This window comes from Blautia sp. HCP3S3_H10_2 (assembly GCF_052122375.1).
GTDB lineage: Bacteria > Bacillota > Clostridia > Lachnospirales > Lachnospiraceae > Blautia_A.
Map to the genome: position 1 here is coordinate 57,672 of NZ_JBQKCL010000014.1, position 57,671 is coordinate 115,342.

Genomic DNA, 57,671 nt, shown 5'->3' on the forward strand with positions numbered 1-57,671 from the left:
CATGCACATCCCCGGTTCAGAGGTTCTTCTTAATTGTAGATCACATCTTTTCATCAGTAATACTGAAAATCACCATTTTCATCATAGTATCCGTCTTCGCTGCTGTAATCAGTCCCATCGCTTTCACTGTAATCTGATTCATCATAACCAGATTCATCATAACCAGACTCATCATAGCCGGATGTGTCCGATTCAGAATTACTATTTCCACCTTCCGATGTATCCCCGGTACCATCCCCACTATCTGTAGATCCGTCGCTTCTCATTCCAGACACACCGGTTTCGGAACAGATCGTATTGTAAATTCCCTTCACGTCATCTCCCAGCTGATCTTCATAGACCTTCTGGATCTCCAGCGCAGCGGCATCATACTCATTCTGCCTGTAAGAAACATAGGCGTTCAAAAGCGCCTGGTAGCTTGCACTCTTCTTCTGTTCCGTATCAAGCTCTTTGGTGATTTCTTCAGCCACATCCCCAGACTCCTTAGCTTCTCCCTGGGCCTTGGAAAGCTCTGCCCCCTGGCTCGCCAGTGATTCACTGTATTTCACGATCTGCTGGTTCGCTTCCCGGTAAATTCCCTGCTTTATGGCAGGAACTGCCAGAAGCCAGAATGCTATGGCTCCCGCTGCCACACCGGCAACAAGAGTCATAAACAGGGAAATCCTGGAATTTTCCCTGTAGACAGCCGGCTGAAGTACCTGGCTTCTTGGATTCTCTTCCGAAGAATCCACTGCCCCCTTGGCCCTGAAAAGCCCTTTTTTCTGCTTTTCAAGCCTTGTGGTAACACCGGTTCTCTCATCTACCTCCCTAAGGAAACGTAAAGTAGTCGTATTTGTCTTATCAATACGGGCTGCTTTTTTCAAGGTTCTTCTTGCTTTACCCCAGTCATGATTCTTCATATAGATCAGAGCCAGCAGATGATACCCCTTGATCAGCTTGGTATTCTGTGCAAGAATCTTACGCAGCTGTATCGCCGCCATATCCTCATGCCCTTCCCTGCAAAGGGCCAGCGCATTGTTATATTTTCGAATCGTCTCATTAATGGCATCCAGCTTATTTGAATTCGCCTGAAGACGGTTGATATATTCATTTGCAATATTACGGGTGGGTTGTAGATTCTTACTGATCACCCACTCACTGAGTGCAGCAACCACCTCTCCCATTTCAAAATACACCAGTCCCAGAAGATTTCTCGCCTGTATATTTCTCTTATTAAAAGTAAGACTTTGTTTCAGACAGGTAACCGCCCCCGAAAGGTCACGGATACTGGCCTTTTCCAGGCCCTGATTATAATAAAGTCTGGAAAGATACTCCACCTTCTTCTGGATCAGAACGTTACACCCGCAATGAGGACAGTAATCAAGGTCCTTATCTGCCAGGAACGCACCGCAATTCATACAATTCATTCAGTAACTCCTATTCTATTTCATCCTGCGTCCACTCTTGGACTCTCTCAGCATTTCCTGAAGAATATCCAGAATATCCGTTAGTTCCCTATCGTAAATAGCCTCTTCTGCATCTGTCACATCCAGACAAGGCTCAAATTTCTTCAGTTCCTCTTCGTAATCAATCATATATATCCTCCAAAAGCGTTTTGATCTCACCTACCAGGTAAAGGGAACCTACACAAAACAGCATTCCGTTTTCTCCCTTTGCCTCATATGCCATATGAAATGCCTCTTCAATATTATCAGAATTTTCCACAGCCTGACAGCCCTCTTTTTCAAAAATTCCAGCCAGTTCGGCTGATGGAACCTCACGATACCCTCCCACTTTAGTGGTTACCACCTTCCGGAAACGGATCCTGCTGCAGATCGTATGGATCATGTCCTGATAATCCTTGTCATTTACCGCTGAAAACAAAAGTGTCAACGGACACTCCTGCTGGAAACGCTCTGCTGTCTCCACAAACCTGCGCACACCATCCTCATTATGTGCCCCATCTACGATCACACCTGGCAGAATAGTCTCCATTCTTCCCTGCCATCTGGTATTCTTAATTCCTGCCTGTATCTGTTCTATGCTGACCGGGATCTGCCCCTTCAGTACTTCCATCGCAGTCAGTGCCAGAGACGCATTCATCACCTGATACCATGCGATAAAGGGAATATGGAATTTCGTATCTCCATAGTATTCATCTTCCAGGGAAAAATCAATGCCATCTCTATTGTTTCCCAGCACTTTCGCCTTGTCCTGAACCACTTTAAAGGCAGGGCTGTCAAGCTCTTTTGCCTTCGCCTCGATCACATCAGCTGCATCTTTATCATTTCCATCAAAGATCACCGGAACTCCAGGAACAATGATTCCTGCCTTCTCTCCTGCGATCTCCCGCACTGTATTTCCAAGAAACTGCATGTGATCCAGGCTGATGGAAGTGATCACACAAGCTACCGGATTCTCCACTGCAGTGGTCGCATCCAGTCTTCCCCCAAGTCCTGTCTCTAAAGTAACATAATCCACGCCTGCCTCGGCGAAGATCACCATTCCCATAAGAAACAGCATTTCAAAATAAGTGGGATGATAACTTCCCTCTGCCACAAGCTCATCTGACAGTGCCTTCACCTTTTCAAAAGCCTTCAGAAATGTCTCATCATCAATATTAACTTCATTGATCTGAAATCTCTCATTAATCTTCACCAGATGAGGAGATGTAAACAATCCGCAGGAATATCCTGCTTCTCTCAGAATCGAAGTGAGAAATGCACAGGTACTGCCTTTCCCATTGGTTCCTGCAACATGTATCACCCGGAACTTCTTCTGTGGATTTCCAAGCCTTCTCAGGCATTCCTTCGTGTGCTCCAGGCTATTTTTCTTCGTAAACTTAGGTGTCTCCTCAATATAAGCAACAGCTTCCTCGTAATTCATAATCTCAACCACCATTTATCTTATTGTATAAAAACTCAATAACACGGATTGTTCTGCAGCTACGCTGCTCCCACAATCCTTCAAATCAATTACTCTATCATTATATAATAGTCACACCAGAAGTCCACCCCTAATCGTAACTTTTTATCCGACAAACCTCGCACGATGCAGCCCGTGGACAGAAGCCCCGCAATTTCTCGCAGATTCCAAAGCTTTCTGCTGGTTCAAAAATATACATATAAACGTGAAAGAAAGGAGAGGACACTTTCTTCGCTCCCATGGAGCAGTTTCGTCCTCTCCCTTCTTCGTTTTTTATCAAGCTTCCGGTACTTTCCACTTACTGTCATACAATGCATAAACAGATCTGTCGAAACTCTTGCTAAGCGCCTTCCTTGTAGAACTGTTGCTTCGTTGTACAACCGCCAGCCTGTCAAAATCTGACAGCTCAGTTCCTGAGATTACCAGCATAGTAGGACTTACATACGCGGTATCGTACCACTCGCCATTCAATTTCACCTGACTGGACGGTGTAAAATTCGTTCCCTGAATATAATAAGTCCAGTCCGAATCTGACACTAACCGGATGGAATCCAGGGTCACATCATAAAGACCCATCCGCATTTTTACCCGTTCAAAAGGATTTTCCCCGCCATAAGCATAACGTTTTCCATAGAGAACATCATACTGCAGCGTCTCCAGATCCACCTGATAATTCTTGGTATTTCTTCTCGCCTGATGGTACTTCATGATCGTACCTTCATGGATTCCGACCCGGTCCAGAACTTCTGCCGCAACCTGGTAAGAAGCCAGATTCTCATCCTTCTTGGTAAGTCCCATATTATCCCAGATCACATATTCGGTCTGGAAAAGATACTTATTCTTAAGGTCCTCCACAGTAAGTCCCATGGTTGGCAAATGATCCCCATACATAACCAGGATCACATCCTCCGGATACTCTGCCAGTGCATCTGTAAGCTCTTTTACAAACTGATCCATCTCATGAATCTGGTTCACGTAATATTCCCATTTACAATCCTGTTCCTCTGTAGGAGACCCTGACACGGTAATTTCAGGATTGTCCAGAATCGGCTCACTTGGATAATCTCCATGTCCCTGCACGGAAATCGTATACACATAATCAGGTCCTTCTGTAGAATCCAGACACTTAAGGATCTCGTCTGTCAGAACACTGTCTTTCACCCAGCCAAGAGGATTCTGCAGGTTCTCTTTTTCCATATATTCTTCAGAAGTAAAGGTGTCAAATCCAAGATTTGGAAAAACAGACCGTCTGCCGTAGAAATTCGCCTCATTGTTATGTACTGCATGAGTAGAGTATCCCAGATTTTTCAAAACATACGGTACGCTTTCACAGGTTGTCTCCTTCAGAATACTCTTGTATGGATATTCACCAGGTCCGAAATAGTGGAGGCTCATTCCTGTAATGGTCTCAAACTCTGTATTTGCAGTACCTGCCCCAACTGAAGGTACTTTATAATAACCAGAAGAATACTCTTCCATCAGCTTCCGGAAATTTGGAATAGGATCCTCGGAAATATTCAGATAGTTTACCAGTGTGGGATCAAAGAAAGACTCCAGCTGTAAGAACAGAATATTGGGTCTTTTTCCATCTTCCTTTGTTTCCGGAAGATTGTCCTCGGTTTTCTCGATCCGCTGGATCTCTTCTTCTGAATAATCCCTCGGCTGGCTGATACCTGTATTAAAAATAGTAGTTGCCAGACAATACGGATATCCATAATCCTCATAGGCAAATGCAATATTCCCGAAATAGTTAGACAAAACCCTTTTTTCAAGGGCAAGCTGTGTTACTCCTCCAAAAGCCACAAAGCCGACGATAACAAGGGGAATCACATAGCGATACTTGATTTTCTGCTGATACTTTGGTCCCTTTATAAACACAATCAAAAGCCCCAGAAGCACCAGGCCGATCAGAATGCATCCAATCACAACCCCGTAAAAAGGAAGATATTTCTGCATGATCGCAATACCATCTGTCAGCATATGCAGATCCGGTCCTGTAAATGGGGTTACACGGTTCATCAGAAGAATGCAGTTAACGATTCCCAGAAACAGCCAGAAAACAGAAACCACCGTCCGCCAGAAGAACCTTCTGTGAAACAGATATACGATCAGCATTGTGGTAAAAATAAACGCAGTATTATAAGCAAATACCAACGGCTTTCCCGTCATGTAGTCCCATGCCTCCACCACAGAGTGGCGGCACAGTGCCTCTATGATAAAATAGAGGACTGCGCACCAAAGTGCCTGGAGAATCAGAGAAATCTTGTTGCAAAATTTGCTCAGCTTCATTCAATTTCTCCTTTTATTTCTTAAGCTGCTCAAGCTGTGTGCCAACTTTTTCTTTCATCTCTTTGTACTTCGCAAGCTTCTCCTTCTCTGCCTCAACCTTTGCGGCCGGAGCCTTGTTCACAAAGTTCGGATTGTTCAGCATACCCTCACAGCGGGCAATTTCCTTGGTCAGTCTTTCCTGCTCCTTAGTCAGTCTTTCAAGCTCTTTTTCCTTGTCAACAAGGTCTTCAAGAGGCATGTAAACCACTGCATTAGAAACAACAACGGAAACTGCATCCTCGCCGATTCCTGTCTTATCCTGCTGTACATGGATTTCTTTTGCAAATGCAAGATTTACAAAGGATTTCTTACTGTTCTCATACATCTGACAGATATCAGCATCTTTTCCGACAATGATCAGATGGGTTTTGCGGTTCTGTGGAACATTCATGCTGGTTCTGGTATTACGGATGCCGCGTACCACTTCCTGGAAGCTTCCGATTGCAAGCTCTGCTTCAGGGGAGTTCCACTCTTCTTTATAAACCGGCCAGTCAGAGATCATAATGGACTCTTCTTCCGGAAGAAGTGTGCAGTAAATTTCTTCTGTGATAAATGGCATAAACGGATGAAGAAGCTTCAGGCCCTGGGTCAGAGCTGTGCGAAGTGTCCAAAGAGCCTCATTGGCAGCCTTTGGATCTTCCTCTGCTTTCCACAGACGTACCTTGGCAATCTCAATGTACCAGTCACAAAGTTCATCCCAAAGGAAATCATAGATTTTCTGGACTGCAATACCCAGCTCATATTTTTCCATATTGTCTGTTACTTCTTTAATCACGTTATTCAGTCTGGAAAGGATCCATTTGTCCTCAGCACAAAGAGATGCGATCTCAGGCTCTGTCACAGTCTTGCCTTCCAGATTCATAAGAACGAAACGGGAAGCATTCCAGATCTTGTTCGCAAAGTTACGGCTGGATTCTACACGCTCCCAGTAGAAACGCATATCATTTCCAGGTGCATTTCCAGTCATCAGGGTCAGACGAAGCGCGTCTGCACCATATTTATCAATTACTTCAAGTGGATCAATACCATTTCCAAGAGATTTACTCATCTTGCGGCCCTGGGAATCTCTTACAAGACCATGGATCAGTACATGATGGAACGGTGTCTCGCCAGTCTGCTCAAGAGCAGAGAATACCATACGGATAACCCAGAAGAAAATTATATCATATCCGGTTACCAGCACATCTGTAGGATAGAAATATTCCAGCTCCGGTGTCTTATCCGGCCATCCAAGTGTGGAGAACGGCCAAAGTGCTGAACTGAACCAGGTATCCAGGGTATCCTCATCCTGGTGAAGATGGGTACATCCGCATTTCGGGCATTTTTCAGGCATTTCCCTTGCAACAACTGTCTCGCCGCACTCGTCACAGTAATAAGCCGGGATTCTATGTCCCCACCACAGCTGACGGGAGATACACCAGTCACGGATATTCTCCAGCCAGTGAAGATAGGTCTTGTCAAAACGCTCCGGAACGAATTTCAGATCTCCGTCCTCAAGAGTCTTGATGGCAGCCTTTGCCATCTCATCCATTTTTACAAACCACTGCGGCTTGATCATTGGCTCTACTGTAGCATGGCAGCGGTCATGTGTTCCAACACTGTGATTGTGAGGAACTACTTTTACCAGAAGTCCAAGCTTGTCGAGATCCTCTACCATGGCTTTTCTTGCCTCATAACGGTCCATACCTGCGTATTTCCCGCCAAGCTCATTGATGGTAGCATCATCATTCATAATGTTGATTTCCGGAAGGTTGTGTCTCTTTCCAACCTCGAAGTCGTTAGGGTCATGAGCCGGTGTAATCTTCACACAGCCAGTACCAAATTCCTTGTCAACATACTCATCTGCGATTACCGGAATCTCTCTGTCGGTAAGTGGAAGCTTCAGCATTTTGCCAACAATGTCTTTGTATCGCTCATCATCCGGGTTTACTGCAACAGCAGTATCGCCAAGAAGTGTCTCCGGACGTGTTGTGGCAATTTCCACGAATTTTCCTTCTTCTCCTACAACTGGATAGTTGATGTGCCAGAAGAAGCCATCCTGATCCTCATGCTCAACCTCTGCATCAGAAATGGAAGTCTGGCATACCGGACACCAGTTGATGATACGGGACCCCTTGTAGATGTAGCCTTTTTCATATAATTTGATGAAAACCTCCTGTACAGCCTTAGAGCAGCCCTCATCCATTGTGAAACGTTCTCTCTCCCAGTCAGCAGAAGCTCCAAGCTTCTTCAGCTGGTTAATGATCTTTCCGCCGTACTCTTCTTTCCACTCCCAGGCATATTCCAGGAATTTCTCACGGCCGATTTCAGCCTTATCAATGCCCTCTTTTTTCAGCTTCTCCGTAACCTTAACCTCTGTAGCGATAGCTGCATGGTCGGTTCCCGGCTGCCACAGTGCTTCGTATCCCTGCATTCTCTTGAAACGGATCAGAATATCCTGCATGGTCTCATCAAGTGCATGTCCCATATGCAGCTGACCGGTTACGTTTGGCGGCGGCATAACAATGGTAAATGGTTTCTTATCCGGGTTTACTTTTGCATGAAAATATCCGTTGTCCATCCATTTCTGGTAAAGACGTTCCTCGATTCCCTTAGGATCGTAGGTCTTTGCAAGTTCTTTGCTCATGATTTTCCTCCTAAAAAACAAGCCCCTCACACAAATATGTGTGAAGGGCGAAATTAACGCGGTACCACCTTCATTATGTGTACAAATGGTACACATATCTCTTTTCCTGTAACGCTGGAATTGCGTGAAAACCTACTGCAGGATATCCGTAAACTGCCAGAACCACAACTTATAAACGCTGTTAAAATCCGGCTGTTCTGCTGCTATCTGCCTGTTCAGTTCCCCGGCTCCGAAGCTACCTTCAGCGAATGCAAATCACGAAATGTCTTCCACCACAAGCCAGAACCCTCCGCTGCGTACTCAGCCCCGCTTCAGCTATGGTCTGAATCTCACTCAGGGATTCCACTACGGACATTTCTCTCTGGGAGAACATGCGCTTACTCCTCTTCTTCAATGCCTTTCTCTGCGGCTAAAGTATGTTTGAACAGGAATAATTTCTCAAACAGACTCTAAGCTGCTTCTTTTATGGGTATAACTATAATTGCAATTTTCCAGCTTGTCAAGCAGAATTAAAAATTTCACAACTACACTTATTCCACACTCTTCAAAGACTCCACCATATCAATGGTCTTCAGCTTAAAATGCATCACTAAGTTTACCACAACAGAGAACACACAGGTCAGTATTCCGCTGTAAAGAAAGCTTAACGGCTTGATATTCCTTCCAAACATAACCGCATCCACCTCCACAGTGGTGATCACATACCTGTGCAGAAGAATTCCAAACACCGCTCCAAATGCGATTCCAAGCACTGTCAGGATCACATTTTCCCGGAGCACATACTGGGAAACCTCACCATCGTAAAAGCCCAGGACTTTCAGGGTAGCAAGCTCCCTCTGACGCTCTGTGATATTAATATTATTCAAATTGTACAGGACCACAAAAGCAAGCATTCCTGCTGAAACGATCAGCACCAGGATTACCACATCCAGGGTACTTAACATACGGTCGATCTGCCCGGAAAGGCTGCTTGTATAACTGATACTAAGTGCTCCCGGATATGTAAGGATATCCGTTCCAACGCTTTCCAGATCTCCCTTATATTCCTCTTTCATGGTAAAGACAATGTCCTCATAATCCGGCTTTTCCCCAAATGTCTGCTCATACACAGCCGGCGTCATATAAAGATAATGGCTCATATAATTCTCGGTAATCACAGCTACTTTTACGGAATATTCCTTGTCTGCTTTTTCCAGGGTAATAAAATCCCCCACCTTAAGGCCAAGCAGACTGGCTGTTTTCTCCGAAATTGCAGACCCGTCATCACTAAGCTGATACTTCTCCTTTGTAACACGGTTCTGAAGAGTAACATCCTTGGCAAATTCCTCCAGGCTTTCCGGCACAAACAGATAAATACTGATATTGGAACCGCCCTTTGGGGCACTGATCTTCATCAGCTGTATCTGTTCGCTGTGCGCGATCTTGTCATTGTTTTTCACAAAATCCAGAAGCTCTTTTTTCGCTTCCTCTGTGGCATCTCCGTCTTCAATGATCATTCCTTCATAATGCTGAAGGTCCCGATACTGAATCGTCGCAATATCACTGACGGAGTCCTGGATTCCAAAGCCAACCAGCATAAGTCCCATACTTCCTGCAATTCCAAATACGGTCATTACAAGCCGTTTCTTATAGCGGAACAGATTCCGGATGGTTGATTTCCAGGAAAAGCTTAAATGCTTCCATATAATCGTGATCCGCTCAAGCAGCACACGCTTGCCTTCTTTTGGGGCAGGGGGCCGCATAAGTGATGCCGGAGTCTCCTGAAGCTCTTTTCCGCAGGCAAAAAGCGTGGCACCAACGGTACAGACAATGGATGCACCGGATGCGATCAGGGCAAAGCTTAGCTGGTAATCAATGGAAAGGCTGCCTGAAGCATTATGATACATAATCCCATAAGCGGTTATAATAATATATGGAATGATTTTCTCCCCGATAAGCATTCCAAGAATACTTCCAAGAACTGTTGCAAAAAATGCATAGCAGATGTATTTGCCTGCAATGGATTTCTTCTTATAACCAAGTGCTTTCAGGGTACCGATCTGAGTCCTCTGCTCCTCTACCATACGGGTCATTGTAGTAAGACTGATAAGGGCAGCTACCAGGAAAAAGATCACAGGAAAAATCTGCCCGATGTTCCGGAGACGGTCTGCATTGTCGCCGTAATCTGTATATTCCGGAAGATCCTCCCTGTCTGTGACCATCCATTCTGGAACTTCCAGATCATCCAGTTCCTTCTCTGCATCTTTCAGCTTCTGTTCATTTTCATGGATTTCATCTTCCGCTTCTTTCCTGGAATCTTCGTATTTCTTTTTGCCATCTGTCAGATCCTTCTCACCTTTTTTCAGATCTTCTGCAGCATCTGCAAGCTTTTTCTCATTATCCGCGATTTCCTGCTCTCCGTCTTTCAGCTTCTGTTCATTTTCATAGATTTCCTGCTCTCCGGAAACAAGTTTCGCCTCATTATCTGCAATCTGCCGGGCCCCGGACTGGTATTGGGCCAGACCGGAAGCATACTGCTGCTCACTTTCCCGTAGTTTTGACTCATTGGCGTCCAGCTGAGCCTGCCCCTTGGCAAGAGACTTGGCGTTGGAATTGATTTCTTTCTGTGCCTTGTTTAGTTTCTTCTTTGCAGCATCCAGTTTCTTCTGCCCGGCTGCAAGCTCCTGCTCTCCCTTTTCAATTTCTGCTTTGGCGGCTGCAAGAGAATTCTCCTGTTTCGCAATCTCATCCCATCCTGCATCTATCTGTGCCTGTCCCTCTGCAATCTGGCTTATGGCCGCATTTAACTCATCTTCCTTTCCCAAAAGCTGGGACAATCCACCTTCCACAGCTGCAAGGCTGGTCTCCAGCTCACTTCTGCTGTCGGCCAGCTGCTGTCTCTGTTCTTCGAGCTGGGCCTCATTTTCCTGGATCTGCTGGTCAAGAACGCTCTCCTGCCCCTCCAGCTCCTGGATCTGTCCGGAGAGACTTTCCAATTCTTCCTGGGAGGCTTCCGGGTTTTCAAGTGCTTCATTATACTGTCCACGAAGCCCTTCCAGCTGGATCTGAAGCTGGCTAAGCTGGCTTTTGGCACTTTCCAGGCTATTCATCCCCGCCTGCAGCTGTGCCTCTCCTGCTTCCACCTGGGAAAGTCCCTCTGTAATCTGCTGTTTCTGCTGGTTCAGCTGGTCTCTGGTACTGTTAAGTTGCTGCTGCCCGGCTGTAATTTCTGCTTTTGATTCATCAAGCTGGCTCTGCTTCTCCTCCAGTGTTTTTTTTGCGGCTGCAAGCTGCTCCTCACCTGCTGTTACCTGGGCTTTTGCAGATGTGAGCTTTTCTTTATTCTCATCTAATGTTTTCTGACTGGCATTGATTTCGGCAAGCCCACTGTCCACCTCGTCCTGTGCCTTTGCCAATTGCTGCTGCCCATTTTCCAGTTCTGACTTTGCAGCATTTACCTGGCTCCAGCCATCATCCAGCTGGCTTCTGGCGCTGTCAAGCTCCTCTTTGCTGGAAGACAGCTGATTCTTCGCATCAGCAAGCTGGGTTTTTCCATCGGCTAACTGGGTTTTTGCATCTTCCAGCTGGTTTTTTCCATCTGTAAGCTCTTTTTTGGCATCAGTGAGCTTGGTTCTGCCGTCTTCATACTCCTTTTGGCCATCCTTCAGGTCTTTTTCTCCCTGGTCAAGCTCCTCCTTCGCATCAGCAAGCTTATCCTCGGCTTCCTTTTTTCCATCCTCCAGCTTCTTCTTTGCATCATCGATTTCTTCCTGGGCATCTGCTTTTACAGCAGCAAGACGAATCTGACAGCGTTCATCTGCTATGCCCTCCACCCGGTCCTTAATCTTCGCGATCAGATTTTCATAACCATCTGTATAACTGGTAAGCTCTTTCGCACCGTGAACCGTCACATAAATCTGTGTGTAAATCTCCTGGTCAAAATCTTCCGGAAGTACATAGCCAAAGCCATTGACTTCACCAGTACCAAGGGTGGTATTTCCTCTGTTAAACGAAATATAAAGGGGACTTCTTCCAGTTCCTACCACTGTATATTCATAATTCATCAGAAGGGAGGAATCTTCTCCCTCACGCAATGTCACCTTATCCCCGATCTGATACTCATTCGCAGAAGCAAATGTCCCATCCAGAAAGATCTCCCCACTTTTTTGCGGAAGGCGCCCTTCCTGGACATCCAGCTTGTTCACAGTATCATTCAAGGACTCAATATGGAGAACCTTCTGCTTCTGCCCCTCTCCACACATGACATCGGTAGACCATGCTCCCTCAGCGGACTCTATTCCATCAATCCCTTCTATAGAAGAAACATCCTCTTCCGTCAGTCCCAGGGTTCCCACAATCTTGATATCCATCAGATTGCTTTCATCATAATAGGCATCTCCGGAGTAACGCATGTCAGGTGAGGAGGCCTGAATGCCGGAAAAGAAAGCCACTCCAAGAGCTACGATCAGAAGGATGGATATAAATCTGGATTTGCTTCTCCTGATCTCCATCCAGAATTCTTTTCTTAGTGCTTTCATCTCTCACCTACCATTCAATTTTTTCTACCGGAGTCGGATGGTCGTTTAAGGTCATCTGTGCCACCTTGCCATTTTTGATCCGGATCACCCGGTCTGCCATAGGCGTCAAAGCAGAGTTATGGGTGATCACCACCACTGTCATCCCCTTCTGGCGGCACATATCCTGCAAAAGCTTCAGTATCGCCTTACCAGTCTGATAATCAAGGGCTCCCGTAGGCTCATCACAAAGAAGCATCTTAGGATTCTTGGCAAGTGCTCTGGCAATCGAAACCCTTTGCTGTTCTCCGCCGGATAGCTGTGCAGGAAAGTTTCCCAGTCTGTCCTTTAGTCCCACTTCTTCCAGAACCGTCTTCGGGTTCATTGGATTCTTACAGATCTGTCCTGCAAGCTCTACATTCTCCAATGCGGTCAGGTTCGGAACCAGATTATAAAACTGGAAAACAAATCCAATATCATCCCTGCGGTAGCTGGTAAGCTGGCGGTTATTATATTTCGCTATATTTCTCCCGTCCACCCAGATCTGTCCGCTTGTTGCAGTATCCATTCCCCCAAGAATATTCAACACGGTAGTCTTTCCCGCACCACTTGGGCCTACGATCACTGCAAATTCGCCCTTGGATATATTAAAACTGATTTCATCTACTGCGACTATTTTCACCTCTTTTGTTCCATAAATCTTGGACACTTTTTCAAGATGGATATAATTCTCTGTAGTATCCTGCAAATTATCACTCTCCTGTCTCTCTTTTCAACGATTATATTTAGTATAGCATTGTGATATTTTTTGTTCAATCGGGGAAAATATGAAATTTTTATAAAGGAAATGTGCAAAAATAACTGAAATTCAAGCTACACCAAATATGTAGAAGAATGCGCCTTTCCACAAAAACAGCCCAGGTTTGGAAGCGCATTTCAAATAAGCTTCTAAGCCCAGGCTGCATTTTATTTCTTTTTAACTTTATCCATTATCTTTTAATACAGATACCTGTTATCCACATATCCATACTTCATAAGACCTGGTGAATATACATACCAGTATTTCGATCCACTTGCGTCGATCACCATTACCGTATCACCATTATATAACTCCCCGATCTCATTGGATTCGTCATAACTCATGGCAGAGCGGAGAGCCAGATAACCTGTGGATACATGTACGTTCATTGTCTCATAAGAAGTTGCTCCTACCAGATAATCTTTATTCACAAATCCATTCTGATCATATTTCGGTGAATATACATACCAGTACTGGGGATCACTTGTCTCAAGAAGCTGTACCACATCTCCGGTATAGAGCTCCCCGATCTCATTGGAAGAATCGTATGCCTTCATATTACGCAAAGCCAGATATCCCTTGGATACACGTACTGATCTGGTCTCACCATAATAACTGGTGTCTCCATCCATGCTCTCATTCTGGTAAAGGTATTCCTGGTTCACATATCCATAACAGTTCAGCTTCGGCGAATATACATACCAGTATTTCCCATTACTGCTGTCAGAAACCCACACGGTATCTCCTGAATAAAGCTCTCCGATCTCGTTACATTCCTCCTCAATCGCAACACTCCGAAGTGCCAGATACCCGGAAGGCACGCTTACCGTCCACATACTGTTATAGGAAGAAACTGTGGATGTAACAGAATCCAGGTAATCGTTATTCACATAACCGTAGGCATCATACTTCGGTGAATACACATACCAGTATCCGGTAGCGCCTGTATAGTCCATAACCTCAACCAGATCTCCGGTATAAAGCTCTCCCAGCTCATTACTGCTGTCAAAAGCCGTATCTGTCCGGAGAGCCAGATAACCGGTAGCCACATTCACACGATACGTATTACAGGAAGCCTCTGCCTCCTGTACATTTCCCTGAACCGAAAAAGCTAACGCTGCTGCCGCCAGAATGGATAAACAAATCTTCTTCATCCTTGTCATAGAAAATCCCCCTCGCAATACAATTGTCTGAAAAATCATTACATTCACGCAGTTATATATGAAAATTATAACGGATTCACCATGGCTTTTCAACTCCGTTTTTCTGTATTATACACCGTCAGGGTCAGTTTTTTGTAAAGCTTCATTTTTCTCCTTTCCCTCCACCGGAAAAGGTTCCCATTATACTCAGATCAATATCAGAACCATCAATCAGGCTGGAAGAGTCCTTCTGTTGACCCTCATCTGTAGATGGAATCGTTCCGTCCAACTGGCCGCTTACACTTTCTGCCCGAAGATTTACCACCTCACAAAGAAGCTTTGCAGCCTTATCATACTCTTCATAGCTGTAAAATGCAGTGGGATCATCTTCTACCAGCTCATTGATCTGACTCCGAATCCTTTCGTATGTTTTCTCAAATTCCCCTCCATTTACATATTTTTCCATAAGCTCATCAAGATATTCATGGTATCGGGACAGGTATTCTTCGTTCTCCAATAATGCATCAAAAAAATCTGTAATGGAAAAAGGAGTATCAATCGCATCATTAATCACGGATGTCGCCCCTTGGGACTGTTTTCCCATGCCACCGCCCATAGACATTTCTCCAAAGGAAAGATTATAATCCCATGGCAGAATATTCAGTTTTCCATTATATTCATACAGATAATAATTATGGGCCATCGTACCAGAGAGACTGTCGTCATTTACCACAAACGTATGGACAGCCATATATTTCAGAATATTATCCACATCCATATAGGTTTCCAGCTCATTGCCTTCACTGATATTTTTCAGGGCTTCCACCACACGCTTATGGTCTTTCTTGCCGGAATCATTTACCTCTCCATCCCAGATTGTGGAATAACTGTCAAGGCTGTCATCTGAATAATTCAGGTCCGCACCACCATTATCCCCCATCGCTCTCCTACCATTGCCCTGAAAATCCCCGGTATCCGGGGCTTCCCCGTTTTGCGGAAACTGGTTTGCGTCTGGCCTTTCTCCATTTGCCGGGAACTGCCCTCCATCTGGCATTTTCCCATTTGCTGGGAACTGCTCTCCATCTGGCATTCCTCCATCCGGCAGAGTTTGCCCTTCCTTATTATCTTTTTCCTGATTCTCCCCAGACTCCGGATTTATTGCATTCTTACCTACTGTATCCTCTGAATTCTCTGCAATCTCTGTATTCTCGAAATCCGGCATTTGTAGCTGTCCCTTTGCATTTTCATCTAATGAATGAGCAGCTTCCATTTTCTCTGCTTCCGCGCCATCCCCAACGCCCATGCTTTCCGGTTTATACAGGTTTCCATCCTCTGTACCATAATTGCGGAGCATAAAACTGTCCTCCACTGCCTCCAGTGCCAGATATACGCCCCAGTACTCCCCATTTACACAAATCTTCGCATAATTATATAAAGAAGCGTCCACCCCTAAGTACTGGTACATATCATAAACAACCGCTTCTTTCATATTCGTAGCATCTGCATAATTATTATTAAGGATCAGTTTATCCAATCCATAACAGGTCTGTCCTTCTATATAATGGTCAAATTCCAGTTTAAAACTGTAACGGTCTGTATCCGGATCATTGACAATGCTGGAAAGACTGGTATTTCCTTTTGGCCGGATTCCTACAGAATAAAAAGTCTTGCCATTTACTACTACATCACAGGAATAATATTCCTCGGAAATAGCATTTTCCAGCATCTCACTCCATTCTTTCTCATTCATGAGAACATCAATATCCATGATCTGTTCCGTATCAAACAGCTTTTCCTCATATTCCATTGTCACCGCACTGTTTCCATAAACTGCCTGCAGCTGTCTGGAAAATCCAGTTGCCACCAGGCATACAAGTACTGCCACAGCCATGATTACAGAAGCGATTCTTGTCATATATTTATTTGTGATCATGTAGTATTCCTCCTTATATCCTGTAAATAATCATTCCTGCAATCTACACGCCCCATTTTTTTGCTCCCGTAATTAGCGCATATTTTCGAAATATTACAACTGTTTATGACATATATTCTCCATTATAGCTTACCAAAGTAGCATTCTCTACACCCACGATCTCATTCAGGCGATTTACAAATGCAGTCTCTCCATCCTTCATACGGATCTCCGCTGTAAATTCAATTCCCTGAATGTTTACTGTTTTGGATTTCACCGCATATTTTTTTACAGCATCCTTTACAAGAGCAATAGCAGCCTGTTCTGCTGTTTCATCCTGACAATTCAAAATCAGCAGATAAGGATTTTCGTGAACTTTTTTATTTGCAAAAAGAATCAGGATTACTCCAATGATCGCGGAACCGATCACAGCCAGCGGCAGCATGCCGGCGCCGATCACGATTCCGGCTGCCACTGCCCAGAACAAATACACGATTTCCATAGGCTCTTTGATTGCTGCACGAAAGCGAACAATAGAAAGAGCACCAACCATACCAAGAGACAGTACCACATTGGATGTTACTGCCAGAATGACAAGCGTCGTCACCATTGTCATCCCCACAAGGGTCATTGCAAAACCTGTGGAATACATCACGCTGTTAAAAGTTTTCTTATATACTACAAAGATAAACATTCCTATGACCAAAGCTGCCGCCATTGCGATCAGCGTATCTGTCACTGAAAATTCTGTTATACTTTCCAGAAAACTGGATTTAAAAATATCATTAAATGTCATAATTGTTATTCTCCCTTATCATCTTATACATTATCTTATACATTATCTTTTCTATTCCTTATCTCTCTATCAGGCTGTGCCCGGACTTTTGCCTAGCCATATATCCTACAGGCAGCATATTTAGAAAACGACTCCTGTCTGATTCCCTCGGACTGTATGATATCCTGTATCACTCCTGGCAGAAAAGCATCGTATTTAACTTCCATGATCATTTCACTCAGACTATTTCCGGTTTCCACATCATATACTTTTTCTTCCAGAAATTTTCCATGATACATCGTTGTCCGTACATTCCAGTCAAAAGTGATCCGCACATTCCCCGCCTTATAAATATAGGGCTCTCTTATATAGGAAACCAGTACACGCGGTTTCAGCTGCTGGAACTTCATTTTTCCATAAAATTCCTTCACAAGAGGTTCCTCATGCCCTCTCATCCATTCCAGCTCCCCCAAAAGAAGTTTTCTGCACTCTTCTTCTGTTATACCGGCACTTACTTTCATGCAAAGATTGTTATTTTTTATTTTCTTTTCCAGCTTAATTTTCTTGAAATTATCATTATAATAACGGATTCTGAATTTTTCTCTTCTGGCAACTCCATAAACCTTCTCACGAAGTGCTTTGTCCTGGATATTGTCAAAATAAATACTCCGTATCTGGTAGGTTCCATCGTCTCCCGTATGTGAATCAGCTCTCATAACCTGCCCTATTCTGCTGCGTAGCTGCAGATACTGCCAGTAATGTATTCTATATTTCAATTCGTGGCGATAGTGTTCCTTGGCATTCATCTGATTGAGCCTCCCTTCCTGTAATATTTTTTCGTCAGTATGGAATTATAGACGCCGAACCTGAAATGAACCTGAAAAACACTGTGACCATTCTGCGAAATCTCACACGCAAAAAGTTTTCCGGAACTTTTTACATTAGAACGTGTTTGAAAAGGCTTTCTGCAAGATTTGCTTTATATAGAAAAAGGACGTATACAATAATGATTCATAAATCACTATTGTGATACGTCCTTAACTTTTTTATTAAAAATATTAAATCTTCGTTCATGCAAACATGACTCAGACTTTTGCGCATAAATCATGCCTGACTCTGAACAGTTGCAAAATATTTTTCTGAAAACTCCTCTGCCGGACACGGTCTGGAATAATAATACCCCTGCAGCAGCTCTGGCTTGTAACTCTTTACCACGGATAAGATTTCTGTGGTCTCCACTCCTTCCACACAGACTTTGATCTTGATCTGTTGGCTCAGGTTCATAATGTATTCCAGAATAGCCTGATCCATCTCATCATCCTGAATAGAACGGACAAAAGTGTGATCGATCTTGATCCACTGAGGCTTCAGCTTACGAAGCAAAGCAATGGAAGAATACTCGGTTCCAAAATCATCCAGTGCCATATTGATTCCCAGCTCTTTAAAATACTCAAAATCATTCCGCAGCCCGTTTGGATCTGAAACTTTGCAGCTTTCTGTAAGCTCCAGGATCAGGGCATCCGGTGGTGTACAAGACCTTTCCAGAATCCTGGTTACCATTTCCCGGAAACCTGCCTGAAGCATCTGGATATACGAAACATTCACTGAAATAACAAAATCCGGATTACGCTGTCTCCAGACAGCTGCCTGTGCAAGCGCTTTCTTCAAAAGCCACTCTCCCACCTGCCGGATGGTTCCATCCTCTTCCAGAATAGGAATAAAATCCATCGGGGAAACCATCGTGCCGTCTGGCAGCTGAAAACGCATCAATGTCTCTGCACCGTATACTTCCTGTGTTTCTCCATTGATCAGTGGCTGATACACCAGGAAAAATCCCCTGCACTCATTGGCAACGGCTTCACGAAGTGCCTCCTGAAGGCGGAATCTCTCCACCGTCTGCCTGTGCATTTTTCCGGAAAAACGTGCAATACTTCCCCGTCCCACCTTCTTCGCCTGTTCCAGTGCATATTCCACATTTGCATGAAGAGACTCGAAATCCTCTGCATCCTGCGGAAAAAAGGATACACCACAGGAAACGGTCAATTGAATCTCCAGATTCATTTCCTTAGGAATTTCCACTGAAAACTTCTGCACCTGCTGATAGATCCAGTTCACCATATCCATGGTTTTCTCAGTGGTGATACAATAAAACTTGCCGCCCTGCCCACGGTAAAAAGTAACACCTACCAGACTCTGGCATTTTTTCCCAAGACGCTGCAGCACTTCATCTCCCACCATATATCCAAGGATATCATTGATTCGCTGAAGCCGGTCCACATCAAACAGGAGAATAGCGCCCTCCATTCCCTGATTGATAAAAACAGGAAGCTGTTTCTTCAGTTCATGGAAGGTATATAATCCTGTAGGCTGGTCAAACTTGGCATTTACCCCGAGGTTCATCATAGTACCGACGAAAAGTCCCAAGCTCCCGTCTTCACCCCGCTGCACAATTCCCTGACATTTCACCCACACATAATTGCCATATTTGTTCATGGCACGGTATTCACAATTGTGACGGTTACTTTTCCCCTCAAAGATCTGCCCCATATCCTCCAGGAAGATATGCTGATCCTGTGGATGGATATGCTTCACCCATTCCTGGGCTGTATTCTCTATAAATTCCCCAGGCATATTAAAATAATCCACGCTGGACTTGGACCACCTGGAAAAATCTCTCTCAAGATCTGCAATGTACAGATACATATTATCTGAAGTCTGTGACAAAGCCTCAAATATCTGGCTATCCAGATTCAATATATCGATCAAAAAATCACTGCCTTCCCTTTTCTCTTTCCCTTTGACTTTATATTTTACCATACTTTTGGGATTTTCGTCTATAGCTTTTGACAAAATTATGCAGAAAATGTTAAGAAGTTTTAAACAAAAAATAAAAAATGTAACGATTCAGAGCCAAATACATTTGGAAGGCTGGCTCTAAACAGTTACAAAAAATATAGAAAAACAGACACCATATTACCCGTTTCAATAATATGGTGTCTGCATATTTCTGGATCAATATATTCAGAATTATTTCACTGCTTCGAATGCTGCATCCAGAGCTGCGATCAGATCTTCCACTTTCTCAATACCAATGGAAAGACGGATTGTATTTGGTTTGATTCCCTGGTCAAGAAGCTCTTCCTCTGTGCACTGGCTGTGTGTAGTAGTTGCAGGATGGATAACAAGTGATTTTACATCTGCAACATTTGCAAGCAGAGAGAAGATTGCAAGGTTATCAATAAATTTCTGTGCTGTCTTGGCATCACCCTTAATCTCAAATGTAAAGATGGAACCGCCGCCATTTGGAAGATATTTCTTATACAGATAGTGGCTTGGCTCGCTTTCCAGTGATGGATGATGAACAGCCTCAACCTGTGGATGTTTGGACAGGTAATCAACGATTTTCAGCGCATTGCTTACGTGACGCTCAACTCTTAAGGACAGAGTCTCCAGTCCCTGTAAGAACATAAATGCATGGAACGGAGAAAGGGTAGCTCCTGTATCACGAAGGATAATCGCACGGATATAAGTTACAAATGCTGCCGGAGCAGTTGCCTCTGCAAAGGAAATTCCATGGTAGCTTGGGTTTGGCTCAGAAATCCACGGGAATTTGCCAGAAGCTTTCCAGTCAAAGTTACCGCTGTCTACGATCACACCACCGATTGCAGTACCATGGCCACCGATGAATTTCGTTGCAGAATGTACGACGATGTCTGCACCATATTCGATCGGACGAACCAGGTAAGGAGTTGCAAATGTAGAATCTACTACAAGAGGAATATTATGTTTGTGCGCAATTTTTGCAACTTCCTCAATATCAATCAGATTGGAATTCGGGTTACCAAGTGTCTCAATAAAGATTGCTTTTGTATTTTCCTGAATTGCAGCTTCGAAAGAACCTTCTACATCTGGATCTACAAATGTTGCGGTGATGCCGCTTGTCTGTGGAAGGGTATGTGCCAGAAGGTTGTAGGTTCCGCCGTAGATGGTCTTGGATGCTACAATGTGCTCACCTGTTTTTGCAAGTGCCTGGAATGTATAATCGATAGCTGCTGCACCAGAAGCAACTGCCAGGGCTGCAACTCCGCCTTCAAGAGCAGCGATTCTCTGCTCGAAAACGTCTTCTGTAGGATTGGTAAGTCTTCCATAAATATTACCTGCATCGCGAAGTCCGAAACGGTCTGCTGCATGCTGTGAATTATGGAATACGTAGGATGTGGAAGCATAGATCGGAACGGCTCTCGCATCTGTTACCGGATCTGCTTTCTCCTGTCCAATGTGTAACTGTTTTGTTTCAAATCCCCAGTTTTTGGAATCTCTAATATCTGCCATTTTATTTTCCCTCCGTATGTTTTACTTTTCATCACATTAAAAAATGTTATTTTTGTTATTATTTTTATTGAATTTCTTTGATGTTGCTTTGCTTTTGTTGATGAATGTATAGTAACATACTGGGGATTCTCTGTCCAATATGTAAAAATAATGCCTGGTTATAGGTTTGTCCTATAGCCAGGTAACTCTGATTTCTTGATTATTTGCTATTTAATGTGCTGATTCATGTTTCCCGTACGCGGTTTCGCAATGTATATTCACCGCCGTGTGGAGCAACGTTCCGGTGAGCTAAGACCTAACTGCGACTAAGCCGCTCGGGAAAGCCCTCTCGGCTAAGTCTCCGTAAGGCCTGGATCTCACCTTCACTAAACCCGCTCCTGAAATGCACGGCTACGTGAATATACATTGTGAAACCGCTGGTTATTGACAACTGCAACTGACCAGGCAAGAGTTTATTGGCAGAAATTGACTGCTCAATATAAAAATTATTGTTATTTTATATAGTAATCAATCGGCGAATAGTGGATATTCAGCTGTTTTTAGAAGTAGTAAAATAACCACTACGATGAACAACAGGAGCACAGTCCTCACACCCCATTAATCGTGGTGGGTGTGAGCTCTCTCGTTACCAATCACCAGCGGGTTCGCAGGGTATGTTCCTAAGCAAGTCATTTCAGGCGCGTTTTTAATGGAGGCGAGATCCAGGTCTTACGGAGACTTGACGCGAAGGCTCTCCTGAGCGTCTTAGTCGCAGTTAGACCTTAGCTCACCGGAATGTTGCGCCGACTTGCGTGGAACATACCCTGTGAACCCGCGTCCGGGAAACGACGCCCAGCACATTAAACAGCAATTTTTTATAACTTTGAATATCTCTCCACAGTCTCAAGAAACATCTCATGTACCTTATCGTCTTCATCAAGCTCCGGGTGAAAAGCCAGCCCATACTGATTCTTATATCTGACTGCCACGATGTTGCCATCCACCTTGGCCAGCACTTCTGCTCCAGCGCCACATTTTTCTATATAGGGGGCCCGGATGAACGTCATGGGAATTTCCCCGATTCCTTTCATCTCCTCAACCGTATGAAAACTGCCAAGCTGTCTGCCATAAGCATTTCTCTTCACAGTCACAGGCATGGTTCCAAAATATACATGCTCATCATTGGAAAGACGATCTGCCAGGAGGATCAGCCCTGCACAGGTAGCAAGAACTGGCATTCCTGCTTCTATTTTCTCTTTTAAAGGCTGAAACATATCCAGTTCTTTCAGAAGCTTTCCCTGGACTGTGCTCTCGCCGCCCGGCAGAACCAGACCATCGAAGTCACAAATAAGATCTTCCTTTTTCCGTAATTCCACACATTGTACGCCAAGCTTTTCCAGCTTAGCTTTATGTTCTGCAAAAGCCCCCTGTACAGCAAGGATACCGATTTTCATCTTATTTTCCCCTCTCTGCCATCAGAAGCTGGATTTCCTGCTCATTAATTCCAACCATAGCTTCGCCAAGATCTTCTGAAAGCTCTGCAAGCATTTTAGAATCCTGGTAATTGGTAACCGCTTTTACGATGGCAGCTGCACGTTTTTTCGGATCTCCTGATTTGAAAATTCCGGAACCTACAAATACACCTTCTGCGCCAAGCTGCATCATAAGGGCAGCATCTGCCGGAGTTGCCACACCGCCTGCTGCGAAGTTTACCACTGGAAGTCTGCCGTTTTTGTGAACGTATTCAACCAGCTCGTAAGGTACACGCAGATTCTTTGCCTCCTCGAAAAGCTCATCCTCACGCATGGAAACTACTTTAGCGATCTCACTGTTCATCATACGCATGTGGCGTACTGCCTGTACCACATCACCTGTTCCCGGCTCTCCTTTGGTACGGATCATGGAAGCGCCCTCTGCAATTCTTCTAAGTGCCTCCCCAAGGTCTTTTGCACCGCATACAAATGGTACTTTAAACTGGCGCTTGTCAATATGGTAAACATCATCTGCCGGGGAAAGTACCTCACTCTCATCAATGTAATCAATCTCGATGGCTTCCAGGATCTGTGCTTCCACGAAATGTCCGATCCTGCATTTTGCCATAACCGGAATGGAAACGGCTTCCTGAATCCCTTTGATCATTTTCGGATCGCTCATTCTGGAAACACCACCTGCTGCGCGGATATCTGCCGGGATTCTTTCCAGTGCCATAACGGCACAGGCGCCTGCTTCCTCTGCGATCTTGGCCTGCTCTGGTGTGGTAACGTCCATAATCACACCACCTTTTAACATCTGTGCAAGCTGTTTATTTAATGCGTATCTTTCCTGGTTCATTTAGATTTCCTCCTGTAATTTTCATTCTGCAAAGCTTTGTACACACCGGTGATTTTTCTTTGCTTGAAATCATACAGGATTACTGTACTGTAATAAATATCCAATTTTTATGTATTTTAAAAGGACAGTTTGTTTTTATATTCAAACTGTCCTTTCGCTTGCAATTTTCAGATTGTCACCTGAAACAAAATAGATTTGCCATCTTTACTGCTTGCCTTAATTTTCCCTCCATAAGCTTCGGCTACTGCCTGGGCAATGGAAAGCCCGATTCCGCTGCCTCCTGTTTTTCTGGAGCGGGAATCGTCCGGACGGTAGAAACGCTCAAACAATCTGGAAAGATTCTTTGTGTCCTCCAGAATACAGGTATTAAAAACTTCTATTTTTATTTTTCCATGTGTCTTATAAACATCCAGCCGTATCACGCCTCCTTCTTCTGAATATTTCATGGCATTATCCAGAAGAACTGATATCATCTGCCTTGCAGCATCTGGATTTCCACGTAAAATCAGATTTTCCTCGATCCGCTGAGAGTACTTTTTCTCCTGGGCTTTTGCAAGAGATGCGAAAGGTTCTGCCACTTCCCAGGCAGCATCACTTAAAGAGAACTCTGTTTTATCTGGAAAAGGATTTTCTTCGTCAAGGCGGGATAACGTAACAAGATCCGCTACCATCCTGGACATTTTGGAAGTCTGATTGTGAATGTTTCTGGTCCATTCATCTTCACCATGCTCCATTTCAATCACATCCACACTGGTTGCAATGGAAGTTAACGGGGTTTTGATCTCATGACTGGCATCTGTGATAAAACGCTTCTGTCGCTCCAGATTCTGTATATATGGCTTCATAGCACGCCTGGAAAGTAAAATTACAAGAAGCAATACGACCAGAAGACAAAGGATTCCAGTCAGACAGGAAATAACCAGTACGGTTTTTACCGAATGCAGTTCCAGTCCAGAGTTTAAAAATATAACAATACTCTCATTATCATCTCTTATAATCCGGTATCTGTAATCATCATAATAACCTTGTTGTCTTTTTCCAAGCATTACATTTTTGGCATATTCTTCTGCTTCTTCCTGTGTCACAGCTGCTATAAAGTCAGTAGAAACACTTGTTGTATTGCCTTCACCATCCAGCCTGACAATAAAAAAGCGAGTGGTATAAGGAGCTTCCGGGTCATTTCTTTCCGGTTGAAAAAATATACCGGATGGAGTGCCCTCTTTTGTTTCATTATAAGGTTCCTTGTTATCCCCCCTGATCTTGGCGGTATCAGCACTCCCCCAATCACTTTTCTTCCCGATCTCAAAGTCATAAATCTCCTGGATTCTTAGATCTGCTCTTTCGGCAGTAGTGTAATAATTCCAGACATTGATTCCTGCCAGTACCGTCGCCAACATGATAAATACTGCCAGCATAGCTGCCAGAATAAAGTGCCATCTCATTTTTTTCAGCATATGGTTTCCTCCAGGGAATAGCCAGCTCCACGGACTGTTTTAATCTCCACAGACGAGTCCAGCTGCTTCAGTTTTTTCCGTAAAAATCCGATATAAGTCCACACCACATCCATTCCCGCAGTACCATCCTGCTCCCATATCTTTTCCATAATATGTTCCGTGGAAAATACAAATTTGGGATGTTTCATAAACAACTCCATTAACTGGAATTCCTTATTGTTCAGGCGTATGTTCATACCCTTTGCTGACAGTTCAAAGCGGTTGCAATCCAGGGTAGTATTCCCCACACTCAAAAGAGTTTCTGTATAATTCATGCTTCGTCTTCCAAGTGCTTTCACCCGGGCAATGAACTCGCTTGCGGCAAAGGGCTTGGGCAGGTAATCGTCTGCACCGGCATTTAAACCTGCCACTCTGTCCTCGATTTCGGCTTTAGCTGTAAGGAGCATTACCGGAGTCGCAATATGGTTTTCTCTTGTCTTTTTGAGCACCTCTAACCCGTCCATTTCCGGCATCATAATGTCCAGAACGATCACATCATATTTTCCCTGGCAAATATAATCCCAGGCATCTTTTCCATTATGTACAATATCCACTGCACTCTTATTTTTCTCCAGCAGAATTTTCAGTGCGCGTGCAATTTCCACTTCATCTTCAGCGATAAGGATACGCATATATTCCTCCATGCAAGATTATAGTAACTGTTTCTGGTCAGTTTTCAAAATGCTTTCTACCATCATAGCAGAATCGAAAAAGAAATCAATTCTTTCCCGGCATGTTACACACAATTTTCACACGTACTGTATCACCGCGCAAAAAAGGAGACGTCTGACCGTCTCCTTTATCCTTTATTATTCTGACTTTTCTTCCTTGCCATTAATCCGCCGATTCTGCCAGTTTCCTTTGCAGAGAGGCTTTTCCATCCACCCTCCAGAACTTTATCCAGAACGCCAAGCTCCTGGGCAATTTCGTATTTCGTCTGCTCTTCAGAAGTGAGTTTTCCTGATTTATAGTCTTCTACTTCTTTGTCTCTATTCATATGTCTATGCTCCTTTTTGCAGTAATTGGATGTATATAGGGAGTATAGACAAAATATAGAATTTTATGCAATGCTGACACAATTTCAATTTTTACCATTTTACAGCCATACGAGAGCATATTCGAAAAAGGCTCTCTGCAAAATATGCCACGAAGAAAGTATTGCATAAGTCAGACGTTTTTGGCTATAAACCGTTACATTATTTTCATAAAAATCATGCTTTCGGAATAATGATCGCTGCGATAATGTAGGCCCAGATTCCGGCACCACCGAAGCAGGTGAGAATTACCCACGCAAGCCGCACCAGAGTGGGATCAATGTCAAAATACTCGGCGATTCCACCGCACACACCGCAAAGCATACAGTTTACTGTTGATTTGTATAAACGCTTGTTACTCATGATCTGATTCCTCCTATTTTTCATACAGATTACTGTTTTTCTCCAGTCCACTCATTCTCCTGTAAATTCCACATCAATCTCGCCCATTCCACAGGAAAGCTCATAATTGTAATCCTGTTCTTTTCCAGTAACACTCATATCGATCTCGCCAGTACCGCAGTCTGCATTCAGCTCTTTTGCATCAATATAATCCAGATCAATGGTTCCTGCACCAACCTGCAGATCACATTTCTGTGCTGTAATGCCCTCTCCGCTGAATTCGCCAGCTCCTACCTCCACGGTAAATTCATCCGCATTCATCGTTCCTGTCATTTCGATGGAACCGGCATCCACTCCAAGTGTCACGCTGTCAAATTTCTTTCCGGAAGGAACGCTGACCCTGACCTTCTTTCTTTTCTTCACAGTGCCACTTCGGGTATCCTGGATCACGATTTTTCCAGAACCTTCTTCTGTGCGGATGTCGTCCTTAGAGTCACCCCAGGTCTCCACTTTGATCGTATCTCCATCATACTCCTGCAGGATCAGTTCATCGTATTTCAAACTGATTTCCAGATTTCCTGCAAATGCCAGATCCTGGGATTTCGCATCTGTATCCTCCCAGTCCTCTTCCTCCCGGGAAGACCAGTACACTTTTCTTAGATGGAACCAGCCTGGATAAGACTCGTTGCGAAAAGCCTGATTCACCTGATCTATCACTTCTTTTCCCGTATTCGCAGCACCCATAGATACTCCTGCCACGCATAACCCAATTCCTGCTGCTGCAAAAACGCCAACTGCGATCAGTAGTCCTTTCGTTCCTTTTTTCATGCCCGGTCCTCCTTTTTATTACGGTAAAGAATCCTCTGGAAAAAGTCTGTAACCTTGCGGAGCACCCATGGAAAGATCTTTGATGCCATCCAGAATACAAACATCCAGCACAGGATTCCAGCTGCCAGTAAAAGGCACCCTATTCCAAGCACCAGAAGTGCTACCGCCCCACTGGTTGCAAATAATCCCACTCCAACTGCCAGGCAGGCGATTGCCCCTGCCACCAGGCCAAAAGCGATCGCTCCAACTGCAAAAATGCTCAGGAACGGAAGGAAAAGAAGGATCACCAGCACACCCAGCAGACCGCTTGATGCACCTACGATCAATGGGGAAAGAAATACCAGTGCGATAAGGATCAGGATAAAACGGCTGTTAGACCCCTTTTCCTTCGGATGATAGCCCTTTCTGGAAGAACCAGACTGCCCGTGATCACAGGTGTCCCGATTCGTCTGCTCTTCTGATTTCTCTCTGCCAGATTTCCCCCTTAGCTCTGGCATAAAGGCTTCCCGCTCCTCCCGCATATCTTCATATCCATGTTCTGTGTACCGGGCATATCCATCATCCTGCTCCTCCAGATCTGCCTTGATGATGGCAGCCACTTTACCAGGACTTCCAAGCTCTCTGATCACAGATGCTTCATTCTCAGGACCGGCTTCATCAAAATAGCTGTTGTAATAAGCCAGTGCCTCCTGTCTTTCCGCTTCCGAAATATCAGACAGCAGCCTCTCCAGCTGTTTCATAAACTGTGCTCTGTCCATACGCTGTCAACTCTCCTCCTTCATAGGGTTACTGTCCATGTTCCGTCCAGCAGCCTCGAACATACTGCTTATCTTTGTGGAATAATTTTTCCACTCAATCTTGTACAAATTCAGCTGCGCCTGCCCTTGCTCCGTCAGCTTATAATATCTGCGGTTCCGCCCTGCATACGCCTGATCATACACTTCCAGGCAGTCATCCTTCTGCAGGCGGCGCAAAACCGGGTAAAGGGTAGATTCTGAAATATCCAGAACTCCACGCACATCCTGGGTGATCTTATATCCATAAGTACCTTCCGGCTCCTTGGACACAACCGCCAGGACAATGGCGTCCAGAAGTGCAGCTCCTGTGTTAAATACCATCTGATCACTCCAATCATATTATATGATTCATCAATATTGTTTGGTTGATAATACTATACAGCGTATAATATAGTTTTGTCAATACTATTTTTTTAAGAAAGAATCCTGCTTTGCAGGATTCTCCGCCTGCGGCGGGTCGCTTCATGCGACATCTGCCTCTCCGCCGCAGTGCGATCCTGCCCGGCAGGGCTTTTTATGCTATAGGGAATTCCAATGGAATTTCCTATAGCATAAAAAATGGCGCAGCCATAAGCTACGCCTGTATTTTTGTAATCTATTTCTTACACATATCCTTTCCCCACTCACATTTTTCTCATACCAGAACATATCTGCGGTCAATCTCTCCTTTGAAAAAATCAACCACATTCTTCGCTGCCAAAAGATTCATCTCCGAAAAATTCTCGCTGGTAAAGGGAGCTGTATGAGGTGTCAGCACCGCATTTTCACAGGAAACAAGAGGTGAGTCTGTGCAGGGCTCAAATTCGAATACATCTACCCCCGCCCCACGGATCCATTTATTATCAAGAGCCTTTTTCAATGCATTTTCATTGACAATAGGGCCACGTGCTATATTGATAAATACAGATTCCGGCTTCATAAGCTGGAATTGTTCTTCCTGGAACATGCCCCTGGTTTCCTCTGTCAGCGGTACATTTACCGATATGTAATCACTTTCTTTCAGAAGCTGTTCCAATGTGCGGTAACTGGTATGAAATTCCTGTTCCCATTCTTCTTTTGGATGTCTGCAGGTATAAATTACTTTCATGCCAAAAGCATTGGCTCTTTTTGCAATCTCTTTTCCGATTCCACCAAAGCCAACCAGGCCCATAGTCCGGTTCTTTGCACCATAAGTCATGGTGCGCACCCATTTTCCCTCATGCATAAAAGCACTCTGTTCATGCAGCTTCCTTGCAAAATAAAGAACATATGCCATTACATGTTCGGAAACCGCTGCCTCTACCGCACCAGCAGTTCTTACAACATGGATTCCATGCTTCCTGGCTGCCTTTATATCCACGGAGTCATACCCGATTCCCCTTCTGGAAATCAACTTCAAGCCCGGACAAGCAGCAAAAACCTTTTCTCCTATTGGTTCTAACCCGGTAATCACCGCATCAGCCCCTTTTATGTACTCTGCCACTTTCTCTTCTGGAGTTGCAGTTCCGCAGTTTTTATCTATATGGTCAATGATCTCAAATCCATTTTCCAGAAGAAGCTCCAGGGCACGATTGTCCGGGGTGGTAAAATTTCTGGCTGTGATCGCAATTTTCATGATCTTTCCGCTCCTGTTTGTGTATAAATTCTATATCGTTCTTTTTGCATCTGTAGCCTTATTCCTTAAATTTTTTTCTGTCATTGCCTTCCAGTTCCAGCAATTTTATCTTTTTATCAATACCACCTGCATATCCCGTCAGACTGCCATTTGCACCAATCACTCTGTGACAAGGCACAATAATTGAAATCGGGTTATGTCCCACAGCACCGCCTACTGCCTGGGAAGACATTGTTTTTACACCTCGTTGCACCGCGATCTGCCTGGCAATCTCTCCATAGGTTGTGGTGCTTCCATATGGGATCTGCAGCATGATTTTCCCCACTGCCTGTCGGAACGCTGTGCCTGTCAGCTTTATGTCTGGTGTAAAATCCGGACATTTTCCACTAAAGTATATATCCAGCCAACGATCCGTCATTTCAAAAACAGGAAGGTCTTTTTCCTCTTTTTCTCCCCTGACATCTGCCATAAAATACTTTTGTTCCTCGAACCATAATCCAGTTAGGGCACTGCCATCACTTGACATGGTAATTTCTCCAAGTAGGGAATTATAATGATGCAGGTATGTAATTTCACTCATTTTTTCACCAGTTTCTACTAGAGCCTGTTTAAAAATAACTTTTTTAAAGACATTGTATAAATACAAATCACATATTCTCCAATTTGTAAATACCAGTTAAAAGCCTCCTGCCAGTTTCTGTCTCAAAGACCTTCTCTCTTGCTGTCTCAATTGCGTTCTGGGACATCTGGCTTTCATCTGTATTTACCAGAAAATCTGCCTCCAGAAGAATCCGGTAATCCATTCCATCTACATTCGTATATGTGTGATGATGACTGACCAGATAATTGATTCTCTCTTTCATCTGCTCATCCAGATCTGTATCTTTCAGAAAATCCTCCACAAGCCTGGGGCTTTCTTTCTCCTGATTCGATCCATTTGTATTTCCATATTTTATACGGCATACCGGGCAGGCAATGTCGTGGATCACCGCAGCGACCTCCAATGTTTTCTGCTCATTCTCAGGCAGATTTTCCATCTCCCCAATCATTCTGGCATAAGTATATACCTTTAGAAAATGGGCAATATCATGCTTGTTTCCGTCAGAATATACGATCATTTTTTCAATTATTTCATTGACTGTCATGTTTTCTTTTCCTCCGAATATGATGTTAGGGGCAAATGTCTTTTAACCTTACCCCGATGTCACGGATTATTCCGCGGCTGTGCTGTTGTAGATGGCGCCTTGAATAAAATCAACAAAGTCAGCTGGAAATGGGGCTTCCAGTTCTATTTTTTCACCTGTAAAAGGATGGAAAAATGCAAGCTTCCAGGCGTGAAGCGCCGCCCTGGTAAAATATTGTTCCCTGTCTTTCTTTCCAGAAATATGGTCTGCATGATACAGTGTATCTCCAAGCAGGGGGTGCCCTATCCCAGCCATATGAACCCGTATCTGATGCGTACGGCCTGTTTCAAGCTGCAGCTTTACCAGAGCCGTATCCTCCAGATTCTCCAATACATGAAAATAAGTTATTGCATTTTTACTTCCTGGCAATTTTCCCTCTGGAGAGATTACCATTTTCATCCGGTTATCCGGATCCGGAGCAAGAGGCATTTCAAGTCTCTCCATCACCTTATTTTCCATTATCGGCAGATTTCCCTGTACAACTGCCACATAAGTTTTCTGCAATTTCCCTTCTTCCCGCTGTTTTTGCAATCTCGACGCCCCGATCTGGTTTCTTGCAAAAAGAAGGATTCCAGATGTCTCCTTATCCAGCCTTCCTATGGAACGGATACGGGTATCTTCTCCTTTCCTTTTGAAATATTCTGCCACCTGATTGGAAAGACTATCCGCATAATGTCTGCCTGAGGGATGGGTTACCACCCCGGCTGGTTTACTTACCGCAAGGAGATCCTGGTCTTCATACAGAATTAAGAGCTGTGATCCCATGTCATTTGCAGAAATCATTCCGCTATGGTTATGATTTCCAGAGTCGTTTTCGTTATCGCTTACGCTAAAGTTTTCGCCATGGATTTCGCTGCAATTTCCACTATAATTTTCAAGACCAGCTTTTATTTCCTTTGTTTCCACACAAACCCGGAGCACATCCCCACAGACGACATTTTCCGTCACCCTGCACTGTTTTCCGTTTTTACAGATGCCATCTGGCCGGAACTTGGCCTGGCTGATCTGTCTTTTGGTAAGCCCTGCCTGTGCGCGGAGAACATCCCCGACTTTCCCAGATTCTGTCACTTTCATCTCCAGGTAACGTTCCATATCCTTCTACACCTCATGATTTTTCGCCCACGCCAGAACCTGTAAAAAATATTCCTGCAATCTGCACGCCCCACTTTGCGGAAAATTTTGCAAAAGCCTTTTTCAAACATACTCTAGGATATTATCAATAAGCTTTACAAACATCCACCCACTCTTTATATCCGGAATACTGCTCCATTTCCGGGATTGTAAGCTCTATGGCACTGTTGCTGCTTCCACAGGCAGGAAATACAGTTTCATACTTTTTCAGGGATTCATCCAGATACACGGTTACACCGTCTTTTACTGCAAAGGGGCAGACTCCACCCACTGCATGTCCGATTAAGTCTGTCACCTGCTCCTTCGTGAGCATCTTCGCCTTTTTCCCGAAGGTTGCTTTATATTTTGCATTATCAATCTTCACATCTCCGGCTGATACGATCAGGATCGGCTGCTCTCCTACCAGAAAAGAAAGGGTCTTCGCAATACGCCCCGGCTCACAGTTTAGTGCTGCAGCTGCCAGCTCCACAGTCGCACTGGATACGTCAAACTCCAGAATCCGTGATTCCATTCCATATTTTCCAAAATACTGTCTTACTTTATCTACTGACATTTCTTTATGCCTCCGTAAACTGTCATTATTAAAATCTTATAACTGTTCAAAGCCAAGCGGATACGCGAATTGTCGAAACACGAAGCATTTTGGCGATTCGCTCTGAACAGCCTCTTAAATGCCTTCTAAAGTTTAGCACAAAATGACAGATTTAGGAATAAAAACCTTCATTTCCTGCCTGTACAATCCTACGCATATGTTGCCTACACAACCATCTGCATATGTTTGACTTTCCAACCCGCATCCGCTATACTGGTTTTCACATGATTCATGTGTTACTGCTTTCTTCACATAAGGTAACATTTGCATGTTTTTTTATATTTTGATGTCAGAGGCAAAAGATCAGAAATCTGTCCGTACTTACACGATAACATTTTGGTCTCTAACCTCATACTTTTCATGTACTTACAAATACCAGCTTTAACAATCTTACAACCAACAAGGAGATTTCCCTATGGATTCAGATAAATTATCCATTCTGCCCCAGGCTTTCCTGGACAGGATGCAAGAAATGCTTGGAAAGGATTATGAGCCTTTTCTTGCTGCTTACGACCAGCCGCGTACCTACGGTCTTCGAGTAAACACAGCCAAAATTTCCTGTGAAGAATTCGAGAAAATCGTTCCCTTTGAAGTAAAAAAAATCCCCTGGATTTCCAATGGGTATTTTTACAGGGAAGAGGTTCGTCCTTCACGCTGTCCCCTTTATCAGGCAGGACTTTATTATCTTCAGGAGCCAAGTGCCATGACTCCTGCTTCCCGTATTCCGGTAGAACCTGGCGAATATGTGCTGGACATGTGTGCTGCCCCTGGCGGGAAAGCAACTGCTGTGGGCTCCGCCCTGAAAGGTGAAGGCCTCCTGGTAGCCAATGACATCAGCACCACCAGAGCCCGTGCCCTTCTCCGCAACCTGGAGCTTTTCGGCATTCCCAACCTTTTTGTTGCAAATGAAAAGCCTGAGAAAATGGTAAAGAATTTCCCGGAATTTTTCCATAAGATCATTCTGGACGCCCCCTGCTCCGGTGAAGGAATGTTCCGCAAAGAAGAAGCCCTGGCAAAAGACTGGACTCCTGAGAAGTCTGCTGAGCTTTCCCAGATTCAGAAACAATTATGCCTAAATGCCGCTGATATGCTCCAGCCAGGAGGACAGATGCTCTACTCCACCTGTACCTTTGCCCCAGCGGAAGATGAGCAGGTAATCTCCTGGCTTCTTACCAAGCGCCCTGAGCTTTCCCTTGTTTCCATGGAAAACTACGAAGGCTTTTCCACCGGAAACCCAGCCTGGGGAGATGGAAATCCACAGCTTGAAAAATGTATCCGCATCTTTCCACACAAAATGCAGGGAGAAGGACACTTTCTCGCACTTCTGCAAAAAGAGGGACAGGCCGGACCATCTGCAGGTACTACCAAACCGGGCCGCCTGGCCGCAGATGTCCGCAAATATATAGAAGCCTTTTTCCAGGAAATCGGTCTGAAATCCCTTGGCGGCCAGCCTATAGACTATAACCGTATGGAAGTCCGTGCAGACAAGGTCTATTATCTCCCCTCGGTCTCCTGCAACTTCCGTGGTCTTACCTTCATCCGGAACGGACTCTACCTTGGCGACCTGAAGAAAAACCGTTTTGAACCCTCCCAGCCCCTTGCCCTCGCCCTTCGCAAAGGGGAAGCCGACGCCATTATCTCTCTTTCTGTAGATGATTCCCGTCTGGAACGCTACCTGAAAGGGGAAACCCTTACAATCGCCCCCGAAGAGGCTGCACATACCAAAGGTTGGCATTTACTGTGCGTAGAAGGCTATCCCCTTGGTTTTGGAAAACTTGTAAATGGAACCCTAAAGAACAAATATCCAGCTGGCTGGCGAGTATAAATTGTATTCCGGAAGACCATAAGTGGACTGGGGGGACTTCTCACTCCCTTAATCCATAATTTTCCAAAATATGCATTCAAATTTATTTACAAAATATTCCTTAAAGTAGATTCATTTACCCTGTTTTTTTTCGGGGATGCGACGTGAGAGCAGCGTTGTGCAGGAGCTGTGTGCATTGCACAGGTTCCGAGAAAATCTTAAGCAGCAGGTTTTGGCGTTGAAGAAAGGAGAGGACACTGTCTGAGCTCCACCGGAGCGAGTTTGTCCTCTCCTTTCTTCGCTTTTAGCCGAAATCTGCTGCTTTAGATTTTCCGGGTTCTGTGCACCGCACACTGCTTCTACACAACGCTGCTCTCACCCCCCCCCGCATAGCCAATTATAGTAAAATTGCTTTTCTCAATGCAAAAGAATAAATAAATTTCTCCTTCACCCTTCTCCCCGTCATCCGCTCCAGTGCCTGCGCATAATCCTCCAGCTGTGTATGATAAAGCTGAACCAGCTTCTTCTCTTCCCCTTTTCGCACCCGGTCCGTCTTATAATCTACCAGGACAATATCCTCCCCCTCCAGGAAATAAGCATCAATGATTCCCTGAACCAGCACACTCTCCTTCGGATCCCAGTTTTCATCAATATCTGCTGCACTTCTGGAAATCACAAACGGCTGCTCCCGGAAAAGTCTGCCAGACAGTGCTGCCGTCTTCATCCTCTGTCCCAGTTCACACTCCACAAAAGCATGGATGTCCGAAATCCTTACACATCCACCCTCTGCTTCAGACATTTTTTTACTCTCCACAAGACCTGCAATCTGCTCTTTTAGCTGCATTTCATTGTCCGTTTTATCGTACTCTATACATTCCATAACACGGTGATAAGCAGTACCTCTGGCAGAACCAGTAAATATCTCCGGCTCTTCCTCCTGCTTCTTTTCTTCCATAAATCTTGGAATCAACGGAACAATATCCGGCTCAAAATAAACCGCCTCTTCAATATCCGTATCTTCATGGTAACTTTTCTTTTTCAGATCCGACACACTGACCTTAACCGGAATGTCCCTGCGGTATTCATACGGATACACAAACCCAAAACGTTTCTCAAGCTCCGCCCGGATCTCACTATCCACAGTTTTTTCGCAATCCCAGTTGTCCAGAATATCATCCTCCATCTGACCGGCTGCCTGCTCCACCACTTCTGCGTCAGTCAGCATTCTGGCTGTAATTCTCTTTACCCGGAATTCTGACACATCACCATAAAGAGGATTTCCACAGGAAGGCAACAGCCCAAATTCCTGGTAAAGCGCGTCCATACAACGGTGTCTGGCAAGAGCCGGCAAAACATAATCCCAGTAAGTTTTTCCCTTTAACCTGGTTTCTGCCGGAAGAAGCTCCTGCTGATTTTCTCGGAATCTTGACAGTTCTATCAGTTTCTTTTCCAGATTTGCAATGGTTCCCGTCAGGATCAGCTTTTCTTTCGCACGGGTCAGAGCAACATAGAGCACACGGATTTCCTCCCCCAAGCTTTCCTCCAGAAGTGCCCTGCGGATCACCTGTTTGTTCAGGGTGGAAACGATCATACGCCGGTCTGGCAGAATCGCATCTGCGCCAAGTCCATACTCCGGATGAATAAGAAGTCTTGCATTTAAATCCTGGAAATTAAACTGCTTTCCCATTCCGGCAAGGATCACAACCGGAAATTCAAGTCCCTTGCTTTTATGAATGGTCATGATCTCCACAGCACCTTCTCCTGCGCCGGACAGATTGACCTCTCCATAATCCACCTCATACTTCTGTAAGTGTTCAATATACCGTACGAAGTTAAACAATCCACGATAGCTGGTCTTCTCATAATCCATAGCCTTTTCCACCAGCATGGCAAGATTCGCACTCCGCTGTGCACCATTTGGCAAAGCTTTTGCATAATTTCCATAGCCAGTTCTTCTAAGAATTTCAAGAATCAGCTCATGTACCGGCGTATAAACTGCAAGATCGCGCATTTCCTCCAGCTGGTTGATAAAGGTATGCAATTTCACATAAAGCCCTTTTCTCTCTTCCTTGGAAATCAGATTGCTGCGCTCTTTCTCGTATTCCCGGACAAATGCCTCTACACTCTCATATATCATTCCATCAGGAAATTCTTCCCGCAGTACCGCCAGCTCCTGGGTGCTGCAGCCTACCATGGGGGATCTGAGCACACCAGCCAGCGGAATATCCTGCAAAGGGTTGTCACATACCTGCAGATAATTCAGGACTGTGACCACCTCCAGAGCCGAAAAGTATCCCGTCTTAGAAGCTGCATATACTGGAATGCCATGTGCCCCCAGTACATCTGTAAAGGTTTCTGCCCATCCAGATGCGCTGCGGAGCAAAATCACGATATCCCCGTAACGGACCGGCCGGTATTCCTTCGTCTCTTTATCCAGAATCTGCTCTTTTCCCACAATTTCCTTTATCCTGTGAGAAATGGCAAGTGCCTCCAGTTCCCTGGCATCCTTTCCATCCATCAGCTCTTCCAGTTCTTCAGAATCCTTTTCCACCAGAAGGACCTCTGTGGGCAGGAATCCTTCCTCATTTCCATCCGGGAACTGGGCTCCCGGATAAAGAGCCGCCGCTTCATCATAAGCGATTCCTCCCAGGTCTTCCCCCATAATCTGCCGGAAAATAAAATTGGCTGCATCCAGCACCTGTGATCTGCTGCGGAAATTTTTGTGAAGGTCAATCCTCTGTTCTTCACTGTCCGTTAAACTGTACTTTTTATATTTTTCCATAAAAAGCTCCGGTCTTGCAAGGCGGAAACGATAAATGCTCTGTTTCACATCTCCCACCATGAAGATATTTTTCTGCCCCCTTGCCCAGCCGGATACACAGTTTGTGATCATTTCCTGCACCAGATTGCTGTCCTGGTACTCATCTACCATAACCTCATCATATTTTAGGGAAAGCTCCCTGGCGGCAGGACTCATATGATAAACATACTCCCCGGAATCATCCTTCTTACGCTCCATCAGAATTTCCAGGGCAAAATGCTCCATATCTGTAAAATCCAGAATGTTCTTCTCCCGCTTTTTTTCCCCGTACAGGCGGATAAATTCCCGTGTAAGCTCCACCAGCATTTCTACAGGCTCCCTGCAGGATGCCAGAAGTACCGGAAGCTCCTCTTCCTTCACTGTAAAATACCGGCTTCCTGTGTCTTTCAGGATTCCCTTTGCATTCTCCCGCAGCGCCTTCACCTGTTCCTTCATGGTGTCATCCACAGGCTCCTTCGGCTTTTTCGTGGAAAGCCTTGCAAAGGAAGGACTTCCAAGAAGTGCCCTGACACCGTCAAAATCTCCTGCTTCTGCCTTTTCCTGCGCTTCCCGGATAAGAAGCAGATCACTTCCAAGAGCATCATCGTAAAGATACGGTCCACATGGGCTGGCACAGATCTGTCTGGCTTCCTGGATCAGCGCCTGTGCCTGACGGATATCTTCCAGGACATTTTTCCATAACAGATTCATCCATTCTGATGCTTTTATCTCATTTATATCCGTCATTTTATAACTATCTGTACATTCTGCCAGCCATTGATCCGGATATGGGTTACTCATTGCTGCATTGTACAGGGAATAGATCAGTTCTTTGATTCCATCGTCTGTTTTCCCTGATGCATAGCATTCAATGAAATATTGGAATTTATCATTGCCAGATGCATAATAGGATTCCAGAAGATCTTTCATCACATCTTCTTTGAGAAGCTTTAATTCCCCTTCTTCCCCGGTACGGTACCCAGGATCAAGACCAATCAGATGAAAATAATTGCGGATCACATAAGCACAAAATCCATCAATGGTGGTGATCTGTGCAGTATGGATCAAAGTAGTCTGGCGCTGAAGATGTTCATTATCCGGATTCTGATAAAGCGCGTCTTCAAGTGCATTTGCGATTCTCTCCCGCATTTCCCCTGCTGCTGCCCTGGTAAAGGTCATGATCAGAAGGCGATCAATGTCCACAGGATTGGAAGGATCCAGCACCTTCTCCAGGATTCTCTGGACAAGCACTGCAGTCTTGCCTGAACCGGCAGCTGCACTGACCAGAATGTTCCGGTTTCTTAGCCAGATAACCTGTTCCTGTTCTTTCGTCCAGTTTACTGCCATCTCATTTCGCCTCCTTTGCAAACGCATTCCACAGCTCTTCATCTGCAAAATTTTTCAGTCTCCGGAACTCATAACCGGGGATTTCCATATCAAAGCCACACACACCACTATAAGGACAGTAAGTGCAGGCATTTTTCTTCCCAAGCAGATACGGGGAAACCTGGGCGTCTCCTGCCAGGATTGCCTGTCTGATATGGGAAATCTTTGTTTTCACATATCGGTTCAGAAGGTCAAACTGCTCTCTTGTAGCCACAGAAGAATTCCTGCGGAAGCTTCCGTCCTTGTTAAAGGACACTGGAAGAGATACCAGAGAGCTGTCCATTTTTTCTACCAATTCCCTGTCAGCCTGTACCAGACCATTCATTTTCAGTTCTTTCAGTACCTTTTGACGGACAGAATCTACATCTGCATCAATTTTTTCCTGGATCATAGGGTCTTTGATGTTATAATAAAACACACCGGCCGGAATCACTTCTTTATCCTGGTGCTTGTTTCTTTCCACAGTAAGGGCTCCATCCATGTAGATCATCAGCTGCAGCTGCAGACCATGATACAAAGATACCAGATCAAAGGAAGTGTTTCCAGTTTTATAATCAATAACCCTCACATACAACTTGCCATCCTCTGTTTCCATGGTATCCACACGATCGATTCTTCCTCCCTGGAACACCACTTCCACGCCCTCCGGCTCGAATTCACCTAAGCGTAGCTGCTCAGAGATTGCCCAGACCGTTCTTCGCACCATCCGTTTTGTGCGTTCGATCATGTACTCGTTACGGGCACTGCTTTTCAGAATGGTGTTGCCATAGTCTGCGCTTACCTCATCCACCAGTCTGTCGGCCATATCATCTCTTTGTTCATCCGAAAGCCCTGTCAGGGAAAGCTTCTCTTTATGCACTTCCCTTATCAGCTTCTCCAAAACCTTATGCATGATGTTTCCCATATCCATGGCTCGAAACTCATATTCTGCACGCTCCGTAAGCTTCAGCCCGTACTGAAGGAAATGGGCAAAAGCGCAGGCAGAATAACGCTCCAGTCTGGTGGCACTGTACGGAGATACTTCTCCATACAGAACCTTTGCCACACTTTCGCTGATCACATCTGACGGCTTTCTGGTCCTGGAAGCCTCCACCAGCATTTTTGCGGTTTTCCCATACTTTGAGCTTCTAAGATACCAGCTGTAAAGCTCACTGTACAAAGGATCTCCCTTTCCTAAGGCACCTTCTGAAAGCCCTTTCAGGAAGCATTCCAGGCTGGTGCCCGGAAGCTCCATACTGCTCAGGTTAAATTCCTCATCCCCTGCATTTTGCACTTCCAGTCCAGGATACATTGCCAGAATGCTGTGGATCAGATATGCAGGACTTAAAGGCTCGCCTTTTCCATTGGAAAAACAATAGGACAAACACAGATAAACACTTGGCTTGGTAAGGTTCAGATACAGATAAAAACGCTGGGTATTCATCAGTTCCTTAGGACCTGGTGCCAACTCCATCCCTTCTGCCGCAAAAAACTCCCTGTCCATCTGGGTAAGCATTCCACCGGAATCTGTGTTTTTCGGAATATTTCCTTCATTTACGCCCACAAAAAACAATACCTTGATTTCTTTCAGACGAGTTCTCTCCATATCCCCGATGAGAACCTGGTCCATACTTGGCGGGATCAACGCCACCTTGGATTTGGCAAAGCCGGTTTCCAGAAGCTGGATAAATTCCATTCTGGTAAGCTCTTCTTCTCCCAGGATCTCTACCATCCGGTCCAGAAGCTCCATAACAATTCCATATATTTGCGCATATTCCTTTTCCAGTGCTTTTTCCCCTCTTTCCTGGAAAGAAAGCTCCTGTTCTTTTAACTTTTTCTGTATTTCGCAGCCTGTGATAAACTGATATAAACTATAACAATATTCACTTACTTTCTTTTTTCCACTGGAAAAGCCCTGATAAAGAGGTTCTGCTTCTCTTACAAATTTCTCACGGTATTCATTCAAAACCTGAATGTCTTCTGCTTTCATAGTCCGGTAGGTCCGGATCCACTTCTGGGACCATTTTTTGTATCCGTTAATACCAAGTGCCAGCACATAATTTTCCAGCATGTCCGTCTCTTTCCTGGTAAGTCCTGACATACCGCAGCGCAGATACCGGAAAACACTTTCGTACGAAAATCCTTTGGCTGCCATATCAAGGGCTGCCCGGATATATTCCACAAAAGGATTCATCAGGATAGAATGCTTCTCATCCAGAAAATAAGGGATCTGAGCCTCTTCAAAAACCTGGGCGGCCACACTTTTATATGCTTCCAGATTTCCTGTGATCACTGCGATCTCGCCATATTTCAGGTTCTTCTCACGTACCATACGGCGGATTCTTCTCGCTGTTTCTTCCAGCTCCTTTATGGGAGATTCTGCCGCAAATATCCGGATCTCGTCCTGTTTCTTTCCATAAGAGGACCTTTGATACCGGAAGAGATGCTGCTCCAGAAATCCAAGGGCAGGAGCATTCTGGAAACGTCCCTTTCCCTCATCCAAAAGAAGAACAGGTGTATCCACATCCTTTGTAAGTCCGGATAAGGTGTGGATCATCTTCCTGCTCATATAAAAAAGCTGATGTGGTTTTCCCATCTGGAAAGGATCCTTTCTGGCGTCCATGGTAACCGTTACAAGTACCTTATCACAAACCGCCAGCAATTCCTGTATCACATTCATCTGAACAGGCGTAAAGCCGGTAAACCCATCCAGAAGGAGCACTGAATTTCTCAGCTTACCAGAAAAAGGAATGGCTTTTTTCAACCCATCCATCACGCCTTCACCAGTCATGTAATGCCCTTCCAGATACTGGCAGAAGGCCTGGTATAAAATGCCCACATCCTGCATTTTCATATGAAGCAGGGATTCCTCACCTGTTTTTTCCAGCATATCCTCCAGATCCTCTTCGTGGATATCGTACTGCATAAACTCTGAGATCAGAGATTTCACTTCATCCAGATAGCCCGGTTTGTTCATCTGGCTGCCGAGGTAGGGCAGATTTTTTTTATGCTGCTGCACTAATTTCTGGATCACCATGCTTTTCCCGGTATCATCAAGAAGCACCTCCTGTGCCCCTCCCACTTCCTCAAATATACGGTAAGCAAGACGGTCAAAGCTGAGCACGTCTATATTCAGAATGCCTTTTCCAGGATGCATTTCTACCACATCTTTCTGTGTCTGCATGGTAAACTGCTCTGGAACCACGATGTAATAAAGGCGATCCGGATTTTCCAGGGACTCCTGGATGATCCTGCTGCAGGCATAATGAGTTTTGCCTATGCCGGAGCTGCCGATAATAAACTGTAAGGACACGTTATTCTCCTCCAAATAATTTCCGAAATTGTTTCTTTTTATATTCTAACATAATTTCTCCTCTTTGATAATAGGATAGAATAAACAAGTTACATGGGAGGCGCTGTTCATGAGTTCAAAAACCAGGATCGTTGTGTTACATATGAAAGAAATCATCTATACCGTTGCCTTTCTGATCCTTGCCATCCTTCTTGGGATACTGATCTATTTTATGTTTGGTCCTGGAAAAAGCCAGACCACATCCGCAAAGGGCGAGGCTTTGTATACTCCTGGAGTTTACCGCAGTTCCCTTACATTAAATAATAATACCTTTGATGTGGAGGTTACCGTAGACCAGGACAGTATCCAGTCTATTGAACTGGTGAATTTAAGTGAGAGTACCACTGCCATGTTCCCCCTGGTGAAACCTTCCCTGGAATCCCTGGCAAGCCAGATCATCAAAGGACAGTCCCTGGACACCCTGAAATATTCAACTGACAGGAAATACACCTCCCAGCTGCTTATTTCGGCTATTTCCGATGCACTGAAAAAGGCGGAGAACCATGTAAGTTCTCCGTCTGATACTCCTTAATACATCATTCATGCATCAGCTGCTCCTTTTTGCAGCACAGCTAGAGCGTGTTTGAAAAAGGCTTTCTGCAAGATGTGCGTCACAATTTGTGGGAAATTTTGTCTGATTGAAGGAGGCGTAGCGGGCTACAACCACTGAAAGAGGGCAAAATATACCGCAAAGTGGGGCGTGCAGATTGCAGGAATGATTTTTCAAACAGGCTCTAAATCTCCTTGTAATTTCTATGCTTCCAGTTCCTCAAGGGCTTCCATCCAGACTGCTGCACTTGCGTCACTTGGCATGCGCAGATCTCCTCTTGGGGAAAGTGCTACACTTCCCACCTTCGGACCGTCTGGCAGACAGGAGCGCTTAAACTGCTGGGCAAAAAATCTCCGGTAGAAAGTTTTCAGCCATTTCAGGATTGTAGCCCTGTCATAGGTATTTTCAAAGGTACGGCATGCGATCCGGTAAATCTTGTCCGGCTCAAAGCCAGCACGAAGCATATAATACAGATAGAAGTCGTGAAGCTCATATGGGCCAACCAGGTCTTCTGTTTTCTGGGCGATCTTGCCATCCTTAGGCGGCAGAAGCTCCGGGCTTACCGGAGTATCCAGAATATCCAGAAGTACCTCCTCCAGTTCTTTTTCCCCACAGGTATCTGCATAATAGCGGACAAGGTGTCTCACCAGAGTCTTCGGAACAGATGCGTTTACCCCATACATGGACATATGGTCTCCATTATAGGTCGCCCAGCCAAGTGCAAGCTCAGAAAGATCACCTGTTCCTACTAATAATGCGCCCTCCTGGTTTGCCATATCCATAAGGATCTGGGTACGCTCTCTGGCCTGGCAGTTCTCATAAGTCACATCATGAACCATGTCATCATGACCGATATCACGGAAATGAACATTTACCGCTTCTTTGATATTGACCTCCGTAAGGGTGGCTCCAAGGCACCGGCTTAATTTGCAGGCATTCTGGTAAGTCCTGTCTGTAGTGCCAAAGCATGGCATGGTAATGCAGCGGATGTTATCCGATGGCAGTCCCATCAGCTGGAACGTCCGTGCTATTACAAGCAATGCAAGCGTGGAGTCAAGTCCGCCGGATAATCCCACCATTGCTTTCTGGCAGTGGATATGGCTCATTCTTTTCTTAAGTCCCATAGCCTGGATGTTGAGAATTTCTTCACAACGCATATCCCTTTCCTCTTTTACAGAGGGCACAAAAGGATAAGGGGCAAATTTCCTGGTAAGAGAGGTCTCCTCTACTTCCACTTCAAAAGGTACCAACTGGCAGTCTGAGCTGTCTGCTGCCGGATATGTGGAAATCCTTCTTCTCTCATCTGCCAGTCGCTGGACATCGATTTCCCCGTAAATTACCGTATTCTGGAATCTCTTCGCTTCTGCCAGCATGGTGCCGTTCTCCGCGATCAGATTCTGTCCTCCAAATACCAGATCCTGGGAGGATTCCCCTTCCCCTGCAGTGGCATAAATATAACCGCAGATCAATCTTGCAGACTGGCCTTTTACCAGATCCCGCCGATAAGAATCCTTGCCAACCATCTCGTCACTTGCGGAAAGATTTACAATAATATGTGCACCTGCCTGTGCAAGCTTCACACTTGGAGGAAGGGGAACCCACAGATCCTCGCAGATTTCCGCACCTACCGTCAGTTCCGGCAGACTTTCACAGGTGAAAATAAGGCTGCTTCCAAAAGGTACGCTTTCCTCGCCTACAGTTACATCTGTCCATACATCCTCCCCGGAAGCGAAATGGCGCTGTTCATAAAATTCATTGTAGTTCGGAATATGAGTCTTCGGCACAAATCCCAGAATATTTCCATGGTTCAGTGCAGCTGCCACATTGTAAAGCTTTCCATTCAAGCGCATAGGAAGTCCCACAAAGATCAGTGCATCTACATCCTGTGTCTCTTCTGCGATATCCAGAAGGCTCTCCCATGCACGGTCCAGCAGTCTTCTCTGAAGGAAAAGATCCTGACAGGTGTATCCTGTGATACAAAGCTCCGGAAGTACCATGATCTTGGCATGCTGTTCTTCCATTTCATGAATCAGCTCCAGAATTGCCTCCGTGTTGGCCTTGCAGTCTGCAACTGTAACCTGCGGCGTTCCTGCCGCTACTTTAATAAATCCCTGATTCATCTCCCGATCCTCTCTTTTCATCATTTCTCTTATATAACCATTACAGAAATTCCAGGGTTACTGTTTCTGACGTTCCCAGCAATCTTCCAGAAGCAATTTATTTGCACTTTCTCAGAATCTCTTTCAGTTCTTCTACTGTAAATGTATAATTTGTATTGCAGAAATGACAGTTCATCTCAATGGGCTTGCCTTCCTGGATCATCTCGTTTAACTCTTTTCTTCCGATACTGATCAGTGCTTTCTCTACCCGCTCTTTAGAACAATTGCAATGGAATCTGGTATCCATCTTCTCATTGATCTGTACATCGAAACCTTCCAGAACTTTTTCAAGCAGGCTCTCCGGAGTGTGTCCTTCTTCCAGAAGGTTGGTAACAGAATTGATCTTCTGTACATTCTGCTCCAGTCTGGAAATCACTTCTTCCTCTGCAAAAGGCATAAGCTGTACAATAAAGCCGCCAGCCTGACGTACGGTATTATTCTTATTCATCAGAACACCAAGACCAACTGCAGATGGTACCTGCTCACTTGTTGCAAAATAGTAGGTAAGGTCTTCTGCGATCTCGCAGGTCTGAAGCATAACCTGTCCACTGTATGGCTCTTTCAGTCCCATGTCCTTGATTACCGTCAGAAAGCCCGGTCCTACAGCACCTGCCACATCCAGTTTTCCTTTGGAATTCGCCGGAATACACACATCCGGATTTCCCACATAACCTTTTACATTTCCCTGGGAATCTGCTGTCACTGTAATTCCCTGAAGGGGACCGCCTGCTTTGATCTGAAGAGTGAGAACATCCTTCTCTCCCTTCATCATGGAGCCCATCATGGCTCCTGCGCTCAGAAGCCTGCCAAGTGCAGCTGTGGCTACCGGACTTGTATTATGATGTTCTCTTGCTTCCTCCACCATCTGGGTGGTTACTGCCGCAAATGCGCGGATCTGGTCATTCGCTGCAGTGGCACGGATTATATAATCATTCATGTATTGTTTCTTCTCCAATCTTAATTATGGTTAAAATAGCTTTTACTCTATAGACTCAATTTACCATGCTCACGTGCTACAAAAGTGAGTCTGCCGCTTTCTTTTTTCGGCGGCTCCATGGTATAAGCGTCATACACAGCCAGCAATTCCAGGCCAGCCTTCTTTAGAAGCTCTTTGATCTTCTCCAGGGAATAAGCCCTCTGGTAATGGATTTCCTCTGTTTTCTCATAAAGCCCGTCTTCTCTTGGGATAAAAAGAGCCAGCTCATAAGTATTGATCCCGGTTTCCTCATCATAGCTGTTCTCCCAGATAAAGCTTCCCTCATCCCTGTTTTCTGCTATGGTGGTGTCCCCGATCATAGTCTGGTATTTGTAAATGGTGTTCATATCAAACAGAAAGATTCCCTGTGGATCCAGATAGTTATTCACCAGGGCAAACACATGCTCCAGTTCCTCTTCTTCTGTTATGTAGTTCAGACTGTCACACACACTTACTATTGCACGTACGGTCCCGTATAATTCAAACTCCTGCATATCCTGGAGAAGATAGAGAATATCATGACCTGATTCTACCCGCTTCTCCATAGCCTCTGCAAGCATTTCCTCTGAATTGTCAACTCCGATCATATCGTAGCCGGCCTCTGCCAGAATCTCTGTCATAGTCCCTGTACCGCATCCCAGATCCAGAACCAGCCCATCTGTGATTCCCTGCCCATGAAGCTGCTGTTTCAGCCATTTTCCCCAGGCTTCGTAATCCACATTATCCTGGAACATATCATACACTCTGGCAAATTCGCCATATGCCTGAAAATTATCCATATTTCCTCCAAACGTTACAGACCTGGTTACCTTTTCCAAAAAAGCATGCCTTTGACAAACTCCGGAACAGTAACCGGACACAGCCATCCTGGCCGGGTAGCTGTGTCCGTGTAAGTCCATCAATCTTATTATTCTACAGGCATATAATATACATCTGCGCCTTCGCCATGCCAGTAATAATCTACATCGTTCTGGTCATAAACATCCTCATTGTTTACGAAACGATAGGTATTGCCATCAAAGTCTACCCAGTTTCCATTTCCATCCGGGGTAATTACAAGCGGATGTCCGTCAGAATTACGGTAAATGGTTCTTGTCTGATTGGTATCTCTTAACTGTTCCTGACTAAAGCCAGCGGAATTGCTGATGTATCCGTCCCCACTTCCGTCATCATAGGAAGAACCAGAATCCCCTGTCTGTGTACTGTCCGTAGTACCAGAAGCAGCTCCATCTGTAGTTCCCGCTGTGGTTCCATCTGTGGCACCATCCGTAGTTCCGTCTGTGGTTCCATTATTCTGGCTATCTGTTGCTGTGTCGGATGCAGCCTGTGCTGGTGCAGCTGCTTTCAGTGTGGAATCTCCAAGAATTCCAAAGGAATCAACGGCTGCCTTAATGCCGGAATAGGAAGCATCATCAACTACAGATCCACAGATATTATAGTACTCATCTGCGCTCTTATAAATTTTATGGATTGCATAGGTGTAACCACCACTCTTGGTGGTATCCGTGTATTTCACTGTATAAGAATAAACCCCGACGCCTTCTACGTCATTAGAAGTATAATCCTGAATCTCGAAGTCCGTTCCCTCTGTAAGATCAGAAGCCTGCTCAAGTGCAGCTGCCAGATCCTGTGTGTCCGGAAGCATAGCAGAAGCCATATCCTCCTCACCCTGTCCATGAAGGATCAGGATCTTACCCTGCTCCGGTGACTCAAAGCTGAGCATATCCGCTTCATCTGCCTTATTGGCCCAGGTGGCATCCGGAAGCTTGATGGATACAGCACCATTACTTGATGTGTAGGTGCTGTCCTGCACATTCGGTGCGATGGTCGGCTCAGGGGTCGGTGTGGATGTTGGTTCCGGGGTCGGTGTCACATCTACAACTACCTGCTCCTCTGGTTCGCCTCCCCCAAAACTACAGCCCGCCGCTGCAACAGAAACGCTTGCTGCTATGGTTAAGATTGCTAAAATCTTCTTATATTTCATGGTATCCTCCTTAATTTCTCTTTCAAATGAATCAAAAATCCATCTATTGTATTTCAATATTAACGGGAACTTTTCTCATTAGAAACATATTCCCCGGGCTACATTTTACAATTTTATTACAGCCCTGTCAATGGATTTACCTTCATGGAATTTAAAATTATTGTGAACAATAACTGGATTTTTTATACATTAATGACTATGTGTATTTTACATTCCTTCATATTTTAATCCAGGGATGTCATACTTTTGTAAAATTTATTATCCTTTAGTCCCCATATTCATACATATGCAGCTTGTGAAGTGCACGGGTAGCTGCAATATAACGTCCCTGCCTTGCAAGTGCACTCTGGTCTGCCTTTGGAAACAGGGAAAATACCTGGTCAAATTCCAGACCTTTTGCAAGATAAAAGGTGGTAACGGTAAGCCCTTTGCAGAAGCTGGTGCTGTCCCGGTGCAGATAAGAGAAGCGGTTCTCTGTATCAAATCCGGTATGTTCCAGTTTTTCCTTCAAAATGTGTGCTGCCTTTTTCGCCTCAGACTCTGTACGGAGCACGACAGCAGCTGTTTCAAACTGCTCTTCTCCAAGCTGAAGCTTCTTTACCACTTCCTCCAGTGCTGCTTCCATCCCGTCTTTCTTCTCGCCTGGCGTTTTTTCTACAGATTCAAATGCCAGTTCTTCCACAGGTTCTCCATGCCGTTCAAACAGTTCCATGTCTGTGATTCCAGCCAGCCGGTTTGCATAAGAAGCAATCTCTACGGTATTCCGGTAGCTTTTATTCATAATGATCCTGCGGATCTCTTTGCCAAAAATCTTCGGCAAAAAGCCAAGCACATCCTGGGTCTCATCCTCCATGGTCTGTGCTTTGTCCCCCAGAATGGTCATACGGCATGGGAACATCATTTTGATGATCAGATACTGAAGCCTGGAATAATCCTGCATCTCGTCCACTACCAGATGCTTGATTCCGTTATGGCTGGTCTGACGAAGCAGACGGTATTTCATATAAAGCACCGGGTAAACATCTTCATAGCGAAGTCTGCGCTCTCCGATCTGCACATGGGAAAGTTCCGGATAGCCGCAGCTTGAAAGAAAACGGCTGTAGATCACATAAAGATCCCGCGTCTCGTACATGTCCATAAATTTCTCCATCACAAGAGCACGTTCTTCTTCGTCCATATCATTATCGCGAAGTGTCTCCACCTCATCAATAAAATTCTCTGCCACTGCCTCCATACGGGAAAGCAGGGGAATATCCTGGAATTTAAAATAGAAAAGCTCAATAATGTCCTCTTCTTTTCTGGTAAAATTCTTATATTCCACATCATGGAAATTCATCAGCTCATCCTCCAGAGAGGTAAGATACCCCTCCATCTGGTTCAAGAATTCCTTTGACTGCTTTTCCTTATAAAGAGAAGGCATTTCAGGGAAATTCAGGCTTCTCTCAATCTGGTCATACCGGTCTTCACAGTCAGATACCACATCCTTCAGCTGTCTGTATGCAAAAAGATCAAAGCTCATTTCCTTAATGTTCTCTTCCCCCAGCTCCGGGAGAATATGGGAAATATAATCGGAAAAGATACTGTTCGGTGACAGGATCAGAATATTGGAGGATTTCAGATTCTGACGGTCGTGGTACAGAAGATATGCGATTCTGTGCAGGGCAATGGAGGTCTTGCCGCTGCCTGCCGCGCCCTGGATCACCATGATCTTGTCCTTCGTATTCCGGATAATGGCATTCTGCTCCTTCTGGATGGTGCGGACAATATTTTTCAATGCCGTACTTCCGCCGCTTCCCAGCTCTGCCATCAGGATCTCATCATCAATCTTGACATCGCTTTCAAACTGATAAACCATGCGGCCGTTTCTTATCTTGTACTGCCATTTGGATGCGATCTCACCGCTTATGGTTCCAAGTGGAGCTTCATAGGAGGCCGGCCCTTTGTCATAATCGTAGAAAAGACCGCTGACCGGGGCACGCCAGTCATAAATAAGCGGTGTATGTCCTGCTTCCTCAGCGAAGTTTCCGATTCCGATATAAAAAATTTCCGGTTCCTCTTCTCCTTCAAAAACGAAATCCACTCGTCCAAAGAATGGGGAATCCAGCATTTTCCGAAATCTTTTTCGTAAATGAATCTGCTGCTCGTTGGCATTGATCTGATGCAGAAGCGCCTGCTGGTTGTCAAAATTTTCGTAGCCATACTGGTCCATCTCGGTATAATTTTCCCAGTAGTATTCGTGCATTCCCTCAATGTCCTTCTGGCCTTCCAGGATAGACTCACTGATACGGGCGATCCTGGTTTTCAGCTTCTCTGTAACATATTCCAGAAATATGCTTCCGTCTTTATTATCAAATGTCATTTCATATGCTCCTTTTCCGGTCAAAAACAAGTCCTGTCTTTTTTGCCATAATCTGCACCGCGCATTTAAATTCTGGCAGAAACTTTGCTCCATTATACATTATCTTTTTGGAAAAGTATAGATAGAAAAACAGCAGTTTTCCATGTTACTGACCAGATATGGTTTCCTGCCAGCTACATAAAAACTGCTGTTTTATTTACTATGAAAGTTCTGTGCGGCAGCCATGAATTCACCATGCTTGCATGGTGGATTTATGGATATCGCACAGGCTAGACTGTATGCGTAAGTAGGGCGATAGCCCGGATTACGAATACAGTGGTTGATTGTGGGAGCGCCAAGGGGCGCGGAACAATCGACTTTCATTCATGGTGATGTCTGCGTAAGCAGACATATCCGTTTACTATGAAAGGCCTGTGCAACAGACATGTCCGTTTAGTTATGCACTCTGTGTCTTGTCAAACTGGCTGTTGTAAAGATCAGCATAGAAGCCTTTCTTTGCAAGCAGTTCCTCATGGTTGCCCTGCTCGATGATATCACCATCTTTCATTACCAGGATCAGATCTGCATCCTTGATCGTAGAAAGTCTGTGGGCGATCACAAAGCTTGTTCTTCCCTTCATCAGGTTGTCCATGGCTTTCTGGATCTGTACCTCTGTTCTGGTATCAACAGAGGAGGTTGCCTCATCCAGGATCAGGATCTTATTGTCTGCAAGAATAGCTCTTGCAATGGTGAGAAGCTGTTTCTGTCCCTGGGAAACATTGCTAGTCTCTTCATCCAGGACCATGTTATATCCGCCAGGCTGCTGCATGATAAAGTTGTGAATATGGGCTGCCTTCGCAGCTGCGATCACCTCTTCATCAGTAGCATCCAGTCTTCCGTAACGGATATTTTCCATAATGGTTCCGGAGAACAGCCAGGTATCCTGAAGAACCATTCCAAACATCTCGTGAAGCTCACTTCTGTTGAAATCCTTTACATCATGACCATCAACCCTGATGGAACCACTGTTTACATCATAGAACCGCATAAGCAGCTTGACCATGGTGGTTTTTCCGGCACCGGTAGGTCCTACAATGGCAATCTTCTGTCCATCTTTTACCTTGGCAGAGAAATCGTGGATAATGATCTTATCCGGATTATATCCAAAGTTTACATGATCAAATTCCACATTTCCGTTCAGACCATTGATGGAAACTGCATTTTCTTTTATGGTCTCCTCTTCTGCTTCATCCAGGAATTCAAATACTCGCTCGGAAGCAGCTGCTGAGGACTGAAGCAGGTTGGTTACCTGTGCAATCTGCTGGATCGGCTGGGTAAAGTTACGGATGTACTGGAAAAAGGACTGGATATCACCGACTTCGATAGAACCTTTAATGGTAAACCAGCCTCCAAGAAGGGCTACCATAACATAGCCAAGGTTTCCAACAAACTGCATGACCGGCATCATGATTCCGGAGAAGAACTGGGATTTCCATGCAGATTCGTAAAGCTTCTGGTTATCTTTCTCGAACTCTGCTACTACGTCCTCTTCTTTATTAAATACTTTTACTACATTGTGGCCGCCGTAGTTCTCTTCGATCTGGCCGTTTACCTCTCCCAGATATTTCTGCTGTGCCTGGAAATACTTCTGGGAGTGTTTCATAACAAAATTGATAATGATCATGGACAAAGGCAGGATCAGAAGGGCTGCCAGTGTCATCCATACATTGATGGAGAGCATCATGATAAATACACCCACCAGAGTGGTAACAGATGTGATCAGCTGGGTAATACTCTGGTTCAGACTCATCTGAAGGGTATCTACATCATTGGTTACACGGGAAAGGATTTCTCCATTTGTCCGGCTCTCATAATAATTCATAGGAAGACGGCTGAATTTCTTCGAAATATCTTTCCTGAGGTTATAGGTAACATCATTGGAAATTCCTGTCATCACATATCCCTGGATAAAGGAGAAGCAGGCGCTTGCCAGATACAGTCCAAGGGTCCATAAAAGGATATATCCGATCTTTCCAAAGTCAATGCTTCCCGTACCGTTTACCTTGGCTACCAGGCCATTAAAAAGCTCGGTGGTTGCTTTTCCAAGGATTTTAGGACCTACAATATTAAAAACAGTTCCTGCAATTGCAAAGATAAACATCAGGACAAAACGGAATTTATAACGCTCCATATACTGGAACAGACGTTTCATCGCTCCTTTAAAGTCCTTTGCTTTTTCCCCGGAGTTCATTGCACGGCTCCGGCGTCCGCCCATCATAGGGCCTCTGGCTTTGTTATCACTCATGCTAATTCCTCCTCTGAAAGCTGTGACATTGCGATCTGACGGTAAACCTCACAATTCTTCATCAGTTCCTTGTGGGTACCGATTCCTGCCATATTTCCATCATCCAGTACAATGATCTGGTCTGCATTCAGGATGGTGCTGATACGCTGTGCCACAATAATGGTTGTAATGTCTTTTGTCTTTTCTTTTAAGGCCTGACGAAGTTTACTGTCCGTCTTAAAGTCCAGTGCGGAAAAACTGTCATCAAAGATCAGGATTTCCGGTTTCTTGGCAATGGCTCTTGCAATGGAAAGACGCTGTTTCTGTCCACCGGATACATTGGTTCCGCCCTGGGAGATCGGTGCATTGTAGCCTTCCGGTTTCGCCTCGATGAAATCATCCGACTGGGCAATTTCTGCTGCCAGCTTCACCTCATCGCCTGAAATATCAGGCTTTCCATAACGGATATTGGAATCAATAGTTCCCGAGAACAATACTCCTTTCTGTGGAACATATCCCAGACGTTCACGAAGCTCATGCTGTGTCATGTCGCGGACATCCACTCCATCTACCTTCACACAGCCTTTTGTCACATCATAAAATCTTGGGATCAGGTTGATCAGGGTACTCTTTCCGCTTCCGGTACTTCCGATGATTGCAACGGTCTGGCCTTTTTGGGCTTTAAAGGTAATATCGTTGATTACGTTTTCTCCTGCTTCCGGATAAGCGAAGCTTACATGGTCGAATTCTACGGTTCCTTTTTCACTGGAGTCTGGTCTTACCGGTTCCTCCGGATCATTTACAGAGGTCTGCATTTCCAGAACCTCACAGATACGTCCTGCTGCAACATTTGCTCTTGGAAGCATAATGGAAATCGCTGTGATCATCAGGAAGGACATAATGATCTGCATTGCATACTGGATAAATGCCATCATATTTCCAACCTGCATGGTTCCATTATCAACCCCATGTGCACCGAAATAAATAATCGCAACAGATACCCCGTTCATGATCAGCATCATGATCGGCATCATAAAGGTCATACAGCGGTTTACAAACAGGTTGGTCTTTGTAAGGTCTGCATTTGCTTTTTCAAAACGCTCTTCTTCATGTTTCTCACGGCTGAAAGCACGGATAACCGGGATACCGGTAAGAATTTCCCTGGTTACCAGGTTCAGGCGGTCGATCAGGGTCTGCAGCCTGGTAAATTTCGGCATTGCGATCTGGAACAATACCAGGATCACAAGAAGAATCAGCACCACTGCCACTGCAAGAATCCAGGTCATAGAAGAATCGGTCTGGAGTACTTTGATCACGCCACCAATACCCAGGATCGGAGCATACAGAACGATTCGGAACATCATCGTCATCACCTGCTGTACCTGCTGCACATCATTGGTACTTCGGGTGATCAGGGATGCTGTGGAAAACTTGTGATATTCATTGCTGGAGAAATGGATGACCTTGCGGTATACATTGTCTCTCAGGTCATGTCCAAGGGCTGCTGCCACTCTTGCAGAAAGGAAAGTGACACAGACAGCTGCCAGCATGATCACCAATGCCATCAGGACCATACGGATTCCGGATGTTTTGATGTAATTCATCTGGATGGCATCCAGATCCTCACCCATGGCTTCATATTCTGCCTTTACGCCGCTTACGGCAGCCTGGGTAAGAATGGATTCCGGCATATCGGAAAGCTTCTCATCTACTGCTTCTAACATCTGCTGCTTCGCCTCAGCCGGCATGGCAGCCAGAACCTGCATAGGATCTGTACCTTCCGGTATCTGCATTTTGGAAAGCATCTGCTGGCTTTCTTCGCTGCCGGAAGTAAAAGAAGTATACATCATCAGTGGTTTGCACAACAGGTCATTTAACTGGTCACGTTTATCCCCTGTGATCTCCTCCTTCAGTTCATAAGTATCGCCATCCAGGACATAATCTTCCTGGACCTCTTTGGCTGTAGCTTCGTCCATAAACACCTTCAGGCTCTCCATGGTGCTCTCTCTTAATTTCTCCGGAACACCATCCGGAATACCGCCCTGCTGGATACCTACGTTGATGATCTTGGACGTATAGTCCGGCAAAGACAGATCGCAGTAAGCCTGTAAAAACAGCAGTCCAATGATCAGGACGATGTAGCCTGCTGATTTTTTCAGATACTTCATTAATTTAATCATGCTTTGTTGTCCTTTCGTTAAATTTTATTTTTGTTTTCTCTATGGCAAAAATGCTTCAATGGCAAATCATCTGGGGATATATCCGGCCCTGGCATTGCCTTGATGTTCTCCTTGATCTGGACGCAGAATCGCCGCATCAGACACAGCTCGCTTTCAGAAAATCCGGCAAGAAGCTGCTGTTCCCCTTCTTTTGCCATGCGCATTCCTTCTTTAATAATGGAACGGCCTTCCTCTGAAAGATAGATCCTGCTCACCCGCTGGTCCTTCTCATCCTGCTTACGGATGATGATACCTGCTTTCTCCAGTCGCTGTATGCTTACTGTAACGGTAGGCGGCTTCACTCCCAATTCCTTTGCAAGTTCCTTCTGGCTGCACCCGTCCCCTCTCCACAAAACTGCCAGGATCGGCATCTGACGTGGATGGATTCCCAGATTTTTCAGCTTACCAAAGCATTTCTCCATATACATCCGGCTGATTTCCATCATCATGCGCTGAATACTGCTTCCGTTGTCATTTTCCAAGTTCTCACCTCACTCGCTGTCTGTTTCTTATTTTCCGGCTTTTCTCTGTCTGGATAACAATTTTCCCTTCTGTTATCCAGTTCCTGCATTTTTTATATTGCCTGTATTTGACAATTCCGTTCATTTAGTTAGCCGACTAATTTTATAGTTTACACTTTATTACAAAAATTGCAAGTGTTTTTTGTGCAGTTTATAAAGTTTTAAGATTTATTTTTCTGTTTTAGTGGAAAGAAAGCTTTGTTAAGCTAAATATTTCCATTCAAAAAAATGCCGCCTGGAACTCTGTTTTTCACAGACTTCACAGGCGGCATCCAGCCTTTCAAAGCATTCTTTCACACAGCTTCTTCTTTAAATAAACTGATTGGTTCCCTCATCGTAATGATAATCAATAGAATCCATTTTATCCAGCAGAGATTCTTTATTAAGACCACGGCAGGTGCACAAGGCCTCCAGGGAATCATAGTAATCCCGTAACTGGGTGTTCACATAACTGAGCAGAATCATAGGATCTTTTGGTATCATAAGATTGGTTCTCCTTTGCTTTTTACTGGCTTCGCAGTAATTTTTATTTTACTTTTACTACATAGTCTCCATTTTCCAGATCCAGCACCAGAGTATCGCCGGTGTGAACCTCTCCGGAAAGGATCTTACGTGCAGTAAGTGTCTCCACATATTTCTGAAGGTAACGTTTCAGCGGTCTTGCACCATAAACAGGATCGTAACCATTGTCGATCACATCCTTCTTAGCTGCATCTGTCAGTTCCAGGGAAAGCTCCTGGTCAGCCAGACGGTCATTCAGCTCTTTTACCATCAGATCAACGATACTACCGATATTGTCTTTTGTCAACGGCTTGAACATAATGATCTCATCCAGACGGTTCAAAAACTCCGGACGGAAGTGTCCACGAAGATCGTCCATAACCTCTTTCTGAGCCTCTTCTTTGATCTCACCATTTTCATCAATTCCATCCAGCAGATATGGAGATCCAATGTTGGAAGTCATGATCAGTATGGTATTCTTAAAATCTACAGTCCTGCCCTGGGAATCAGTGATACGGCCATCATCCAGTACCTGAAGCAATACATTAAATACATCCGGATGTGCCTTCTCAATCTCATCAAACAAAACAACACTGTATGGTTTCCGGCGCACTGCCTCTGTCAGCTGTCCGCCTTCTTCATATCCTACATATCCCGGAGGCGCTCCGATCAGTCTGGATACAGAATATTTCTCCATGTACTCGCTCATATCGATACGGACCATATTCTGTTCATCATCGAAAAGAGTCTGGGCAAGGGTCTTGGCAAGCTCTGTTTTACCAACACCTGTAGGTCCAAGGAATAAGAAGGAACCAATTGGTTTGGTAGGGTCTTTAATTCCTGCTTTGGAACGAAGGATGGCATCTGTTACACGGCGCACACCCTCATCCTGGCCGATAACACGTTTGTGAAGCTCATCTTCCAGATGGAGCAGCTTTGCACGCTCTCCCTCTGTCAGTCTGGCTACCGGAATACCGGTCCAACGGGAAATGATTCGGGCAATCTCATCGTCAGTTACCACTTCATGCACAAGGCTTCTGTCACTTTCCTTGGTGTTGCGCTCCTCTATTTCCAGCTGCTGCTGTAACTTCGGGAGCTCGCCATACTGCAATTCGGAAGCTTTTTCCAGATCATAATTCTGTCTTGCAATCTGGATCTGCTTATTCATATCTTCAATCTGTTCACGAAGCTTCTGCAGCTTCTCCACAGAATGTTTCTCATTTTCCCATTGTGCTTTCTGGGTATTGAAAGAATCCTGCAGCTCTGCAAGCTCTTTCTGAAGCTCTTCCAGACGCTCCTTACTCAGGTTATCTGTCTCTTTTTTCAGAGATAACTCTTCCATTTTCATCTGGTCGATCTTACGGCGCTGTTCATCCAGCTCGGTAGGCATGGAATCCAGCTCTGTTTTGATCAACGCACAAGCCTCATCTACCAGGTCAATTGCTTTATCTGGAAGGAAACGGTCTGTGATATAACGGTGAGAAAGGGTTGCAGCTGCAACAAGGGCACTGTCTGTGATCTTAACACCATGGAATACCTCGTAGCGCTCTCGCAGTCCACGAAGGATAGCGATTGTATCTTCAACAGATGGCTCATCTACCATAACCGGCTGGAAACGACGTTCCAGGGCCGCATCCTTCTCAATATACTGGCGATACTCATCCAATGTGGTTGCACCAATGCAGTGAAGCTCGCCACGGGCAAGCATAGGCTTTAACATATTGCTGGCATCCATAGCACCGTCTGTCTTACCTGCACCCACGATCAGATGAAGTTCATCAATAAACAGAATGATCTGACCTTCGCTTTTCTTTACTTCTTCCAGAACGGCTTTCAGACGTTCCTCGAATTCACCACGGTATTTGGCGCCTGCTACCAGTGCACCCATATCCAGTGCAAAGATTTTTTTATCTTTCAGGGTTTCTGGAACATCTCCGGCTACGATTCGCTGTGCAAGACCTTCTACTGCTGCTGTTTTACCAACACCAGGCTCACCGATCAGAACCGGATTGTTCTTTGTCTTACGGGAAAGAATACGGATCACGTTCCGGATCTCGCTGTCTCGTCCGATTACCGGATCCAGCTTCTGGCTTCTGGCCTTCTCCACAAGATCCTCACCATATTTATTTAAGGTATCATAAGTAGCTTCCGGGTTATCGCTTACCACACGCTGGTTTCCACGTACAGTGGAAAGTGCCTGTA

General features: G+C 44.9%; 43 protein-coding genes (1 of these 43 only partly in view). 2 read left to right on the forward strand and 41 right to left on the reverse strand.

Annotated features, from left to right (window positions below):
• Window positions 1-53: 53 nt before the first annotated feature.
• The 28 genes from ACTQWB_RS14575 to ACTQWB_RS14710 all read right to left on the reverse strand — a co-directional run bounded on the left by ACTQWB_RS14575 (window position 54) and on the right by ACTQWB_RS14710 (window position 32,577).
• Window positions 54-1,406, reverse strand: coding sequence for a tetratricopeptide repeat protein (locus ACTQWB_RS14575; RefSeq protein WP_441502171.1), 1,353 nt, complete (start codon window positions 1,404-1,406; stop codon window positions 54-56).
• Window positions 1,407-1,421: 15 nt separating this feature from the next.
• Window positions 1,422-1,574, reverse strand: a complete 153-nt coding sequence (locus ACTQWB_RS14580; protein ID WP_021925740.1) for a hypothetical protein — start codon at window positions 1,572-1,574, stop codon at window positions 1,422-1,424.
• Window positions 1,567-2,865: a bifunctional folylpolyglutamate synthase/dihydrofolate synthase gene (locus ACTQWB_RS14585; RefSeq protein WP_441502172.1), complete on the reverse strand. Its 1,299-nt coding sequence runs from the start codon at window positions 2,863-2,865 to the stop codon at window positions 1,567-1,569. The genes ACTQWB_RS14580 and ACTQWB_RS14585 overlap by 8 nt, the downstream gene beginning before the upstream one ends.
• Window positions 2,866-3,180: 315 nt before the next feature.
• A complete protein-coding gene (locus tag ACTQWB_RS14590) occupies window positions 3,181-5,193 on the reverse strand; it encodes an LTA synthase family protein (protein ID WP_441502173.1) in 2,013 nt (670 codons plus the stop codon).
• 13 nt (window positions 5,194-5,206) lie between these two features.
• Window positions 5,207-7,858 carry a valine--tRNA ligase gene (locus ACTQWB_RS14595; RefSeq protein ID WP_441502174.1) on the reverse strand — a complete coding sequence of 884 codons (2,652 nt, stop codon included), beginning with the start codon at window positions 7,856-7,858 and terminating at the stop codon, window positions 5,207-5,209.
• Window positions 7,859-8,388: 530 nt separating this feature from the next.
• Entirely contained in the window at window positions 8,389-12,375 is a 3,987-nt protein-coding gene (locus tag ACTQWB_RS14600; protein ID WP_441502175.1) for an FtsX-like permease family protein, read from the reverse strand.
• Between the two features lie 7 nt (window positions 12,376-12,382).
• Window positions 12,383-13,099, reverse strand: coding sequence for an ABC transporter ATP-binding protein (locus tag ACTQWB_RS14605; RefSeq protein WP_441502176.1), 717 nt, complete (start codon window positions 13,097-13,099; stop codon window positions 12,383-12,385).
• Between the two features lie 248 nt (window positions 13,100-13,347).
• Window positions 13,348-14,313 carry a hypothetical protein gene (locus ACTQWB_RS14610; protein WP_441502177.1) on the reverse strand — a complete coding sequence of 322 codons (966 nt, stop codon included), beginning with the start codon at window positions 14,311-14,313 and terminating at the stop codon, window positions 13,348-13,350.
• A gap of 142 nt (window positions 14,314-14,455) precedes the next feature.
• On the reverse strand, window positions 14,456-16,225 hold the full coding sequence (locus tag ACTQWB_RS14615; protein WP_441502178.1) for a CotH kinase family protein: 1,770 nt from the start codon (window positions 16,223-16,225) through the stop codon (window positions 14,456-14,458).
• Window positions 16,226-16,328: 103 nt separating this feature from the next.
• The gene (locus ACTQWB_RS14620; protein ID WP_441502179.1) at window positions 16,329-17,000 is read right to left on the reverse strand and encodes a DUF4956 domain-containing protein; all 672 of its coding nucleotides are present in this window, start codon (window positions 16,998-17,000) and stop codon (window positions 16,329-16,331) included.
• A gap of 92 nt (window positions 17,001-17,092) precedes the next feature.
• Window positions 17,093-17,785, reverse strand: coding sequence for a polyphosphate polymerase domain-containing protein (locus ACTQWB_RS14625; protein ID WP_441502180.1), 693 nt, complete (start codon window positions 17,783-17,785; stop codon window positions 17,093-17,095).
• A gap of 298 nt (window positions 17,786-18,083) precedes the next feature.
• A complete protein-coding gene (locus tag ACTQWB_RS14630; protein WP_441502181.1) occupies window positions 18,084-19,745 on the reverse strand; it encodes a bifunctional diguanylate cyclase/phosphodiesterase in 1,662 nt (553 codons plus the stop codon).
• A gap of 261 nt (window positions 19,746-20,006) precedes the next feature.
• Window positions 20,007-21,311 (reverse strand): O-acetylhomoserine aminocarboxypropyltransferase/cysteine synthase family protein, encoded by a 1,305-nt coding sequence (locus ACTQWB_RS14635; protein ID WP_441502182.1) that lies wholly within the window; start codon window positions 21,309-21,311, stop codon window positions 20,007-20,009.
• Window positions 21,312-22,165: 854 nt separating this feature from the next.
• Window positions 22,166-22,744: a pyridoxal 5'-phosphate synthase glutaminase subunit PdxT gene (pdxT, locus tag ACTQWB_RS14640; protein WP_441502183.1), complete on the reverse strand. Its 579-nt coding sequence runs from the start codon at window positions 22,742-22,744 to the stop codon at window positions 22,166-22,168.
• A gap of 1 nt (window position 22,745) precedes the next feature.
• Window positions 22,746-23,621, reverse strand: a complete 876-nt coding sequence (gene pdxS / locus ACTQWB_RS14645) for a pyridoxal 5'-phosphate synthase lyase subunit PdxS (RefSeq protein WP_441502184.1) — start codon at window positions 23,619-23,621, stop codon at window positions 22,746-22,748.
• A gap of 167 nt (window positions 23,622-23,788) precedes the next feature.
• On the reverse strand, window positions 23,789-25,075 hold the full coding sequence (locus tag ACTQWB_RS14650) for a sensor histidine kinase (protein ID WP_441502185.1): 1,287 nt from the start codon (window positions 25,073-25,075) through the stop codon (window positions 23,789-23,791).
• Window positions 25,069-25,746, reverse strand: a complete 678-nt coding sequence (locus tag ACTQWB_RS14655) for a response regulator transcription factor (RefSeq protein ID WP_441502186.1) — start codon at window positions 25,744-25,746, stop codon at window positions 25,069-25,071. Before ACTQWB_RS14655 ends, ACTQWB_RS14650 begins: the two co-directional genes overlap by 7 nt.
• A 167-nt stretch (window positions 25,747-25,913) precedes the next feature.
• Window positions 25,914-26,111: a small, acid-soluble spore protein, alpha/beta type gene (locus tag ACTQWB_RS14660; protein WP_441502187.1), complete on the reverse strand. Its 198-nt coding sequence runs from the start codon at window positions 26,109-26,111 to the stop codon at window positions 25,914-25,916.
• Between the two features lie 214 nt (window positions 26,112-26,325).
• A complete protein-coding gene (locus ACTQWB_RS14665; protein ID WP_021924744.1) occupies window positions 26,326-26,511 on the reverse strand; it encodes a PspC domain-containing protein in 186 nt (61 codons plus the stop codon).
• Between the two features lie 51 nt (window positions 26,512-26,562).
• Window positions 26,563-27,318 carry a DUF4097 family beta strand repeat-containing protein gene (locus ACTQWB_RS14670; RefSeq protein ID WP_441502188.1) on the reverse strand — a complete coding sequence of 252 codons (756 nt, stop codon included), beginning with the start codon at window positions 27,316-27,318 and terminating at the stop codon, window positions 26,563-26,565.
• Window positions 27,315-28,076 (reverse strand): DUF1700 domain-containing protein, encoded by a 762-nt coding sequence (locus tag ACTQWB_RS14675; protein ID WP_441502189.1) that lies wholly within the window; start codon window positions 28,074-28,076, stop codon window positions 27,315-27,317. The genes ACTQWB_RS14670 and ACTQWB_RS14675 overlap by 4 nt, the downstream gene beginning before the upstream one ends.
• Before the next feature lie 6 nt (window positions 28,077-28,082).
• Entirely contained in the window at window positions 28,083-28,436 is a 354-nt protein-coding gene (locus ACTQWB_RS14680) for a PadR family transcriptional regulator (RefSeq protein WP_441502190.1), read from the reverse strand.
• Window positions 28,437-28,749: 313 nt separating this feature from the next.
• Window positions 28,750-29,709 carry a phosphoglycerate dehydrogenase gene (locus ACTQWB_RS14685; RefSeq protein WP_441502191.1) on the reverse strand — a complete coding sequence of 320 codons (960 nt, stop codon included), beginning with the start codon at window positions 29,707-29,709 and terminating at the stop codon, window positions 28,750-28,752.
• 58 nt (window positions 29,710-29,767) lie between these two features.
• Window positions 29,768-30,280, reverse strand: a complete 513-nt coding sequence (locus tag ACTQWB_RS14690; protein WP_441502214.1) for a methylated-DNA--[protein]-cysteine S-methyltransferase — start codon at window positions 30,278-30,280, stop codon at window positions 29,768-29,770.
• Between the two features lie 76 nt (window positions 30,281-30,356).
• Window positions 30,357-30,854, reverse strand: coding sequence for an HD domain-containing protein (locus ACTQWB_RS14695; RefSeq protein ID WP_441502192.1), 498 nt, complete (start codon window positions 30,852-30,854; stop codon window positions 30,357-30,359).
• Window positions 30,855-30,920: 66 nt separating this feature from the next.
• Window positions 30,921-31,985, reverse strand: a complete 1,065-nt coding sequence (locus ACTQWB_RS14700; RefSeq protein WP_441502193.1) for an RluA family pseudouridine synthase — start codon at window positions 31,983-31,985, stop codon at window positions 30,921-30,923.
• Between the two features lie 13 nt (window positions 31,986-31,998).
• Complete coding sequence (locus ACTQWB_RS14705) at window positions 31,999-32,091, reverse strand: DUF6783 domain-containing protein (RefSeq protein ID WP_441502194.1); 93 nt, start codon at window positions 32,089-32,091, stop codon at window positions 31,999-32,001.
• A gap of 18 nt (window positions 32,092-32,109) precedes the next feature.
• The gene (locus ACTQWB_RS14710) at window positions 32,110-32,577 is read right to left on the reverse strand and encodes a YbaK/EbsC family protein (protein ID WP_441502195.1); all 468 of its coding nucleotides are present in this window, start codon (window positions 32,575-32,577) and stop codon (window positions 32,110-32,112) included.
• 454 nt (window positions 32,578-33,031) lie between these two features.
• Between ACTQWB_RS14710 and ACTQWB_RS14715 the strand changes: the two genes are divergently transcribed.
• Window positions 33,032-34,441 carry an RsmF rRNA methyltransferase first C-terminal domain-containing protein gene (locus tag ACTQWB_RS14715; protein ID WP_441502196.1) on the forward strand — a complete coding sequence of 470 codons (1,410 nt, stop codon included), beginning with the start codon at window positions 33,032-33,034 and terminating at the stop codon, window positions 34,439-34,441.
• Between the two features lie 376 nt (window positions 34,442-34,817).
• On the opposite strand, the gene addA is transcribed toward ACTQWB_RS14715, so the two are convergent.
• On the reverse strand, window positions 34,818-38,567 hold the full coding sequence (gene addA / locus ACTQWB_RS14720) for a helicase-exonuclease AddAB subunit AddA (protein ID WP_441502197.1): 3,750 nt from the start codon (window positions 38,565-38,567) through the stop codon (window positions 34,818-34,820).
• 1 nt (window position 38,568) lies between these two features.
• Window positions 38,569-41,898 carry a helicase-exonuclease AddAB subunit AddB gene (addB, locus tag ACTQWB_RS14725; RefSeq protein WP_441502198.1) on the reverse strand — a complete coding sequence of 1,110 codons (3,330 nt, stop codon included), beginning with the start codon at window positions 41,896-41,898 and terminating at the stop codon, window positions 38,569-38,571.
• Between the two features lie 109 nt (window positions 41,899-42,007).
• Between addB and ACTQWB_RS14730 the strand changes: the two genes are divergently transcribed.
• Window positions 42,008-42,469, forward strand: a complete 462-nt coding sequence (locus ACTQWB_RS14730; protein WP_441502199.1) for an FMN-binding protein — start codon at window positions 42,008-42,010, stop codon at window positions 42,467-42,469.
• 15 nt (window positions 42,470-42,484) lie between these two features.
• On the opposite strand, the gene ACTQWB_RS14735 is transcribed toward ACTQWB_RS14730, so the two are convergent.
• The 11 genes from ACTQWB_RS14735 to clpB all read right to left on the reverse strand — a co-directional run.
• The gene (locus tag ACTQWB_RS14735; protein ID WP_441502215.1) at window positions 42,485-42,604 is read right to left on the reverse strand and encodes a DUF6783 domain-containing protein; all 120 of its coding nucleotides are present in this window, start codon (window positions 42,602-42,604) and stop codon (window positions 42,485-42,487) included.
• 86 nt (window positions 42,605-42,690) lie between these two features.
• Window positions 42,691-44,607, reverse strand: a complete 1,917-nt coding sequence (locus ACTQWB_RS14740) for an NAD(+) synthase (protein ID WP_441502216.1) — start codon at window positions 44,605-44,607, stop codon at window positions 42,691-42,693.
• Window positions 44,608-44,704: 97 nt separating this feature from the next.
• Window positions 44,705-45,583, reverse strand: a complete 879-nt coding sequence (gene hslO, locus ACTQWB_RS14745; RefSeq protein WP_441502200.1) for an Hsp33 family molecular chaperone HslO — start codon at window positions 45,581-45,583, stop codon at window positions 44,705-44,707.
• Window positions 45,584-45,630: 47 nt separating this feature from the next.
• The gene (locus tag ACTQWB_RS14750) at window positions 45,631-46,401 is read right to left on the reverse strand and encodes a class I SAM-dependent DNA methyltransferase (RefSeq protein WP_441502201.1); all 771 of its coding nucleotides are present in this window, start codon (window positions 46,399-46,401) and stop codon (window positions 45,631-45,633) included.
• A 128-nt stretch (window positions 46,402-46,529) separates the two neighbouring features.
• A complete protein-coding gene (locus ACTQWB_RS14755) occupies window positions 46,530-47,606 on the reverse strand; it encodes a hypothetical protein (RefSeq protein WP_441502202.1) in 1,077 nt (358 codons plus the stop codon).
• Between the two features lie 265 nt (window positions 47,607-47,871).
• Window positions 47,872-49,965 (reverse strand): HelD family protein, encoded by a 2,094-nt coding sequence (locus ACTQWB_RS14760; RefSeq protein WP_441502203.1) that lies wholly within the window; start codon window positions 49,963-49,965, stop codon window positions 47,872-47,874.
• A 436-nt stretch (window positions 49,966-50,401) separates the two neighbouring features.
• Entirely contained in the window at window positions 50,402-52,249 is a 1,848-nt protein-coding gene (locus ACTQWB_RS14765; RefSeq protein ID WP_441502204.1) for an ABC transporter ATP-binding protein, read from the reverse strand.
• Window positions 52,246-54,408, reverse strand: coding sequence for an ABC transporter ATP-binding protein (locus tag ACTQWB_RS14770; RefSeq protein WP_441502205.1), 2,163 nt, complete (start codon window positions 54,406-54,408; stop codon window positions 52,246-52,248). The genes ACTQWB_RS14765 and ACTQWB_RS14770 overlap by 4 nt, the downstream gene beginning before the upstream one ends.
• Window positions 54,409-54,425: 17 nt before the next feature.
• The gene (locus ACTQWB_RS14775; RefSeq protein ID WP_441502206.1) at window positions 54,426-54,929 is read right to left on the reverse strand and encodes a MarR family winged helix-turn-helix transcriptional regulator; all 504 of its coding nucleotides are present in this window, start codon (window positions 54,927-54,929) and stop codon (window positions 54,426-54,428) included.
• A 348-nt stretch (window positions 54,930-55,277) separates the two neighbouring features.
• Complete coding sequence (locus ACTQWB_RS14780) at window positions 55,278-55,451, reverse strand: DUF4250 domain-containing protein (RefSeq protein ID WP_441502207.1); 174 nt, start codon at window positions 55,449-55,451, stop codon at window positions 55,278-55,280.
• A 43-nt stretch (window positions 55,452-55,494) separates the two neighbouring features.
• Window positions 55,495-57,671, reverse strand: the 3' portion of a protein-coding gene (gene clpB / locus ACTQWB_RS14785) for an ATP-dependent chaperone ClpB (RefSeq protein ID WP_441502208.1). The gene runs 406 nt beyond the window's last position; the window shows 2,177 of its 2,583 coding nt (coding positions 407-2,583); its start codon lies off the right edge, out of view; its stop codon occupies window positions 55,495-55,497.

Bases quoted from the DNA above. Each gene is read 5' to 3' on its own strand.
- ACTQWB_RS14740 (WP_441502216.1), bottom strand. From the start codon at position 44,607: ATGAATCAGGGATTTATTAAAGTAGCGGCAGGAACGCCGCAGGTTACA.
- ACTQWB_RS14695 (WP_441502192.1), bottom strand. From the start codon at position 30,854: ATGACAGTCAATGAAATAATTGAAAAAATGATCGTATATTCTGACGGA.
- ACTQWB_RS14625 (WP_441502180.1), bottom strand. From the start codon at position 17,785: ATGAATGCCAAGGAACACTATCGCCACGAATTGAAATATAGAATACAT.
- addA (WP_441502197.1), bottom strand. From the start codon at position 38,567: ATGGCAGTAAACTGGACGAAAGAACAGGAACAGGTTATCTGGCTAAGA.
- ACTQWB_RS14620 (WP_441502179.1), bottom strand. From the start codon at position 17,000: ATGACATTTAATGATATTTTTAAATCCAGTTTTCTGGAAAGTATAACA.
- ACTQWB_RS14780 (WP_441502207.1), bottom strand. From the start codon at position 55,451: ATGATACCAAAAGATCCTATGATTCTGCTCAGTTATGTGAACACCCAG.
- ACTQWB_RS14670 (WP_441502188.1), bottom strand. From the start codon at position 27,318: ATGAAAAAAGGAACGAAAGGACTACTGATCGCAGTTGGCGTTTTTGCA.
- ACTQWB_RS14600 (WP_441502175.1), bottom strand. From the start codon at position 12,375: ATGAAAGCACTAAGAAAAGAATTCTGGATGGAGATCAGGAGAAGCAAA.
- ACTQWB_RS14700 (WP_441502193.1), bottom strand. From the start codon at position 31,985: ATGGAACGTTACCTGGAGATGAAAGTGACAGAATCTGGGAAAGTCGGG.
- ACTQWB_RS14765 (WP_441502204.1), bottom strand. From the start codon at position 52,249: ATGAGTGATAACAAAGCCAGAGGCCCTATGATGGGCGGACGCCGGAGC.
- ACTQWB_RS14610 (WP_441502177.1), bottom strand. From the start codon at position 14,313: ATGACAAGGATGAAGAAGATTTGTTTATCCATTCTGGCGGCAGCAGCG.
- hslO (WP_441502200.1), bottom strand. From the start codon at position 45,583: ATGAATGATTATATAATCCGTGCCACTGCAGCGAATGACCAGATCCGC.
- ACTQWB_RS14730 (WP_441502199.1), top strand. From the start codon at position 42,008: ATGAGTTCAAAAACCAGGATCGTTGTGTTACATATGAAAGAAATCATC.
- ACTQWB_RS14595 (WP_441502174.1), bottom strand. From the start codon at position 7,858: ATGAGCAAAGAACTTGCAAAGACCTACGATCCTAAGGGAATCGAGGAA.
- ACTQWB_RS14755 (WP_441502202.1), bottom strand. From the start codon at position 47,606: ATGAAATATAAGAAGATTTTAGCAATCTTAACCATAGCAGCAAGCGTT.
- ACTQWB_RS14680 (WP_441502190.1), bottom strand. From the start codon at position 28,436: ATGGTATTTAACACAGGAGCTGCACTTCTGGACGCCATTGTCCTGGCG.
- ACTQWB_RS14615 (WP_441502178.1), bottom strand. From the start codon at position 16,225: ATGATCACAAATAAATATATGACAAGAATCGCTTCTGTAATCATGGCT.
- pdxS (WP_441502184.1), bottom strand. From the start codon at position 23,621: ATGAACCAGGAAAGATACGCATTAAATAAACAGCTTGCACAGATGTTA.
- ACTQWB_RS14590 (WP_441502173.1), bottom strand. From the start codon at position 5,193: ATGAAGCTGAGCAAATTTTGCAACAAGATTTCTCTGATTCTCCAGGCA.
- ACTQWB_RS14575 (WP_441502171.1), bottom strand. From the start codon at position 1,406: ATGAATTGTATGAATTGCGGTGCGTTCCTGGCAGATAAGGACCTTGAT.
- ACTQWB_RS14675 (WP_441502189.1), bottom strand. From the start codon at position 28,076: ATGGACAGAGCACAGTTTATGAAACAGCTGGAGAGGCTGCTGTCTGAT.
- ACTQWB_RS14650 (WP_441502185.1), bottom strand. From the start codon at position 25,075: ATGCTGAAAAAAATGAGATGGCACTTTATTCTGGCAGCTATGCTGGCA.
- ACTQWB_RS14655 (WP_441502186.1), bottom strand. From the start codon at position 25,746: ATGCGTATCCTTATCGCTGAAGATGAAGTGGAAATTGCACGCGCACTG.
- ACTQWB_RS14685 (WP_441502191.1), bottom strand. From the start codon at position 29,709: ATGAAAATTGCGATCACAGCCAGAAATTTTACCACCCCGGACAATCGT.
- ACTQWB_RS14715 (WP_441502196.1), top strand. From the start codon at position 33,032: ATGGATTCAGATAAATTATCCATTCTGCCCCAGGCTTTCCTGGACAGG.
- ACTQWB_RS14585 (WP_441502172.1), bottom strand. From the start codon at position 2,865: ATGAATTACGAGGAAGCTGTTGCTTATATTGAGGAGACACCTAAGTTT.
- ACTQWB_RS14710 (WP_441502195.1), bottom strand. From the start codon at position 32,577: ATGTCAGTAGATAAAGTAAGACAGTATTTTGGAAAATATGGAATGGAA.
- pdxT (WP_441502183.1), bottom strand. From the start codon at position 22,744: ATGAAAATCGGTATCCTTGCTGTACAGGGGGCTTTTGCAGAACATAAA.
- ACTQWB_RS14665 (WP_021924744.1), bottom strand. From the start codon at position 26,511: ATGAGTAACAAGCGTTTATACAAATCAACAGTAAACTGTATGCTTTGC.
- ACTQWB_RS14760 (WP_441502203.1), bottom strand. From the start codon at position 49,965: ATGACATTTGATAATAAAGACGGAAGCATATTTCTGGAATATGTTACA.
- ACTQWB_RS14660 (WP_441502187.1), bottom strand. From the start codon at position 26,111: ATGAATAGAGACAAAGAAGTAGAAGACTATAAATCAGGAAAACTCACT.
- ACTQWB_RS14580 (WP_021925740.1), bottom strand. From the start codon at position 1,574: ATGATTGATTACGAAGAGGAACTGAAGAAATTTGAGCCTTGTCTGGAT.
- ACTQWB_RS14750 (WP_441502201.1), bottom strand. From the start codon at position 46,401: ATGGATAATTTTCAGGCATATGGCGAATTTGCCAGAGTGTATGATATG.
- ACTQWB_RS14770 (WP_441502205.1), bottom strand. From the start codon at position 54,408: ATGATTAAATTAATGAAGTATCTGAAAAAATCAGCAGGCTACATCGTC.
- ACTQWB_RS14635 (WP_441502182.1), bottom strand. From the start codon at position 21,311: ATGGCAGATATTAGAGATTCCAAAAACTGGGGATTTGAAACAAAACAG.